The organism is Streptomyces sp. NPDC050674, from assembly GCF_040654575.1.
Lineage (GTDB): Bacteria > Actinomycetota > Actinomycetes > Streptomycetales > Streptomycetaceae > Streptomyces.
The window spans coordinates 1-57,671 of the sequence record NZ_JBFAIG010000007.1 but is presented as its reverse complement, the minus strand read 5'-3'; the positions used below and the strand labels follow the sequence as shown (position 1 = coordinate 57,671).

Annotated in this window: 39 protein-coding genes and 1 pseudogene (1 of these 40 running past the window's edge); 18 read left to right on the top strand and 22 right to left on the bottom strand. The window is 70.0% G+C overall.

Annotation, left to right across the window (positions count from 1 at the left end):
- The 3 genes in view from AB0I06_RS13780 to AB0I06_RS13770 are tightly spaced (each overlapping or abutting the next) and all read right to left on the bottom strand, a layout consistent with a single transcriptional unit that may run on beyond the window.
- Nucleotides 1-322, bottom strand: partial view of a carbohydrate ABC transporter permease gene (locus AB0I06_RS13780; RefSeq protein ID WP_363118967.1) — the start only. Its footprint begins 509 nt before the window's first position; the window shows 322 of its 831 coding nt (coding positions 1-322); it begins with the start codon at nucleotides 320-322; its stop codon lies beyond the left edge, outside the window.
- Complete coding sequence (locus tag AB0I06_RS13775; RefSeq protein WP_363118966.1) at nucleotides 319-1,266, bottom strand: sugar ABC transporter permease; 948 nt, start codon at nucleotides 1,264-1,266, stop codon at nucleotides 319-321. The genes AB0I06_RS13780 and AB0I06_RS13775 overlap by 4 nt, the downstream gene beginning before the upstream one ends.
- Nucleotides 1,266-2,579, bottom strand: coding sequence for an ABC transporter substrate-binding protein (locus AB0I06_RS13770; protein WP_363118965.1), 1,314 nt, complete (start codon nucleotides 2,577-2,579; stop codon nucleotides 1,266-1,268). The genes AB0I06_RS13775 and AB0I06_RS13770 overlap by 1 nt, the downstream gene beginning before the upstream one ends.
- A 163-nt stretch (nucleotides 2,580-2,742) precedes the next feature.
- Here AB0I06_RS13770 and AB0I06_RS13765 point away from each other — a divergent pair, with 163 nt between their 5' ends.
- The 6 genes from AB0I06_RS13765 to AB0I06_RS13740 all read left to right on the top strand — a co-directional run bounded on the left by AB0I06_RS13765 (nucleotide 2,743) and on the right by AB0I06_RS13740 (nucleotide 12,773).
- Nucleotides 2,743-5,112: a glycoside hydrolase family 2 protein gene (locus AB0I06_RS13765; RefSeq protein WP_363118964.1), complete on the top strand. Its 2,370-nt coding sequence runs from the start codon at nucleotides 2,743-2,745 to the stop codon at nucleotides 5,110-5,112.
- Nucleotides 5,109-6,143 (top strand): LacI family DNA-binding transcriptional regulator, encoded by a 1,035-nt coding sequence (locus tag AB0I06_RS13760; RefSeq protein ID WP_363118963.1) that lies wholly within the window; start codon nucleotides 5,109-5,111, stop codon nucleotides 6,141-6,143. The genes AB0I06_RS13765 and AB0I06_RS13760 overlap by 4 nt, the downstream gene beginning before the upstream one ends.
- Nucleotides 6,144-6,342: 199 nt before the next feature.
- On the top strand, nucleotides 6,343-7,560 hold the full coding sequence (locus tag AB0I06_RS13755) for an acetyl-CoA C-acyltransferase (RefSeq protein ID WP_363118962.1): 1,218 nt from the start codon (nucleotides 6,343-6,345) through the stop codon (nucleotides 7,558-7,560).
- Nucleotides 7,557-9,686: a 3-hydroxyacyl-CoA dehydrogenase NAD-binding domain-containing protein gene (locus AB0I06_RS13750; protein ID WP_363118961.1), complete on the top strand. Its 2,130-nt coding sequence runs from the start codon at nucleotides 7,557-7,559 to the stop codon at nucleotides 9,684-9,686. The genes AB0I06_RS13755 and AB0I06_RS13750 overlap by 4 nt, the downstream gene beginning before the upstream one ends.
- Before the next feature lie 160 nt (nucleotides 9,687-9,846).
- Nucleotides 9,847-11,289 (top strand): cellulose binding domain-containing protein, encoded by a 1,443-nt coding sequence (locus tag AB0I06_RS13745; RefSeq protein WP_363118960.1) that lies wholly within the window; start codon nucleotides 9,847-9,849, stop codon nucleotides 11,287-11,289.
- 59 nt (nucleotides 11,290-11,348) lie between these two features.
- Entirely contained in the window at nucleotides 11,349-12,773 is a 1,425-nt protein-coding gene (locus AB0I06_RS13740; RefSeq protein WP_363118959.1) for a polysaccharide deacetylase family protein, read from the top strand.
- Nucleotides 12,774-12,835: 62 nt separating this feature from the next.
- On the opposite strand, the gene AB0I06_RS13735 is transcribed toward AB0I06_RS13740, so the two are convergent.
- The 3 genes from AB0I06_RS13735 to AB0I06_RS13725 all read right to left on the bottom strand — a co-directional run bounded on the left by AB0I06_RS13735 (nucleotide 12,836) and on the right by AB0I06_RS13725 (nucleotide 17,130).
- Nucleotides 12,836-14,614, bottom strand: coding sequence for a glycosyltransferase (locus tag AB0I06_RS13735; protein ID WP_363118958.1), 1,779 nt, complete (start codon nucleotides 14,612-14,614; stop codon nucleotides 12,836-12,838).
- On the bottom strand, nucleotides 14,611-15,882 hold the full coding sequence (locus AB0I06_RS13730; protein WP_363118957.1) for a nucleotide sugar dehydrogenase: 1,272 nt from the start codon (nucleotides 15,880-15,882) through the stop codon (nucleotides 14,611-14,613). Before AB0I06_RS13730 ends, AB0I06_RS13735 begins: the two co-directional genes overlap by 4 nt.
- A 228-nt stretch (nucleotides 15,883-16,110) precedes the next feature.
- A complete protein-coding gene (locus AB0I06_RS13725; RefSeq protein ID WP_363118956.1) occupies nucleotides 16,111-17,130 on the bottom strand; it encodes a hypothetical protein in 1,020 nt (339 codons plus the stop codon).
- 83 nt (nucleotides 17,131-17,213) lie between these two features.
- On the opposite strand from AB0I06_RS13725, the gene AB0I06_RS13720 reads away from it, so the two are divergent.
- Complete coding sequence (locus AB0I06_RS13720) at nucleotides 17,214-17,585, top strand: NTP pyrophosphohydrolase (RefSeq protein WP_363118955.1); 372 nt, start codon at nucleotides 17,214-17,216, stop codon at nucleotides 17,583-17,585.
- Between the two features lie 189 nt (nucleotides 17,586-17,774).
- Here AB0I06_RS13720 and AB0I06_RS13715 read toward each other — a convergent pair whose 3' ends face one another.
- The 9 genes from AB0I06_RS13715 to ngcE form a co-directional block, all read right to left on the bottom strand.
- Complete coding sequence (locus AB0I06_RS13715) at nucleotides 17,775-19,289, bottom strand: amino acid permease (RefSeq protein ID WP_363118954.1); 1,515 nt, start codon at nucleotides 19,287-19,289, stop codon at nucleotides 17,775-17,777.
- A gap of 155 nt (nucleotides 19,290-19,444) precedes the next feature.
- The gene (gene dxs, locus AB0I06_RS13710; RefSeq protein WP_363118953.1) at nucleotides 19,445-21,367 is read right to left on the bottom strand and encodes a 1-deoxy-D-xylulose-5-phosphate synthase; all 1,923 of its coding nucleotides are present in this window, start codon (nucleotides 21,365-21,367) and stop codon (nucleotides 19,445-19,447) included.
- Nucleotides 21,368-21,549: 182 nt separating this feature from the next.
- Complete coding sequence (locus AB0I06_RS13705; protein WP_363118952.1) at nucleotides 21,550-22,842, bottom strand: sugar ABC transporter permease; 1,293 nt, start codon at nucleotides 22,840-22,842, stop codon at nucleotides 21,550-21,552.
- A complete protein-coding gene (locus AB0I06_RS13700) occupies nucleotides 22,839-23,630 on the bottom strand; it encodes an ATP-binding cassette domain-containing protein (RefSeq protein WP_363118951.1) in 792 nt (263 codons plus the stop codon). The genes AB0I06_RS13705 and AB0I06_RS13700 overlap by 4 nt, the downstream gene beginning before the upstream one ends.
- 188 nt (nucleotides 23,631-23,818) lie before the next feature.
- Nucleotides 23,819-24,919, bottom strand: a complete 1,101-nt coding sequence (locus AB0I06_RS13695) for a sugar ABC transporter substrate-binding protein (protein ID WP_363119203.1) — start codon at nucleotides 24,917-24,919, stop codon at nucleotides 23,819-23,821.
- A 133-nt stretch (nucleotides 24,920-25,052) separates the two neighbouring features.
- On the bottom strand, nucleotides 25,053-26,264 hold the full coding sequence (locus tag AB0I06_RS13690; protein ID WP_363118950.1) for an ROK family transcriptional regulator: 1,212 nt from the start codon (nucleotides 26,262-26,264) through the stop codon (nucleotides 25,053-25,055).
- Nucleotides 26,265-26,630: 366 nt separating this feature from the next.
- Nucleotides 26,631-27,557 (bottom strand): carbohydrate ABC transporter permease, encoded by a 927-nt coding sequence (locus AB0I06_RS13685; protein WP_363118949.1) that lies wholly within the window; start codon nucleotides 27,555-27,557, stop codon nucleotides 26,631-26,633.
- Complete coding sequence (locus tag AB0I06_RS13680; protein WP_363118948.1) at nucleotides 27,557-28,483, bottom strand: sugar ABC transporter permease; 927 nt, start codon at nucleotides 28,481-28,483, stop codon at nucleotides 27,557-27,559. The genes AB0I06_RS13685 and AB0I06_RS13680 overlap by 1 nt, the downstream gene beginning before the upstream one ends.
- Before the next feature lie 40 nt (nucleotides 28,484-28,523).
- A complete protein-coding gene (gene ngcE, locus AB0I06_RS13675; RefSeq protein ID WP_363118947.1) occupies nucleotides 28,524-29,978 on the bottom strand; it encodes an N-acetylglucosamine/diacetylchitobiose ABC transporter substrate-binding protein in 1,455 nt (484 codons plus the stop codon).
- Between the two features lie 368 nt (nucleotides 29,979-30,346).
- On the opposite strand from ngcE, the gene AB0I06_RS13670 reads away from it, so the two are divergent.
- Both AB0I06_RS13670 and AB0I06_RS13665 read left to right on the top strand, forming a co-directional pair.
- On the top strand, nucleotides 30,347-34,144 hold the full coding sequence (locus AB0I06_RS13670; RefSeq protein ID WP_363119202.1) for a GH92 family glycosyl hydrolase: 3,798 nt from the start codon (nucleotides 30,347-30,349) through the stop codon (nucleotides 34,142-34,144).
- Nucleotides 34,145-34,164: 20 nt separating this feature from the next.
- Nucleotides 34,165-36,144: an alpha-glucuronidase gene (locus AB0I06_RS13665; protein ID WP_363118946.1), complete on the top strand. Its 1,980-nt coding sequence runs from the start codon at nucleotides 34,165-34,167 to the stop codon at nucleotides 36,142-36,144.
- Between the two features lie 81 nt (nucleotides 36,145-36,225).
- Here the strand turns inward: AB0I06_RS13665 and AB0I06_RS13660 are convergent, their stop codons facing one another.
- The 4 genes from AB0I06_RS13660 to AB0I06_RS13645 are packed head-to-tail and all read right to left on the bottom strand — an operon-like array spanning nucleotide 36,226 to nucleotide 40,462.
- Nucleotides 36,226-36,906, bottom strand: a complete 681-nt coding sequence (locus AB0I06_RS13660; RefSeq protein WP_363118945.1) for a hypothetical protein — start codon at nucleotides 36,904-36,906, stop codon at nucleotides 36,226-36,228.
- Nucleotides 36,903-38,558, bottom strand: a complete 1,656-nt coding sequence (locus tag AB0I06_RS13655; RefSeq protein WP_363118944.1) for an extracellular solute-binding protein — start codon at nucleotides 38,556-38,558, stop codon at nucleotides 36,903-36,905. The genes AB0I06_RS13660 and AB0I06_RS13655 overlap by 4 nt, the downstream gene beginning before the upstream one ends.
- A gap of 45 nt (nucleotides 38,559-38,603) precedes the next feature.
- A complete protein-coding gene (locus tag AB0I06_RS13650; protein ID WP_363118943.1) occupies nucleotides 38,604-39,476 on the bottom strand; it encodes a carbohydrate ABC transporter permease in 873 nt (290 codons plus the stop codon).
- On the bottom strand, nucleotides 39,470-40,462 hold the full coding sequence (locus AB0I06_RS13645; protein ID WP_363118942.1) for an ABC transporter permease subunit: 993 nt from the start codon (nucleotides 40,460-40,462) through the stop codon (nucleotides 39,470-39,472). The genes AB0I06_RS13650 and AB0I06_RS13645 overlap by 7 nt, the downstream gene beginning before the upstream one ends.
- Nucleotides 40,463-40,937: 475 nt before the next feature.
- Between AB0I06_RS13645 and AB0I06_RS13640 the strand changes: the two genes are divergently transcribed.
- From AB0I06_RS13640 to AB0I06_RS13615, 6 genes and pseudogenes are all read left to right on the top strand, one after another.
- The gene (locus tag AB0I06_RS13640; protein ID WP_363118941.1) at nucleotides 40,938-41,996 is read left to right on the top strand and encodes a lytic polysaccharide monooxygenase; all 1,059 of its coding nucleotides are present in this window, start codon (nucleotides 40,938-40,940) and stop codon (nucleotides 41,994-41,996) included.
- Nucleotides 41,997-42,445: 449 nt separating this feature from the next.
- A pseudogene (locus AB0I06_RS13635) lies at nucleotides 42,446-45,007 on the top strand (SpoIIE family protein phosphatase); the annotation flags it as partial.
- 454 nt (nucleotides 45,008-45,461) lie between these two features.
- Nucleotides 45,462-46,544 (top strand): substrate-binding domain-containing protein, encoded by a 1,083-nt coding sequence (locus AB0I06_RS13630; RefSeq protein WP_363118940.1) that lies wholly within the window; start codon nucleotides 45,462-45,464, stop codon nucleotides 46,542-46,544.
- A gap of 14 nt (nucleotides 46,545-46,558) precedes the next feature.
- On the top strand, nucleotides 46,559-47,338 hold the full coding sequence (locus AB0I06_RS13625; RefSeq protein ID WP_363118939.1) for an ATP-binding cassette domain-containing protein: 780 nt from the start codon (nucleotides 46,559-46,561) through the stop codon (nucleotides 47,336-47,338).
- Nucleotides 47,335-48,630: a sugar ABC transporter permease gene (locus AB0I06_RS13620; RefSeq protein WP_363118938.1), complete on the top strand. Its 1,296-nt coding sequence runs from the start codon at nucleotides 47,335-47,337 to the stop codon at nucleotides 48,628-48,630. Before AB0I06_RS13625 ends, AB0I06_RS13620 begins: the two co-directional genes overlap by 4 nt.
- 95 nt (nucleotides 48,631-48,725) lie before the next feature.
- On the top strand, nucleotides 48,726-50,081 hold the full coding sequence (locus tag AB0I06_RS13615; protein WP_363118937.1) for a sugar ABC transporter substrate-binding protein: 1,356 nt from the start codon (nucleotides 48,726-48,728) through the stop codon (nucleotides 50,079-50,081).
- 93 nt (nucleotides 50,082-50,174) lie between these two features.
- Here the strand turns inward: AB0I06_RS13615 and AB0I06_RS13610 are convergent, their stop codons facing one another.
- The gene (locus AB0I06_RS13610; protein ID WP_363118936.1) at nucleotides 50,175-52,970 is read right to left on the bottom strand and encodes an aconitate hydratase; all 2,796 of its coding nucleotides are present in this window, start codon (nucleotides 52,968-52,970) and stop codon (nucleotides 50,175-50,177) included.
- Between the two features lie 274 nt (nucleotides 52,971-53,244).
- Between AB0I06_RS13610 and AB0I06_RS13605 the strand changes: the two genes are divergently transcribed.
- From AB0I06_RS13605 to AB0I06_RS13595, 3 genes are all read left to right on the top strand, one after another.
- Nucleotides 53,245-53,442 carry a DUF4236 domain-containing protein gene (locus AB0I06_RS13605; protein ID WP_363118935.1) on the top strand — a complete coding sequence of 66 codons (198 nt, stop codon included), beginning with the start codon at nucleotides 53,245-53,247 and terminating at the stop codon, nucleotides 53,440-53,442.
- A gap of 84 nt (nucleotides 53,443-53,526) precedes the next feature.
- Nucleotides 53,527-55,056 carry a UDP-N-acetylglucosamine 1-carboxyvinyltransferase gene (locus AB0I06_RS13600; protein WP_363118934.1) on the top strand — a complete coding sequence of 510 codons (1,530 nt, stop codon included), beginning with the start codon at nucleotides 53,527-53,529 and terminating at the stop codon, nucleotides 55,054-55,056.
- Nucleotides 55,057-55,106: 50 nt separating this feature from the next.
- Nucleotides 55,107-55,652: a DUF488 domain-containing protein gene (locus AB0I06_RS13595; RefSeq protein WP_363118933.1), complete on the top strand. Its 546-nt coding sequence runs from the start codon at nucleotides 55,107-55,109 to the stop codon at nucleotides 55,650-55,652.
- Nucleotides 55,653-55,656: 4 nt separating this feature from the next.
- Here AB0I06_RS13595 and AB0I06_RS13590 read toward each other — a convergent pair whose 3' ends face one another.
- Entirely contained in the window at nucleotides 55,657-56,289 is a 633-nt protein-coding gene (locus tag AB0I06_RS13590; protein WP_363118932.1) for a hypothetical protein, read from the bottom strand.
- Nucleotides 56,290-56,415: 126 nt separating this feature from the next.
- A complete protein-coding gene (locus AB0I06_RS13585) occupies nucleotides 56,416-57,489 on the bottom strand; it encodes a type I phosphomannose isomerase catalytic subunit (RefSeq protein ID WP_363118931.1) in 1,074 nt (357 codons plus the stop codon).
- Nucleotides 57,490-57,671: the final 182 nt, after the last annotated feature.

Here is a 57,671-nt window from a genome sequence, read left to right as displayed (position 1 = left end):
CCCACCTGCGGAAGCGGAACCGGAAGCGGTCGATGGCGTAGGCCGTCATCGAGCCGATGAGGACGGTGCCCGCGATGGCGACGACCAGGATGATCGCGGTGTTGGCGAACGCCGAGAGCATGTGGCCGTCCCGGAACGCCGTCACGTAGTTGTGGAAGTTGAACGGGTCGTCGGGCAGGGCGAGCGCTCCACTGCCGTCCGCCATCTCCCGCTCGGACTTGAGCGAGGTCAGGAAGACGGCGGCCAGCGGAAGGAGGACCACCGCGGTCGCGGCGATCAGCGACAGGTGGACCAGGACGCGGGTCACCGAGCGGCGTGTCATACGAGGTCCACCTTGTCGTCCGGGACGAGACGCCGCTGCACCCAGGTCACCGCCAGGACGATCAGCAGCAGCACGACGGCCGCCGCCGAGGCGAGGCCCGTCTTGTTGAACTGGAAGGCCAGCTTCACGGTCTGGATCACGAACGTCTCGGTACCGGTCGCGCCGCCGGTCATGATGTACGGGATCTCGAAGACCGCCAGGGAGCCCGAGATCGACAGGATCACGGTCAGGGACAGCACCGGCTTGATGCCCGGCGCGATGATGTGGCGGAACTGCTGCCAGCGGTTCGCGCCGTCCAGCTCGGCCGCCTCGTACAGCTCCCCCGGGATCGACTGGATCGCGCCGAGGAACAGCACGAAGTTCAGGCCCAGATAGCGCCAGACGGACACCGCCGCGAGGGAGGTGTTCGCCGAGGCCGGGGTGCCCAGCCAGGCCCGGTCCGTCTCCACCCCGAACAGGCCCAGCACCGAGTCGAGGGTGCCGCCGTCCTGGAAGAAGTACAGGAACACGAACCCGATCGCCACGCCGTTGATCAGGTACGGGAAGAACAGCACGCCCTTGAAGAAGTTCCGGAAGCGCACGTTGAAGCTGAGGATCGTGGCGAAGTAGAGCGCGGCCACGATCTGGATCACGGAGGCCGCCAGATAGTAGCCGCTGACCCAGAAGACCTCGAACAGCTCGGAGCGGGTGAAGAGTTCGGCGTAGTTCTCCGCTCCCGTGTAATGCAGCTCGGGGCTCACCCCGTCCCAGTCGGTGAAGCTGTACGCGACCATGTTGGCGATCGGCGCGTAGGTGAAGACGATCAGCAGGGTGAGCGGGGCGAGCAGGAAGAGCCAGGGGGTGGCCCCGCGCCACAGGCGTGCCGGGCGCGGGGCGGAGGCCGGTGCGGGGGCGGCCGCTCCCGCGGCGGCCTTGACGGCCGCCGTCTCGGTCGTGCCCGCCATCAGTACCCCAGCGACTTCTGGGTCTCGGTCCACTTCTCACCGAGGCCGTCCAGGTAGTCGTCCGGGTCGCCCTTCCTCGCGCCGCGGGCCATGTCGACGAGTTCCTTGCGGTAGTCGGGCTTGTTGATGCCCACCTCGGACTGGTTCTCGAGGGTCTTCAGCTCGGCGCCCTTGCTGTCGTCGAGGTCGAGGAGCTTGACGCCCGCCTCCTCGTACGGCTTCAGGACGTCGGGCAGCGGGGCGTCCTTGAGCGGGGACAGCGCCAGGTTGTCCTCGGCGTAGCCGGACTTGTCGGTGAACCAGTCGATCCAGGCGCGGGCGGCTTGCTTGTGGTCGGAGTGGACGTTGACGGCCTGGTTGTAGTCGGGCGAGGTCACCGCGCAGAACGTGCCGTCCTTCTGGGCGGGGAAGGGCATGAAGCCGATGTCGTCCGGGTCGGCGCCGGCCTGCTTCGCCGCGCCCTGCATCTGGATGACCGCCCAGGAGCCGAGCCACATGGTGGCGATCTCGCCCTTGGCCAGCTTGGACTTGGACGCCTCCCAGTTGGTGGTCGTCGGGTCCTTCTCGGTCAGCCCCTCGTGCACGATGTCGTACAACAGCGTGTCCGCCACCCGCAGTTCGCCGCCCTCGGCCCAGGGGTTGCCCTCGGCCCATCGGGTGGTGGCCTGCTCGTCGCAGCTCACCGAGCCCCTGACGCCCGTCCACTGGCTCAGCGGCCACCCGTCCTTGAAGTTGGTGTAGTAGGGGACCGCGTCGGTCTTCGACTTGATCGCCTTGAGACCGGCGAGGAACTCGGCCGGTGTCGTGGGCCAGTCGGTGACCCCGGCCTTGCTCCACACCTTCTTGTTGTAGATGAACCCCGGGAGCGCGCCGAGCGGGCTCTGGCCGTAGACCTTGCCGTCCACGGCCGTGTAGTCGGTGAAGCGGTACTTCTTGCCCCGCTCGTCCTGAGTGCCCAGCGAGGCGAAGAACTTCGGGTAGTCCTTCTTCTCGATCACCGCGGGGATCATGAGGACGTCCCCGTAGTTCTCCGTGTTCATACGGATCTTGACTTCGCCCTCGTAGTCGGTGATCCCGTCGAACTCGACCTTCACCTTCGGGTACGTCTTGTTGAACTCGGCGGCGTACTTCTTCAACGTCCCGTCCTGCACGAGGTCGGTCCGGTGGGTGAGGACGGTGATGGTCCCGTCGACCTTGGAGGCGTCGTCGGGCGCCTCGGCGTCGGCGCCCTTCGAGGAGCCCCCCGTGCCGGTGCAGCCGGAGGCGAGCAGGGCGGCGCCCACGGAAAGGGCAAGGAGGGTACGGCGGTTCATGTGCATCAGCTCCGTTCGCTGAGGGGAACTCGGGACGGACGAGCACGTGCGGTATGGCTGGTTCGGAACTCTGACAGCGCGCACTCAACCGGTAAAGTCCCAATCCCGCCAACGATGCGAAAACGACACTCGACTCTTCACTGAACCGGTTAAGGGAGTGCGCATGCTGGAGGCCACACCGCTCGGCGAGGGATGGATCCTGCGGCACGGCTCGCAGGCGCTGCCGGCCACCGTGCCGGGCTGCGTGCACACCGACCTGATGGCGGCCGGGGTGATCCCCGACCCGTTCCTCGGCCTGGGCGAGACCGAGGTGGCGTGGGTGGGACGCCGGGAGTGGACGTACGAGCGGGAGATCGGCGGCCCGTGGGGGCAGGAGCAGACCGACCTGGTCTTCGACGGGCTCGACACCGTCGCCGAGATCTCCCTGGACGGGCGGCTGCTGGGCGAGGTGCGCAACATGCACCGCTCGTACCGGTTCGACGTGACGGGCCTGTCCGGGCGGCTGTCCGTGCGGTTCGTCTCCGCCTACGCCGAGGCCGAGGCCGTGCGGGGCCGGGTGGGCGAGCGGCCCGCCGCCTACGCCGAGCCCTACCAGTACCTGCGCAAGATGGCCTGCTCCTTCGGCTGGGACTGGGGGCCGACCCTGGTGACGGCCGGGATCTGGCGGCCGGTGCGCCTGGAGCACTGGTCGACCGCCCGGCTCGCCCGGGTGCGTCCGCTGGTCACGGTCGAGGAGGGCACGGGCGTCGTCGAACTGGCCGTGGACGTCGAGCGGACCCGGGTCGAGGCACCGCTCGCCGTGGAGGCGACCGTCGCGGGGGTGCGGGCCCGGGCGGAGATCGAGGGAGCCGGCGGGACCGTACGGCTGCGGGTGCCGGACCCGGAGCTCTGGTGGCCCCGCGGCTACGGCGAACAGCCCCTTTACGACGTCGAGTTGAGACTGCTGCACGGCGACGACACCCTGGACGTGTGGCGGCGGCGGGTCGGCTTCCGGACGGTGGAGCTGGACCGGCGGGCGGATGCGCACGGCACCGGCTTCACCCTGGTCGTCAACGGCGAGCGGCTCTTCGCGCGGGGCGTCAACTGGATCCCCGACGACGTCTTCCCGTCCCGGATCACCCGCGCGCGCTACCGGGAGCGGCTGGAGCAGGCGGCCGGCGCGGGCGTGGACCTCGTACGGGTCTGGGGCGGCGGCATCTACGAGAGCGAGGACTTCTACGACGCCTGCGACGAGCTGGGGCTGCTGGTCTGGCAGGACTTCCCGTTCGCGTGCGCGGCCTACCCGGAGGAGCAGCCGCTGCGCGGCGAGGTGGAGGCCGAGGCGCGGGAGAACGTCGTACGGCTGATGCCGCACCCCTCGCTCGTGCTGTGGAACGGCAACAACGAGAACCTGTGGGGCTTCCGGGACTGGGAGTGGGAGCCGCGGCTGGCCGGGGAATCCTGGGGCGAGGGCTACTACCTGGGCGTCCTGCCGCGGGTGGTGGCCGAGTTGGACCCGACCCGGCCGTACGCGGCGGGCAGCCCCTGGTCCGGGTCCTGGCGGCATCACCCGAACGACCCGGCGCACGGCACCCACCACTCCTGGGAGGTGTGGAACCGGGAGGACTACGCGGACTACCGGCTGAGCGTGCCCCGGTTCGTCGCCGAGTTCGGCTGGCAGGCACCGCCCGCGTACGCCACGCTGCGCCGGGCCCTGCCCGGGGAGGAGCTCGCACCGGACTCCCCCGGGATGCTGCACCACCAGAAGGCGGACGACGGCAACGGCAAGCTGGAGCGGGGGCTGGAGCGGCACTTCGCCGTGCCGGACGGGGACTTCGACCGGTGGCACTACCTGACGCAGCTGAACCAGGCCCGGGCGGTCGCGGCCGGGATCGAGCACTGGCGCTCCCACTGGCCGGTGTGCGCGGGGACGATCGTCTGGCAGCTCAACGACTGCTGGCCGGTGACCTCGTGGGCGGCGATCGACGGGGACGGCCGGGAGAAACCGCTGTACCACGAGCTGAGGCGGCTGTACGCGGACCGGTTGCTGACGCTCGGGGAACAGGACGGCGCTCTGGTGCTGGCCGCCGTGAACCAGGGGGCGACGGAGTGGAGGGGGACGCTGTCCCTGCGGCGGATGACCGTCGAGGGCGAGGTGCTGGGGCACGCGGAGGTGGAACTGGCCGCCGGGGCGCGGGCCGTGGCCCGGCGGGACGTGCCGCGTGCGCTGACGCCCCTCGGGCCGAAGGAGTTCCTGGTCGCCGACGCCGACGGCTTGCGGGCGGTGCACTTCCCGGTGCCCGACCGTGACGTCCCCTACCCCACCCCGCGGTTCGAGGTGGCGCTCGCCCCGGGTGGCATCACCGTGACCGCCCGCACCCTGGTCCGGGACCTGCTGCTCCAGGCCGACCGGCTGGAGCCGGGGGCGCGGGCCGACCGGGGGCTGGTGACGCTGCTGCCGGGTGAAGAGGTGACGATCGGGGTGCGCGGCTGGAAGACTCCGGACGCGGAGACCGCCCGCTCGGCCCTGTACTGCGTGGAGACCGCCCGATGACGGCAACGCCGACCCCCCGCGTCACCATCAAGGACGTTGCCGCGCGCGCCGGTGTGTCCAAGGGGGCCGTGTCCCTCGCGTTCAACCACAAGCCCGGGCTGTCGGAGGCCACCAGGGACCGGATCTTCCGGGCGGCGCGCGAGCTGGGCTGGGAGCCGAGCCTCACCGCCCGGACACTGGCCGGCTCAAGGGTGGACGTGGTCGGTCTGGCCGTGTGCCGGCCGGCGCGGGTGCTGGGGCTGGAGCCCTGGTACATGGAGTTCGTCTCCGGTGTGGAGAGCGTGCTGGCGGAGCACTCCAGTTCGCTGCTGCTGCGGCTCGTGCGGAACATGGACGAGGAGGTGGGCGTCCAGGAGGCGTGGTGGCGGGGGCGGCAGGTCGGCGGGTCCATCCTGGTCGACTTCCGCGCGGAGGATCCCCGGGCGGCCCTCGCCGAGAGACTCGGCATGCCGGTGGTCGCCGTCGGGCATCCCTCGCTGACCGGGGGGCTGACCTCGGTGTGGACGGACGATGCCACGGCGGTGACGGAGGCGGTGCGTTATCTGGCCGCGCTCGGGCACCGGCGGATCGCCCGGGTGGGCGGGGCGGCCGAGCTCGGGCACACGGCGATCCGGACGGCCGCGTTCGACGAGGCGGCGGGGACGCTGGCCCTGGCCGGGGCGTGGCAGGTGGCGACGGACTTCTCGGGGGACGCGGGAGCGCGGGCGACACGGTCGCTGCTGGCCTCGTCCGCGGCCGACCGGCCGACGGCGATCGTGTACGACAACGACATCATGGCGGTGGCCGGGCTGGCGGTGGCGGCGGAGATGGGGCTGCGGGTACCGGAGGACGTGTCACTGCTGGCCTGGGACGACTCGCAGCTGTGCCGGCTGACCCATCCGACCCTTTCGGCGATGAGCCATGACGTGCACGGTTTTGGAGCGGAGGTGGCTCGGACGTTGTTCTCGGTGATCACGGGGGGCGGCGGCGATTCTCATCCCGTGCCTACGCCTGTACTGGCACCTCGAGGGTCCACTGCGCCGCCTCGGTGAGCGCCGTACGGGGGTGCGGGTGCATCGTGGCTGGTCGCGCAGTTCCACGCGCCCCTGTCGGGGGCACTCCGAGGTGTGACCTTCACCGCTCCGCCTGTCAGGACTGTGCAGCTACGTTACTCATAAGTAGCATGGTGACTGAGCGCGCGCTCAGCGCATCGCAGCAGCAATGCAGTCCTGACCCTGGAGGAGAGCCATCGTGCCTCGTACCGTCAGGGACGTCGTCTTCGTCGACGGCGTCCGCACCCCGTTCGGCAAGGCGGGCCCGAAGGGCATCTACCACGAGACCCGTGCCGACGACCTCGTCGTGAAGGCGATCCGGGAGCTGCTGCGCCGCAACCCCGGACTGGACCCCAAGAAGATCGACGAGGTCGCCATCGCCGCGACCACGCAGATCGGTGACCAGGGCCTGACCATCGGGCGCACCGCGGGCATCCTCGCCGGTCTGCCGCAGTCCGTCCCGGGCTACTCCATCGACCGCATGTGCGCCGGCGCCCTGACCGCCGTCACGTCGGTCGCCGGTTCCGTCGCCTTCGGCGCCTACGACATCGCCATCGCGGGCGGTGTCGAGCACATGGGCCGCCACCCCATGGGCGAGGGCGTCGACCCGAACCCGCGGTTCGTCTCCGAGAAGCTGGTCGACGAGTCGGCCCTGTTCATGGGCATGACCGCGGAGAACCTGCACGACCGTTACCCGCAGATCACCAAGCTGCGCGCCGACGAGTACGCCGTGCGCTCCCAGGAGAAGGCCGCCAAGGCGTACGCCAACGGCAAGATCCAGGCCGACCTGGTACCGGTCTCGGTCCGCCGCACCTCTCCGGAGGCCGGTGAGACGGGCTGGGGCCTGGTCACCGCCGACGAGCCGATGCGCCCGGGCACGACCCTGGAGAACCTCCAGGGCCTGAAGACCCCCTTCCGCGTCCACGGCCGGGTCACCGCGGGCAACGCGGCCGGTCTGAACGACGGCGCCACCGCCTCCCTCATCGCCTCCGAGGACTTCGCGCGCGAGCACGACCTCCCGGTGAAGATGCGCCTGGTCTCCTACTCCTTCGCGGGCGTGGAGCCGGAGGTCATGGGCTACGGCCCGATCCCGGCCACGGAGAAGGCGCTGGCCCAGGCCGGTCTGTCGATCTCCGACATCGGCCTGTTCGAGATCAACGAGGCCTTCGCCGTCCAGGTGCTGGCCTTCCTGGACCACTACGGCATCACCGACGACGACGAGCGCGTCAACCAGTACGGCGGCGCCATCGCGTTCGGCCACCCGCTGGCCTCCTCCGGCGTCCGTCTGATGACGCAGCTGGCCCGCCAGTTCGAGGAGCAGCCGCACGTCCGCTACGGCCTGACCACCATGTGTGTCGGCTTCGGCATGGGCGCGACGGTCATCTGGGAGAACCCGCACTTCGAGGGGGACAAGTGAGCACCACCGCCGAGCTGTTGAAGCAGGCTTCCGAACTGTTCCCGGACGAGGTCGTCACGAGTGCGCACGTACGCCACTTCGACCTCCCCCTGGGTGCCGGGCGCTTCGCCCTGATCACCCTGGACAACGGGCACGACCACACCAAGCCGACCACCTTCGGCCCGGCCTCGCTGGCGAACCTCAACGCCGCGATCGACCAGGTCGAGAAGGAGGCGGCGGACGGCGAGATCGTCGGCGCCGGCATCACCGGCAAGCCGTTCATCTTCGCGGTCGGCGCCGACCTCAAGGGCGTGGAGATCCTCAAGGAGCACGAGCACGCGCTCGCCATCGGCAAGGGCGGCCACGAGGTCTTCAAGCGGCTCTCCACGCTGGCCGTGCCGACCTTCGCGTACTACAACGGCGCCGCGATGGGCGGCGGTGTCGAGGTCGGTCTGCACTGCACCTACCGCACCGTCTCCGCGGCCGTGCCGGCGTTCTCGCTGCCCGAGGTCTTCCTCGGCCTGGTGCCCGGCTGGGGCGGCTGCACGCTGCTGCCGAACCTGATCGGCCCGGAGAAGGCCGTCTCGGTGATCATCGAGAACAGCCTCAACCAGAACAAGCAGCTCAAGGGCAAGCAGGTCTACGAGCTCGGGATCGCCGACGCGATCTTCGAGGGCGCGGACTTCCTGGAGCAGTCGCTGATCTGGACGGCGACCGTCCTCAAGGGCGAGCTGAAGATCGAGCGCCCGGTGATCGACCGCGGCGAGGCCTGGGACCAGGCCGTCGCCAAGGGCCGCTTCATCGCCGACTCCAAGGTGCACGGCGCCGCCCCGGCCGCCTACCGCGCGCTGGACATCATCGCCGCCGCCAAGAACGGCGACCTCCAGCAGGGCTACGACGCCGAGGACCAGGCCCTGGCCGACCTCATCATGGGCGGCGAACTGCGCGCCGGCATCTACGCCTTCAACCTGGTGCAGAAGCGCGGCAAGCGCCCCGCCGGCGCCCCGGACAAGTCGCTGGCCCGCCCGGTCACCAAGGTCGGTGTCGTCGGCGCCGGTCTGATGGCCAGCCAGCTCGCGCTGCTGTTCCTGCGCCGCCTGGAGGTGCCGGTCGTGCTGACCGACATCGACCAGGAGCGCGTCGACAAGGGTGTGGGCTACGTCCACGCCGAGATCGACAAGCTGCTCGGCAAGGGCCGGATCAACCAGGACAAGGCCAACCGCCTCAAGGCGCTGGTGACCGGCGTCCTGGACAAGGCCGAGGGCTTCGCGGACGCGGACTTCATCATCGAGGCCGTGTTCGAGGAGATGGGCGTCAAGCAGCAGGTGTTCGCGGAGGTCGAGGCGGTCGCCCCGGCGCACGCGATCCTCGCCACCAACACCTCCTCGCTGTCGGTGTCGGAGATGGCCTCGAAGCTCCGGCACCCCGAGCGGGTCGTCGGCTTCCACTTCTTCAACCCGGTCGCCGTGCTGCCGCTGCTGGAGATCGTCCGCGGCGAGAAGACCGACGACGCCTCCCTGGCCACGGCGTTCGGTGTCGCCAAGAAGCTGAAGAAGACCGCGGTCCTCACCAAGGACGCCCCGGCGTTCGTCGTGAACCGCATCCTGACCCGCTTCATGGGCGAGATCCAGAACATCATCGACGAGGGCACCCCCGTCGAGGTCGCCGAGAAGGGCGTCGAGCCGCTCGGTCTGCCGATGTCGCCGCTGGTCCTGCTGGAGCTGGTCGGCCCGGCGATCGGCCTGCACGTCTCCGAGACGCTCAACCGGGCGTTCCCGGACCGCTTCACGGTCTCCCCGAACCTCAAGGCGGTCGTCGAGGCGGGCAAGCGCGGCTTCTACGTCTACGACAGCGGCAAGCCCGAGCTCGACCCCGAGGTCGCCGCGCTGCTGAAGCAGGGCGACACCGTCCTGACGGAGGAGCAGGTCCGTGACCGCGTGCTCGACGCGGTGGCGCAGGAGATCGGCATCATGCTCGACGAGGGCGTCGTCGCCGAGGCGCAGGACATCGACCTCTGCCTCATCACGGGCGCCGGCTGGCCCTTCCACCTGGGCGGCATCACGCCGTACCTGGACCGCGAGGGTGTCTCCGAGCGCGTGAACGGCAAGCGGTTCCTCGCGCAGGGCGTCGCGAGCGTCCCCGCGTAACGCGTTACCCCTGAGGGGGGTGGGGCGTACGGTAACAATCCGTGCACCCGCCCCCCTTTCTGCATGCCGCCGCCGATAGGATCCTCACACAATCCGACCATTGTTTACCTGACTCTGACGGTCTCCACCGCAGACCGCCGGATCCTCGAAGGAGTCCTGCGTGGCGTCCCCTCGTCGCCGAACACCCCGACGCCGGGTCTGGCCCAGAATCAGGCTCCTGATCCTCGTGGCGGTCATCGCCGCGGGTGGCACCGCGCTGTATCCGGTGTGGAAGGCGGCGAACCCGGATCCGCCCGAGCTGAAGGTCCGCTACCGGACCGACACCCCGGCGACGGCGACGGCGGCCAAGCCGTCGCTGGAGGTCTTCAACGACACCGATGAGCCACTGCCGTTGAGCGAGGTGACGCTCCGGTACTGGTTCACCGCCGACGGCTCCGCGCCGTACGCCTTCAACTGTGTCAACGCCGTCTTCGGCTGCTCCAACGTCGCCGGGCGGATCGTCGCGATGGACAAGCCCACGGACACCGCCGACCACTACCTCGAGGTCCGGTTCACGGCCGCCGCGGGTGACCTGGAGCCCGGCGCCAACAGCAAGGGCATCGACCTCCAGCTCTTCCGCACCGATCTCAAGAAGCTGAAGCAGTCCGACGACCGCTCCTTCGACGCGGAGATGACCAGCTACAAGGCGGCGGAAAAGGTCACCGCCTACAAGCGAGGCGTCCTGGTCTGGGGCGAGGAGCCGGACGGCACCGAGGCGGGCGACGGCGAGAAGGCGGCGGTGAAGGCTCCGGCGACCGCCCCCGTCCCGGCCCCTCCGGCCGGTGTGCTGTTCGACGACTTCACCTACCTGGGCCCCAAGGACCCGGCCCTGTTCAAGCACGGCTGGCTGGTCCGCACCAGCAAGGGCGGACCGGGTGTCGAGAACACCTGGTCCGCGAGCGGCGTCAGCTTCCCCACCGCCGAGGGCTCCCACGCCGACGGCCAGGTGCTCAACCTGCGGGCGAGCACGGACGGCACCGAGGCCGGCACGAAGCAGGCGAGCCTCGGTACGGCCGCGAGCAAGTTCCGCGACGGCACGTACGCGGCCCGCATCCACTTCAGCGACAAGCCGGCCACCGGGGACGCCGGCGACCATGTCAACCAGACCTTCTACACCATCGGCGGCACGGGCTCGAAGTACAGCGAGCTGGACAACGAGTACATGCCGAACGGCGGCTGGGGCCGTCCCGGTCCCAAGCTCGACACCGTGACCTGGTTCGACCACAAGAAGAACGACCGGGTCTACGAGACCACCAACAAGAGCCTGGACACCTGGCACACCGTGCTGATCAGGGTGAAGGACGGCGTCGTCGCCTACTGGCTCGACGGCAGGAAGCTCTTCCTCAGCAACGGCAAGTACGCCCCGCGCGCGGACATGTCCGTGAACTTCAACCACTGGTTCATCGACCTGCCCTTCAAGGGCGACCGCGCCTGGGACATGAAGGTGGACTGGCTCTACTACAACGCGAACGACACCCTCTCGGCGAAGCAGGTGCAGTCCGCTGTCGACGGCTTCACCGACGAGGGCATGAACTACTTCGACACGGTTCGGGAGTCCCGGTGAGGAAAAGGCGGTCCGGCGCCCACAGGCATGCGGCGGAGGCGACGGAGGACAAGCCGGTGGTGAGCAGGCGCTCCGCGCTGCTGATGGGCGGCACGGGAGGCGTGGCCATGGCCGGCGGCGGCGCGTGGCTGGGCAAGGTGGTGGCGCAGCCCGCCGCCGCCCCGCTCGCCGCGGGAGGCATCGGAGGCCTCACCACGCCTCCCCTCTACGCCCCCTCCGGCCGCCGTCCCAAGTACCGCCGCGCCACGTGGTCCCAGCAGTTCCAGTCCGGCCACGGCTGGACGCCCGGGGGCGCGGGCACCGCGTCGGCCGAGGCGAACGACACCTCCGTCTTCGTCCGCGGCACCCAGTCGGTCCGGGTGACCACGGGCGGCACCGGCAAGCAGTCCTACGTCCGCAAGACGGGTCTGCCGGCGATGAGCCTGACGGGCAAGATGATCCGGCTGGTCTTCCGCGTCGAGGACGTGACGCACCTGGCCAAGCTCGTCTTCTACCTGGGCAGCGGCTCCCTCGCGAACCACTTCGCGTGGACGCACCACGTCCACTCCAAGACCTCGGCCAACTACGTCCAGTCCGGGGAGTGGGTGACCGTCCACCTCCAGTGGGCGGACGTCAACGCGGCGGCCGGCACGTACTCCATCGGCGCCGACGGCAAGCCGTCCACGAAGACCGGCTTCACCGACATGTCGTTCGCCGTGTACGACGACGCGGGCGGTCCGGTGACCTACCGCCTCCAGGCCGTGGAGCTGATACCGGACACCGTCTCGGTCTTCCCCAAGGGCGTCGTCTCCCTCACCTTCGACGACTCCCACAAGTCGATCCACGACCTGGCCCGGCCGGTCATGGACCGCTTCGGCTTCCCCGGCACGGTGTACAACATCGCCGACGCCATCGGCACGGGCAGCTTCCTGACGCTGAACCAGATGCGGTCGATGCAGGACTTCTCCGGCTGGGAGATGGGCGGCCACTCGTACGCGAACGCCGTCCACACCGCCAGCTATCCCAAGCTGACCGCCGAGCAGGCCGACGAGGACTTCCGCAAGCTGCGCGAGTGGCTGGTGTCCAACGGCTTCACCAGCGAGCACTTCGCCTATCCGCACGGCGCGTTCCAGAAGACGTCCGACGGCGTCCCGGTCGACCAGATCGCGAGCCGGCACTTCACCACCGCCCGGTCGATCATCTCCGAGACCATCGAGTCCTTCGCCCCGGCGATGCCGTACCGCCTCAAGGCGCTGACGGGTATCAACGACGGCACGGGCATCGGCGGTACGGCCCTGTCGAAGCTGACGGGCGCGGGCGGCCGGCTCGACCGGTGCGTCAACAGCGGCGACTGGCTGATCCTGTGCCTGCACAAGGTCGTCGACGGCACTCCCGCGACGAGCACCGAGATCGGCAAGGCGGGCCTGGAGACGCTGATGAAGGCGATCGACGACCGGGACATCCCGGTACTGACGGTCGAGGAGGCCATGGCCTCCTACACCTGAGGCCCGGACGCACAAGACAGGGGCGGCCCCCCGGCCGCCCCTGTCTTCGTTCTCCTGCGGCGCTACCAGCCGCCCTGCCCGTATCCCTGGCCCTGCCCCTGGCCTTGACCCTGGTGCCACGACGGGTCCTGGGGCGGATAGCCGCCCTGCTGCGGGGCGTGGCCGCCCTGACCCGGGTACTGCTGCTGGTACGGGTCGTGGTGCCCGGGGTGCCCGCCCTGCCACTGCGGCTGCCCTGCCGGTGCTGGTGCCGGTGCCCCCCAGCTCACGCGCTGCTGCGGAACGGCCGCGTGCTGCTCCTCGTCGTACCCCGGGATCGGCTGCGGCTGGGAGGGGATGCCGCCCGTCGGACGGGGGCTGGTGCGCAGCGCCACGCCCTCCAGACGCATCAACTGGAGCGTCTCGGTGACCTTCTTGTCGGAGTAGGGGTCCTCCTCCTCGAAGATCTCCGTCACGTCGTGCTCGTGGTCGCCCGCCACGGACACCTCGACACCGCCCTGGCGGGTGCCCCAGCTGCCCTTGTGGAGGGTGAACAGGGCGTAGAAGCGCAGCGGGGTGAGCAGCGTCAGCTGGATGACGCCGTAGATCGGCGCGAGCAGGAACATGCCGAAGCGCTTGACGAAGCCCATGCCGCGGCGCGGGAAGTCGAGGTAGCGCACATTGCGCAGGTAGCCCATCAGCACCATGAAGACCAGGTAGTCGCCGATGTGATGGACGAACTGGGCGGGCTTCATGATGGGCAGGATGACCATCGAGTAGAACATCGCCGAGCCGAAGACCAGCCACAGCGCGAGTTCCATGCAGGTCAGCCAGAAGGCCGGCCGGTACTTCTTCTGGTGCCGGAACGCCCACAGCGACTCGCGGAAGAAGGACTTGTTCCAGCGGACCTGCTGGCGCAGGAAGTGCGGCAGCTTCTCGGGGACGGCCGTGTAGCCGACGGCGGTCTCCTGGAAGACGACCTGGCCCTCCATCAGGCAGTAGTTGGTCATGCGGCGGTCGTCACCGAAGACGGCCGGCTTGCCCAGGAACTGCTGGTTGAGGAAGTCGGGCAGGTACTTGCGCACCAGGGTGCCGCGGTACGCGGAGAGCGCTCCGCAGCAGCACAGCACCGACTTCAGCCGCGAGTAGGCGGCCCGCTCGAAAAGGAACGAGTTGCCGTAGCGCAGGTCCTGGAGGCGGGTGAAGATGTTGCTGTCGTGGTTGAGCGCCAGCACCATGCCGGTGGAGGCCATGATCTTCTCGTCGGCCAGCGGCAGCAGCAGCTCGCGCACGGTGTCCCGGGAGAGCACGGTGTCGGAGTCGACGCACAGGAAGATGTCGGAGTACGGCGCGGCCTCGAAGCCCAGCGCCAGCGCCTCGCGCTTGCCCTTGTTCTCGGGCTGGACGCTGACGGTGTACTTGACGCCCTTGGCCTCGAACTCGCGGCGCATCTTCTTCGCGGCCCTGATGCCGGAGTCGTTGGCGCTGGCGTCGTCGATGATGTGGATCTCGTTGGGCAGGCGGCTCTGCGCGAGGAGGCTGCGCATGCCCTGCTCGAACATCACCGGGTCCTCGTTGTAGATCGGGATGACCGCGGTGACCCAGGCGTTCTCCAGGTACTCCAGCTCCTCCCGCCCGGCCTTGGCCGGACGGTAGAAGAGGGCGCCGAACATCTTCAGGGCCAGCAGGCCCATGGCGCCCATCGAGTACAGGTGCAGGGAGCCGGCGTCGAGCCGGGTGGCGATCAGCGCGGCCAGGCCCAGGAAGACGAAGTACGAGACCTTCAGGTGCCGCCGCTTGCGGTGGGCCCGACGGCCACCGGAGTCGACGGCTCCCGGTATGTACGCATCGTCGGCCGTCACAGCTTGACCACCCGCGGGTGGTCGGCCGACTTGCCCCGGGTGTCGAAGAGCGCCCGGGCGCGGTCGGCGAGTTCGTCCAGGTCGATCTCGCGGTGCGGCTGGAGCAGGACGGTGAGGTCGGCGGCCTCGGCGGCGGCGAGGTAGTCCCCGGCCCGCTCGACGGGCGCACCGCCGACGCGCCAGTCCTCGACCCGCGGGTCGAAGTAGACGAGCTCGGCACCGCGCGCGAGGAGGTTCTCGGCGACCGCCAGCGCCGGGCTCTCCCGCTGGTCGGAGATGTCCGGCTTGTACGTCACGCCGAGCAGCAGGACCCGGGAGCCGCGCACGGCCTTGCCCTGGTCGTTGAGCAGCTCGGCGGCCCGGTTCACCACGTGCACGGGCATCCGCTGGTTGATCTCCTGCGCCAGCTCCACGAACCGGAACGGAATGCCCAGCGAACGCACCTTGTACGACAGGTAGTTGGGATCGATCGGGATGCAGTGCCCGCCGACGCCAGGCCCGGGGAAGAAAGGCGCGAACCCGAACGGCTTGGTGGAGGCGCACCGGATGGCGTCCCAGAGGTCGACGCCGATCTCCCGGCAGAACATCGACATCTCGTTGACGAGCGCGATGTTGACGTGCCGATAGGTGTTCTCCAGGAGCTTGGCCATCTCGGCCTCCCGGGTGCCCTTGGCCTCGACGACCCGGTGCACGAACCGCTCGTAGAGGGCCCGGGCGGCCTTGGTGCAGTCCGCCGTGATGCCGCCGACGACCTTGGGGGTGTTCTCCAGGCCGAAGGAGGCGTTGCCCGGGTCGATGCGCTCGGGCGAGAAGGCCAGGTGGAAGTCGATGCCGACGCGCAGGCCACCGGCCTCCAGACGCGGCCGGACGACCTCGTCGGTCGTACCCGGGTACGTCGTGGACTCCAGCACCACGAGCGTGCCGGCGGTGAGGTGGGCGGCGATGTCGTCGACGGCGGCGTGCACCGCGCCGAGGTCCGGAGCACCGTGATCGGTGAGCGGCGTGGGAACGCACACCACGACGGCGGCGGCGCCGGCGATGACGTCGGCCCGGTCCACGGCCTCGAAGCCCTGCTCCCGCATGGCGCGCACGTCGGCGTCGGTGATGTCGTCGACGTGCGAACGGCCGGCGTTCAGTCCGTCGACCACCCGTCGGCTGCGGTCGAGTCCGACCACCTTCAGGCCCGCGGCAGCGGCGGACCTGGCCAACGGCAGCCCCACGTAACCGAGTCCGACCACGACAAGATCCACCGTGGAGGATCTGCTCACATCATTCCCCAACCCCGTTGCCACGGCGTCGGCCAGACGCAGTAGCAACCGGCCCCCCGAGCGAAATCGAACAAGTCCCCGGGAGGCTAACAAGACCTTCACTTTATGACCATGTTCACCCAAGGTGCGCCTTGTCACGCACACATCTGTACAACCCTTGACACATCTCAGGTGTCTGGAGCGACAAGAGCCACAGAGCGAAGGATCTTCTTCCGCTTCGCGGAGGGGTCAGATCTCCCTCCAGGCCTCCAGCGCGAGCCCCGGCTCGTCCTTGCGGCGGGTGAGCAGCACCCGCCCGCTCGAGGGCGATTGGGAGGCGGCGACGACCTCGTCGTGCTCGTCGAGCGCCACCGACACCAGGGCGTCGTCGGGCAGCGTGGGACCGGACTCGGTCCACCAGGCACCCGCCGGCTCCTGCTCGGTGGGATACGCGGCGAAGGCGACCCGGCCGCTCGCCGACCGCTGCGCGAGCACGGTGCAGTCGTGCCCCTCGATCTCGCACCGCACGGCGGAGACCGGCCCGGGGCCGGCCGACGGGAGGAGGGTGACCGGCTTCTCACCGGGGCGCCAGGCGCACACGTCCCCCGAGGTGTCGGTGAAGAAGAGGGTGGTGTGCTCGGCGGAGGTCGCGAGCGCGCGCAGGGTGCCCGGACGGACGGGGGCGTCCACGCTCTCGGTCAGCACCGGCTTCTTCCCGTCCGCCTCCTGACGCCAGTGCAGCAGGGCGCCCGGCGCGCAGGCGTACAGCTCCACGAACCCCGACTCCCCCGTCACGGCGGCCAAGTCCCCGTCGACCTCCTGCCCTTCGAGGTTCAGCCAGCCTCCCCAGCCGCCCTTGACCTTCTGGTTGCGCAGGCTCACCCCGCCGCCCTTGTTGCGCACGAAGACGTAACCGCGCCCCGCGCCGTCGACGGCGACGGCCGGCGGGCCCGTCCGGTCGCCCTTCTGGTCCGGGTGCCCGATCGGGACCCAGTCCAGGGCCGCGAGTCCGGGCCGGAAGTGCGTGGAGTGCACGAGTCCCGACTCCCCCGGCACGGTGGGCCGCCAGGCGGCCAGGTGCGCGTATCCGTCGGTGCCCTGGCCGACCGCCGCGCCGGGGTGCAGCTTCTGGCTGCCGCCGACGGTGCGTGGCGCGTGCTCCCAGGGGCCGGCGGGGCCGCGTTCCGCACGGCACAGGACGGCGTCGCCGGGGGACAGATAGACGGTGAGGCGGCCGTCGCGGCCGCGGATGAGCCAGTCGCCGTTCACGTGTTCACTTTATGCGGCCGCCGGCGCCCGGTTGCGCCCGCCCACCCGTGCCTCGCGTCCTTCCCCCGTGCGACGCTGGCCACATGCACTCCCATGAGCCTGTCCTCGTCGTCGTCGACGCCGCGAATGTCGTCGGGTCGGTGCCGGACGGGTGGTGGCGGGACCGCAGAGGCGCGGCGGAACGGCTGCGGGACCGGCTGGCGTCGGAGGGGGTCCCCGCGGTGCCCGGCCCGGTGGAGATCGTCCTGGTGGTGGAGGGGGCGGCGCGGGGGGTGGAGTCCGTGCCCGGCGTACGGGTGTCGTCCGCCCCGGGCAGCGGGGACGACCACATCGTCGAGGTCGTGGCCTCGGCCGGTGAGCGTCCCGTCCTGGTGATCACGGCGGACCGGGAGCTGCGGGGGCGGGTCGGGGAGCTGGGGGCGGAGGTGGCGGGACCGCGGTCCGTCCGTCCGTAGGCGCGGTGCGCCGGTGCGGGGGCCGGGTGGGTCCGCAGCCCGGCGGAACGCCGCGGCTGGTCCGCGGCCCTGGCCCCACCGCCCGGCGATATGGCGAAGTCCCGCACCCCCACCGAGCGGCCGGGGCCGCCGCAACGGCCCGGCGACCCGGCGACCCGGCGACCCGGCGACCCGGCGACCCGGCGGAGCCTACGGTGTGCCGCCGCCCACGCTCGGCTCCTCCAGCCCCGCGTCGCGGCGGGCGAGGCGGCTGTGGCTGCGGCCGTACAGGAAGTAGACGAGGAAGCCGGCGGCCATCCAGATGGCGAAGCGGACCCACGTCTCGGCGGGCAGGTTGATCATCAGCCACAGCGAGGCGCACACCGACAGGATCGGGATGACCGGCACCCACGGCGTACGGAAGGACCGGGGCAGGTCGGGACGGGTCCGGCGAAGGATGATCACGCCGATCGCGACGACCACGAAGGCGAACAGCGTGCCGATGTTCACCAGCGCGGCGAGCTCGGTCAACGGCGTGAACCCGGCGAGGATCGCGATGATCACGCCGAGCAGGATCGTCGGCCGGTGCGGCGTCTTGAACCGCGGGTGGACGTGCGAGAAGAACCGCGGCAGCAGGCCGTCACGGCTCATCGCGAAGAACACACGCGTCTGTCCCAGCAGCAGGATCATGCACACCGTCGTCAGGCCGACCGCGGCGCCGAAGCTGATGAAGCCCGCGTACCAGGGGTGCCCGGTGGCCTTGAAGGCATCGGCGAGCGGGGCGTCGACGGACAGCTTCGTGTAGTGCTGCATGCCGGTGACGACGATCGACACGAGCACGTACAGCGTGGTGCAGATGATGAGGGAGCCGATGATGCCGCGCGGCATGTCCCGCTGCGGGTTCTTCGTCTCCTCCGCGGCCGTGGCGACGACGTCGAATCCGATGAAGGCGAAGAACACGACCGAGGCCGCGGTGAAGATGCCCATCACGCCGAAGTTGGAGGGCGCCCAGCCGAACATCAACTGGATCAGCGGGGAGTCGAGACTGGACCCGGCCTCCACCGCCTTCTCCTTGGGGATGAACGGGTCGTAGTTCTCGCCCTTGATGAGGAAGGCACCGGCGATGATCACGACGAGGACGACCGTCACCTTGATGGCGACGACGAGCGAGGTGATCCGCGCCGACAGCTTCATGCCGACCACGAGGATGGCCGTGAGGACGAGCACCAGCGCGGCGGCGAGGATGTCGAAGCCGAAGGTGTCGGCACCTTCCCGGCTGCCCAGCCCCGCGGGCATCGTCCAGCCCGCGTTGTCCATGAGCGACTGGATATAGCCGGACCAGCCGACGGCCACCACCGCCGTCCCCAGCGCGAACTCCAGGACCAGGTCCCAGCCGATGATCCAGGCGGGGAACTCCCCGAGCGAGGCGTACGAGAACGTGTAGGCGGACCCGGCGACCGGAACCGTCGAGGCGAACTCGGCGTAACAGAGCGCGGCCAGCGCACAGGCGACGCCGGCCGCCACGAACGCCAGGGCCACCGCGGGCCCCGCGTTGTTCTTGGCGACTGTGCCGGTGAGAACGAAGATGCCGGTACCGATGATCACACCGACGCCGAAAACGGTCAGATCAAGCGCGGACAAGGACTTCTTGAGCGCGTGCTCTGGCTCCTCGGTGTCGAGGATGGACTGCTCGACCTTCTTCGTCCGGAAGAGGGTACTTCTCACGGGGTACCTCCCACGCTTGTCGTCCTCGACATGATCGAGAGGTGGCACCATCCGTATGCCCCGGCACGGGCGAATTCACGCCAATGGGCCGGTTCCACCACCCTCACGGTGGGGAAACCGGCCCATCTCGAACCCGTTCGGCCGTATCGGCCGCGTCAGTCGCGCGCGGCGTCCACGGCGTCCGCCGCATCGCGCTCGAAGCGCCCGTCCAGCTTGGCGACCAGCCCGGTCACCTGACGGGCGATGTCCGGCGCGGTGAGCCCGATCTCGGCGAGGACCTCGGCACGGGAGGCGTGGTCGAGGAAGCGCGGCGGGATGCCGAAGTCGCGCAGCGGCACGTCGACGCCCGCGTCGCGCAGCGCCTGGGCGATCGCCGAGCCGACGCCGCCGACGCGGCTGTTGTCCTCGACGGTGACGACCACGCGGTGCTGTTCGGCGAGCGGGGCCATGGCCTCGTCGACCGGCTTGACCCAGCGCGGGTCGACGACGGTCGTGGAGATGCCCTGCTTGTCGAGCAGGCCGGCGATCTCCAGGCACATCGGTGCGAGGGCGCCGACGGACACCAGCAGGACGTCCGGCCGGTCGGTGCCGGGCTCGCGCAGGACGTCCATGCCCCCGACGCGGCGCACGGCCGGTACTGCGGGGCCGACCGCGCCCTTGGAGAAGCGGACCACGGTCGGCGCGTCCTCCACGGCGACGGCCTCGCGCAGCTGGGCGCGCACCTGGTCGGCGTCGCGCGGCGCGGCCAGCCGCAGCCCCGGGACGACCTGGAGGATCGACATGTCCCACATGCCGTTGTGGGAGGCCCCGTCGGTGCCGGTGACGCCGGCCCGGTCCAGGACGAACGTGACACCGCACTTGTGCAGCGCCACGTCCATCAGCACCTGGTCGAAGGCGCGGTTGAGGAACGTGGCGTACACCGCGAACACCGGGTGGACGCCACCCGTGGCCAGGCCGGCCGCGGAGACGGCGCCGTGCTGTTCGGCGATGCCGACGTCGTAGACGCGCTTGGGGAAGCGCTTGGCGAACTTGTCCAGGCCGACCGGCTGGAGCATGGCGGCCGTGATGGCGACGATGTCCTCGCGCTCCTCGCCGAGCTTGACCATCTCCTCGCCGAAGACGGACGTCCAGTCGGCGCCGGAGGTGGCGATCGGCAGGCCCGTGTCGGGGTGGATCTTGCCGACGGCGTGGAAGCGGTCCGCCTCGTCCTGGAGGGCGGGCTGGTAGCCGCGGCCCTTCTCGGTCAGGCAGTGCACGATGACCGGCCCGCCGAACCGCTTGGCCTTGGCGAGCGCCGACTCCAGGGCCTCCAGGTCGTGCCCGTCGATCGGCCCGACGTACTTCAGGCCCAGGTCCTCGAACATGCCCTGCGGGGCGATGAAGTCCTTCAGGCCCTTCTTGGCGCCGTGCAGCGTGTCGTAGAGCGCCTGCCCGACGACCGGGGTGCGCTCCAGGACCTCCTTGGTACGGGCGAGGAAGCGCTCGTAGCCGTCGGTGGTGCGCAGGGTCGCCAGGTGGTTGGCGAGGCCGCCGATGGTCGGCGCGTAGGAGCGCTCGTTGTCGTTGACGACGATGACGAGCGGGCGGTCCTTGGCGTCGGCGATGTTGTTCAGCGCCTCCCAGGCCATGCCGCCGGTCAGCGCGCCGTCACCGATCACGGCCACGACGTGGTCGTCGCGCTCCATGATCTGGTTGGCCTTGGCGATGCCGTCGGCCCAGCCGAGGACCGTCGAGGCGTGCGAGTTCTCGATGACGTCGTGCTCGGACTCGGCCTGTGAGGGGTAGCCGGACAGGCCGCCCTTCATCTTCAGCTTCGAGAAGTCCTGACGGCCGGTGAGGAGCTTGTGGACGTAGGACTGGTGGCCGGTGTCCCAGAGCACCTTGTCCTTGGGCGAGTCGAAGACCCGGTGCAGGGCGATGGTGAGCTCCACCACGCCGAGGTTGGGGCCGAGGTGACCGCCGGTCTTGGAGACCGCTTCGACAAGGAAGCTCCGGATCTCCTCCGCCAGCTGGTTCAGCTCCTCCAGGTTGAGCCGGTCCAGATCGCGCGGTCCCCTGATACGGGTCAGCAGCGGCACCCGTGCCTCCTTGCAGTAGAGCTGTTGCCGGGCTTGTCGAGTCTAATGTTCCGCCTTTGCGGGCGGTGCCGTGGCTGTGCGTCGTACGTCACGCGTTCGGCTCTACCCATGGTGCGCCACGCCTACGACACACCTGTGCCCGGCACCTTCAAGGTGCCGGGCACAGGAAGGTTCCGCGGGTGCTACGCGCGCCCGGCGGTCTTCTGCGTCTTGCGCGTCACGGCGTCGATGACGACCGTGGCCAGCAGCACACCACCGGTGATCATGTACTGCACCGGGGAGGCGATGCCCTCCAGGGCGAGGCCGTACTGGATCGACACGATCACCAGGACACCGAGGAGCGCGTTCCAGGTGCGTCCGCGGCCGCCGAACAGCGACGTGCCGCCGATGACCGCCGCGGCGATCGCGTTCATCAGCAGGTCACCGCCACCGGCGCCCTGGTTGGCCGCCGCGATCTTGGAGGCGATGAACAGGCCGCCCACCGCGGCGAAGGTGCCGGAGATCGCGAACACCGAGATCCGGACCATCTCCACGTTGATACCGGCACGGCGGGACGCCTCGACGCTGCCGCCGAGCGCGAACACCTTGCGGCCGTACGCCGTGCGCCGCAGCAGGAAGTCCGTGACCAGCAGCACCACGATGAAGATCACCACGGCGAGCGGCAGACCCTTGTACTGGTTGAAGACGATCGCGACGGTGAAGGCGAGGACGGCCAGCAGCACGGTCCGCACGATCGTCTCGCTCAGCGGCCGCGACGGCACGCCCGCGGCCTCGCGGCGCCGGTTGCCGAGGAAGGAGCTGAGGAAGAACCCGGCGGTCACCACCGCGGCCAGCGCGTACGCGGCGGCCACATCGGAGAAGTAGTAGCTGGTCAGCTGGGCCACGACCCCGTCCGGGTCGAGGTTGATGGTGCCGTTGTCACCCAGGATCTGGAGCATGAGGCCGTTCCAGAACAGCAGACCGGCCAGGGTGACGGCGAACGCGGGGACGCCGATCTTGGCGAAGAAGAAGCCGTGCAGCACACCGGCGACCGTGCCGGTGAGGATGGCCAGCACGAAGGCGAGCCACTCGTTCATGCCGTTCGTGACGTTCAGCACCGCGAACGACGCACCCGCCACACCGGAGACCGAGCCGACCGACAGGTCGATCTCGCCGAGCAGCAGCACGAACACGATGCCGACGGCGATCATGCCGGTGCCGACCATGGCGACGGACATGTCCGACAGGTTGCCGGCGGTGAGGAAGTTGGAGTTCAGGCTCGCGAAGATGATCCAGATGATCGCCAGGCCGATGACGACCGGGATGGACCCGAGGTCACCGGACTTCATCTTCCGCTTGAACTCGGTGACGTAGCCCTTGAGGCCCTGCTCGCGCACCAGCAGCCGGGGGTCGACCACCGTGACGGCGGCCTTGGCCGCCTCGGGGTTCTCCACGACGTGTTCTTCCGGAGCCGCGGAGGTCTTGTCGATGCTCACTTGGAAACCTCCCCGTTCGTGCGCGCCGCACGGCGGGTCACGGCGTTGTCGGTGGCGCCGGTGATGGCGGAGATGATCTCTTCCTGCGAGGTCGACTTGACCTCGAAGACGCCGTTGTTGCGCCCGAGGCGCAGAACGGCGACCTTGTCCGCGACGGCCTTCACATCGGCCATGTTGTGGCTGATGAGGATCACGGCGTGGCCGCGCTCGCGCAGCCGCTCGACCAGGTCGAGGACCTGCGCGGTCTGCTCGACGCCGAGGGCGGCGGTGGGCTCGTCGAGGATGACCAGCTTGGGCTCGCCGAGCATGGAGCGGGCGATGGCCACGGTCTGGCGCTGACCGCCGGAGAGCGAGGCGATCGGGATGCGCACGCTCGGGATGCGGATCGACAGCGTGTCGAGCAGTTCGCGGGAGCGGCGCTCCATCTCCACCTCGTCCAGGACGCCGCGCTTGCGGAGCTCCCGGCCCAGGTAGAGGTTGCCGACGACGTCGATGTTGTCGCAGAGCGCGAGGTCCTGGTAGACGGTCGCGATGCCCAGGTTCTGGGCGTCGTGCGGCTTGGTGATCTGGACGGACCTGCCGTCCCATTCGATGACGCCCTCATCGATGGGGTGCACGCCGGCGATCGTCTTGACCAGCGTGGACTTTCCGGCGCCGTTGTCGCCCACCAGGGCGACCACTTCACCGGCGTGGACCTCAAGCTCTACGTCGGTGAGCGCCTGAACGGCACCGAACCGCTTGGAGACCCCGCGCAACGCCAGCACGGGCGTAGCGGACACGTGAACCATCTCCTTCGCCGCCTGACCCGGCGGGAGGTTGTGCAGAAGTGTGGGAGGAGTGATCCGTCCGGCGCCCCGCGGAGCTTGCGGGGCTGATGTGGCGGAGCGCCGGAGGAACTCGGGGGCGCCTGTCCCCGCACGGGAGTCACGGGAGTCCGGTCCGGACTCCCGTGCCCCTCGGGGAACTCGGCGGCTGCTTACTTGAGGCCGATCTTGTCGCAGGCGGCCTTGTACTTGCCCGCGCAGATCTCGTTCACGGTGTAGATGCCGTCCTTGATGACGGTGTCGTTGATGTTGTCCTTCGTCAGCGAGACGACCGGGACGAGGACGGAGGGGACGGCCTTGGTGGTCGGGCTGTCGACCTTGTCCTTGGCGATCGAGTCGAGCGACTTGCCCTGGGCGAGGGCGACGGCCATCTCGGCGGCGACGTCCGCCTCCTGCGGGTAGGGCTTGTAGACGCTCATGTACTGCTCACCGGTGACGATGCGCTGCACACCCGCGAGTTCGGCGTCCTGGCCGGTGACCGGGATGTTGTCGATGCCGGCGGCCTTGAGGGCGGTGATGATGCCGCCCGCCATGCCGTCGTTGGCGGAGTAGACGCCGACGATCTTGTCCTTGCCGAGGGCGGAGATGGCGCCCTCCATGTTGGCGTTGGCGTTCTCCGGCTTCCACTCCTTGGTGTCGTACTCGCGGCCGATCTTGACCTTGCCGTCGAGCACGGAGTGCGCGCCCTGCTTGAACTGGGCGGCGTTCGGGTCGGTGGAGGACCCGTTCATCATGACGATCTGGCCGTCCTTGGCCTTGCCGCCGAGGGCCTTCAGCAGGGCCTCGCCCTGGGTCTTGCCGACGGTGACGTTGTCGAACGAGGTGTAGGCGTCGATCGGGCCCTCGGCCAGGCGGTCGTAGGCGACGACGGGGATGCCCGCGTCCTTGGCCTTCTTCACCGAGCCGGCGATCGCCTTGGAGTCCACCGCGTCCACGATCAGCACGTCGACCTTGTTGGTCACCATCGTGTCGACCTGCTGGTTCTGCGTGCTGGCGTCCTGCTTGGCGTTGGCGTAGACGACCTCGCCCTTGCCGTTGGTGAGCTCCTTGACCTTCTTGTCGATGAGCGGCCGGTCGAACTTCTCGTAACGGGCGGTCGCGTTCTCCGGAAGGAGCAGGCCGACCTTGATGTCGTCGCCCTTCTTGGCGGACCCGGTGGTGTCGGCCTTGTCGCCCGACTCCTTGGCGCTGCCACAGGCAGCAAGCGAAACGGCCATCGCACCAGCGGCAATAGCAACAGCGGCGCGACGCATACGCGTGTTCACTTCAGAAACCTCCCTGACGAGGCCGCGACATTGCGGCCGAGGTGGCTGGAAGTCAACTCGGCCACACGTGCGACGTCAAGAAGTAAATCCTTAACGAGATGGCAACGGTGCCATCCGTTCTCTAAGTGAAGGCAGGGGTGGCTGCCTGAAGCGCGCCGGGAGCGGTGCCGTCCAGAAGGGTCGAATCGCCCATCTCGCTCAGGGCGAGGGCGAGCGCTCCGAGCACCTCGGCACGGCCGCCGAGGGCGCCGGGGAGAACGGACAACTGACGTGCCGCACTGGGGATCGCATAGCGGCCGACGGACTCCCGGATCGGCCCGAGCACCAGCTCACCGGCCTCGGCGAGATCACCGCCGAGGACCACACGGCTCGGGTTCAGCAGGTTGCAGAGATTGGCCACTCCACTGCCGATGTGGCGGCCGACGTCGGCGATCACCCGACGACAGCCCGGGTCTCCGTCCCGGGCGAGTCGTACGACGCCTTCCATGGTCAGATCGGTGCCGTGACTGGACTGGAGAAGCGGGAGCACGTAGCGCGCGGCCGCGAAGGTCTCCAGGCAGCCGCGGTTGCCGCAACGGCAGACCGGGCCGGATTCATCGAGTGTAATATGTCCGATTTCTCCTGCGGTGCCGCCGGGGCCGCGGTAGATCTTGCCTTCGATCACCAGACCGGCGCCGACACCGCTCGCGACCTTGATGTATGCCAGGTCGCGGACGCCTCGGCCGCTGCCCCAGACCATTTCGCCGAGGGCACCGAGGTTGGCGTCGTTGTCCACGTGCACGGGGACGCCGAGGCGGCCTCGGAGCTCCGCCGCGGGCTTGGTGCCGGTCCATCCCGGCAGGATGGCGGTCGAGCCCAGGGTGCCCGACTCGACGTCGATGGGGCCGGGGACGCCGAGGCCGACACCGGCGATCTTGGAGCGGTCGACGCCGGTGGCCTCGATCAGGCGGGTGACCAGCTGTTCCGCGCGGTCGAAGCCCTGGGTGGACGAGGCGTCCACGTCCAGCGGCTCGGATTCCTCGGCCAGGACCTGGTGGGCGAGGTTGCCGATGGCGACACGGAGGTGCGTGTGACCGAAGTCGACGCCGATGACGATGCCGGCGTCGCCGCTGAGCGACACACTGCGGGCACGGCGGCCGCCGGCGGAGGTCGGAGTGACCTCCACGGTGCCGCCGTCCTTCAACTCCCGGACGATGTTGGAGACCGTCGCGGCGGACAGACCCGTCGTCCGGGCGATCTCGGCCTGGGTGAGGGAGCCCGCCAGGCGCACGGCTCGTACGACCCGCTCCAGGTTGGCTCGGTGCAGCGACGACTGCGACCCCGGAGTCTCCACGACGACCTCCTGCGCGCGGGGCCGCAGCGATGAGACCCCGTCTATGTCCAACTAGTGAACTCTAAGCTGAGCCGTTCGGGTTGCCTCCCGTCAAGAGGTTGAACTGATTCCGGGGTGTGTGCGGGTCGTCGCGGAGCGCTATGTGGGGGTACGCGCTTTCTGCCTGCGGCGGCCTGGGCGGCTGTTCGGGGGTGCGCGTCTTCGCCTTCTCGCCGTACGCGGGTGCGCCCCAGCTGCGGGCATGCGTGCCGCTGGGGGCGGCACGGGTGGGCGCAGGCTGCACCCCGTCGCGCCGGGCTGCGGACCCACCCGCCCTCAGCGACAACGCCGAGCGTCTGGTAACGCCGGTGTGTGAACCCCCGGCTCCTACTTCAGCGCCCCCGCCGTCAGCCCCTGCACCACCTGCCGCTGGAAGATGACGTACGCCGCCAGGACCGGCAGCATCGCCATCACCAGGCCCGCGAACAGGCCCGACCAGTCGCCCTTGTAGCCCTGGCTGACCGCCAGTTGGACCAGGCCCTGGGTGAGGACCCGCTTGTCGGGGTCGGTGTTGAGGACCGTGGGGAGCATGTACTGGTTCCACTGCCCGAGGAAGTTGAAGATGCCCACGCTGATCAGGCCCGGCTTGGCCATGGGCAGCATGATCTGGAAGAACGTGCGGCTGTGGGACGCCCCGTCCACGAAGGCCGCCTCGGCGATCGAGGTGGGGAGCGTGCGGAAGAACGCCGTGAGGAAGAACACCGTGAACGGCAGCGAGTAGGCGATGTAGACCAGGATCAGGCCGTGGATGGTGTTCAGCAGGCCCATGTTGTTCACGACGTAGAACAGCGGCACCAGGGCCAGCATGATCGGGAAGCTCATGCCGCCGATGAACAGGTAGTAGATGAACCGGTTGCCCGGGAAGTCGAAGCGGGCCAGGACGTAGGCCGCCATCGAGCCCAGGGCCAGCGTGCCGATGAGCGAACCGCCCACCACGAGGACCGTGTTGAGGAAGTAGTCGCTCATGTTCGCCTGGGTCCACGCCCTCGACCAGTTGTCGAAGTGCAGCGAGTCGGGGAGGGACCAGGGCGAGCTGAAGATGGAGCGGTCGTCCTTGAAGGACGTCATGACCGCCCACAGCAGCGGCATGACCACCATGACCGCCCAGATGACCAGCACACCGTGGGAGAAGACGTTGAGGACCGTGCCCTCTTTCCTCCTCTCCTCGGGCGCCGCGGCCGGCGGCAGGTCCTCCTTGGCCAGGGGCGCACCGGACTCGGCCGGGAGCGGAGCGGGGGTCTCGGTGGTCTTCATCAGTACTCCAGCCGCTCGCGACGGCCCAACCGCATCACCACGGCGGCGAAGGCCAGCGTGACGACGAGCAGGGCGACACCGATGGTGGTGGCGTAGGCGGCCTGCCCGTCCCGGAACGCCTTCTGGTACACGTACAGGACCATGACGGTGGTCGAGTAGTCGGGTCCGCCCGGCCCGGTCGTCATGATCTGCACGACCGCGAACGACTCGGCGCCCAGGGCGAGGATGCCCATGTAGACCCAGCCGGACTGCACCGTGTCCCAGAGCAGGGGCAGGGTGATCCGGAAGAACGTGGTGAAGCGGTTCGCGCCGTCCAGCAGGGCCGCCTCGTACATGTCCGACGGGATGGAGGCCATGCCGGCGGAGAAGAGGACCACGAAGAAGCCGACCGTGGACCAGACGAGGACCGCCATCACGGCCCACAGGGCCAGGTCCGGGTCGCCCAGCCAGAGCGGCTGGAGGCTGTCGAGGCCGATCCCGCGCAGGAGCGAGTTGATCGCGCCGCTGTCCGGGTTGTACGCGAACGCGAACAGCAGCGCGACGATGGCGATCGAGAGGACCTGCGGGAAGAAGTAGACGATCTTGTAGAACGAGGAGCCGCGGACACCGGTGACCACCGGCCCGTTCTTTCTCTTTCGGCCGCCGACATTGATCATGAAGGCGAAGAACAGCGCCAGTCCGATCGTCACCACCGGCAGCAGGAGGGCGAACAGCAGGCTGTGCTGCAACGACTTCCAGAAGATGTCGTCGTCGAGCATCCGGCTGTAGTTGTCGAAACCGACCATCTTGAATTCGGGGCTCAGGCCGGTCCAGTCCGTGAACGAGTAATAGATGGACTGGATGAACGGCCAGACCACGAAGAGCGCGTACAGTCCCAGGGGCAACGCGAGGAAGCCCACGATGAACCGGTACTTGCCGTGCTGCATCGCCACTCCGGTGCCGTTGCGGAAATCGATTTCTGTGCTGTTACTGGTGCTTGTAGTGCTTGATGGAGTCGTCCTTGACCGCCTCGTCGGCGAAGCCCTGGATTTTCTTGATGGCCTCGGCGGGAGTGAGGCGGCCGGCCATCATCTCGCCCAGACCGGACACACCGATCTTCTCCTTCTGCAACTGCACATACCAGTCCTGGAGACGGGGATTCACCACGTTCTCGCCGGCCTTCTCCAGCGCCGCGACGCCCGACTTGAGACCGGGGGTGAGGGCGATGCCGTCGGTGCCGCCGTTGTACGCGGTCAGCGACTTCACCTTGCTGGTGAAGTTTTTCGAAGAGGCCTCGCTGAGCATGATGCGCAGCTGTTCCATGCCGCCGGGGGCGTTCTTGGCCTTGGCCGGGACGATGAACGGCTCGCCGCCGGACGCCCAGATGGTGCCGAAGGGCATCTTGTCGGAGGAGTCAAGGCCGGTCGGCGCGGAGACGGCCAGGTCGAAGTCCTTCGGGATGACGTTCGCCGACTCGTTCTCCACCCAGGAGCCGTTCGGGATGAACAGCGCCTTGCCCTCTGCCCAGGCGGTCTGGGACTGGATGTGGTCCAGGCCCGGGGTGCCCTTGAGGACGTAGCCCTTCTTGTAGAGCTCGTAGTACGCCTCGAAGCAGGCCTTGACGGCCGGGTGCTTCCAGGCGTTCGGCTCCAGGTTGTCGATGGCGTCGAGGACCTCGCGGCCGCCGACCTTGCCGATCATCGGGTAGAGGGAGAAGGGGAGGTAGTAGGGGTATTTGCCCGCGTACGTCCAGCCCGCCATGCCCTTCTTCTTGGCCTTGGCGCAGACCGCGAGCATCTGGTCCCAGGTCTCCGGGTACTGCTCGTCGAGCGAGTCCAGGGCCTTCTGCGAGTACCAGACGCCGTACACCGTGTAGGCGTAGTACAGGATCCAGACCTTCTCGCCGTCGAACTGGCCCATCTCCACGATGCCGGGGCGCAGTGTGTCGCGGACCTTCTTGCCCGGGTCGTCGTAGGAGGGCGCGTCCAGCAGCGGGGTGAGGTCGGTGAGCTGGTTCTTGCCGACGAGGACGCCCATGTCCATCTGCTCGGCGCCGGAGTTGTCGATGAGGTCCGGCGGGGTGCCCTGGTTGAAGCGGGGCTGGAGCGTGGACTGGATCTTCTGGGTGGCGGAGAACTTCACCTGGGCCTTGGGGAAGTTCTTCTCGTAGATCTTCACGGCGTCCTCGGCGTACTCCTTGCCGAAACCGCCGTCGAACAGGACGAATTCCATGCCGGCCGTGTCATTGACGGCGAGCGGGTTCTTCGCGGTCTTCTTGCCGGCCTTGGCCTTGTCCCCGCTGCCGTCGCCGCCGCTGCTCGCGCAGGCGGAGAGGAAACTCATGGTCGGGACGGAGATCAGCCCGAGCGCGGCGGACCTTTTGATCAGATCACGGCGGCCGACACCTTCGGTGCCGTGGTTCTCGGCGGAAGTGGATCCCATGCTCAAGTCCTCGCCTTCTCCAGGACTCAGGCGGTGAACCGGATCCTCGCCGGCACCGCGATCGGGTCACGCTGGGTCGTGCAGGAAAGTGCGGGTGGTCACGTGCGGATGGTGTGAAGCGCCCGACAGGTATAGTCCACTTCCCGTCAGCGGATCAAGATCGAACACAAGGTTGGCCGCGGGTCTTATCCGAGTTGAGACCTCGCGGAAGTATGAGCGACCTGCGGACGCTCCGCCGGAAATATCCCGGTCACCATGCCCGAATGCCACAGGCAACACCCTTGACACTCCCCACCACTTGGGCAACTACTGGTCCTTGCGCATCGAAGGTGACAACGTTGTCCACTGCGCAGGGAGGGTACCCGTTGATACAGCGGAAAGCTCGGCACAGATGGGGTTCGGCGGTCGTGTCGGCGACCGCCTTCGCTTTGGCCCTGGGTTCGCAGGGCGTTGCGGTCGCACTACCTCAGGCACCGGAGAAACCCGATCGGGAGTTCGTGTCATCCTTTGAGGTGGACGACCCGCTTCCGGACTGGTCGAACACCGTCGACACCGCCCCCGGCGGCGGCAAGCGGGCCTCGGGGGTCGACGGCGGGTACAGCAGCGGCATACCGGGCAATGTGACGGATCAGGTCACGGACGTCCGGGCCGGTGCCGAGAACACAGGCGGCGGGGAGGTGAAGGAGAACCTCGTCGACGGCGAGCCGAGCACCAAGTGGCTCGCCTTCGAGCCCACCGGCTGGGTGGAGTTCGACCTGGACAAACCGGTCAAGCTGGCGCGCTACGCGCTGACGTCGGCCAATGACGCCGATGAGCGCGACCCCAGGGACTGGACCCTGAAGGGCTCGGCCGACGGCAAGGAGTGGACGACGCTCGACACCCGTGCCGGTGAGTCCTTCACGGAGCGGTTCCAGACGAAGACGTACGACCTGGCCGAACCCGCCGAGTACCGGCACTTCCGGCTGGAGGTCACCCGGAACAACGGCGGCGGCATCCTCCAGCTCGCCGATGTCCAGTTCTCCACGGGCAGCAGCGAGGGGCCCGTCCCGCAGGACATGCTCTCGCTGGTCGACCGCGGCCCGAGCGGCTCCCCCACCGCCAAGGCGGGCGCCGGATTCACCGGGAAGCGCGCCCTGCGCTACGCCGGCCGCCACACCGCCGACGGCCGGGCGTACTCGTACAACAAGGTCTTCGACGTGAACGTGGCCGTCGGCCGGAACACGCGGCTGTCCTACCGGATCTTCCCGTCCATGGCGGACGGCGACCTCGACTACGCCGCCACGAACGTCTCCGTCGACCTGGCCTTCACCGACGGCACCCACCTGAGCGACCTGCGCGCCACCGACCAGCACGGCTTCCCGCTGACCCCGCAGGGCCAGGGCGCCGCGAAGATCCTCTACGTCAACCAGTGGAACAACGTGGCCTCCCGGATCGGCTCGGTCGCGGCCGGGAAGACCGTGGACCGGATCCTGGTGGCCTACGACTCCCCCGAGGGCCCGGCGAAGTTCCGCGGCTGGCTGGACGACATCGGCATCGCCTCCGTGGCGCCCGAGCGGCCGAAGGCGCATCTGTCGGACTACGCGGTCACCACCCGCGGCACCAACTCCAGCGGCGGCTTCTCCCGGGGCAACAACTTCCCGGCGACGGCGGTCCCGCACGGCTTCAACTTCTGGACGCCGGTGACCAACGCCGGTTCGCTCAGCTGGCTGTACGACTACGCCCGGGCCAACAACGCGGACAACCTGCCGACGATCCAGGCGTTCAGCGCCAGCCACGAGCCCAGCCCCTGGATGGGTGACCGGCAGACCTTCCAGGTGATGCCGTCGGTGGCAGGCGGGACCCCGGAGTACGGGCGCGAGGCACGCGAGCTGGCGTTCCGGCACGAGAACGAGACCGCGCGGCCGTACTACTACGGGGTGCGGTTCGAGAACGGGCTGAAGGCCGAGATGGCGCCGACCGACCACGCGGCGGCACTGCGCTTCACCTACCCGGGCGATGACGCGAGCGTCGTGTTCGACAACGTGACCGACCAGGCGGGCCTGACCCTCGACAAGGAGAACGGGATCGTCAGCGGCTACTCGGACGTCAAGTCCGGGCTCTCCACGGGCGCCACCCGGCTGTTCGTCTACGGCGAGTTCGACAAACCGGTGACCGAGGGGGACGCCGGCGGCGTCAAGGGCTATCTGCGCTTCAAGGCCGACGACCGGACCGTCACCCTGCGCCTGGCGACCTCCCTCATCAGCCTGGACCAGGCCAAGGACAACCTGCGCCAGGAGATCCCGGAGGGCCGGTCCTTCGAGGCGGTCAAGCACAGCGCCCAGCGGCGGTGGGACCGGCTGCTCGGCAAGGTGGAGGTCGAGGGCGCGACCCCCGACCAGCTGACCACGCTGTACTCCAGCCTGTACCGGCTGTACCTGTACCCGAACTCCGGGTTCGAGAAGGTCGACGGCGAGTACCAATACGCCTCGCCCTTCTCCCCCATGCCCAGCCCGGACACCCCGACGCACACCGGCGCGAAGATCGTCGACGGCAAGGTGTACGTCAACAACGGTTTCTGGGACACCTACCGGACGACCTGGCCCGCCTACTCGTTCCTGACGCCGTCTCGGGCGGGCGAGCTGGTCGACGGGTTCGTGCAGCAGTACAAGGACGGCGGCTGGACCTCGCGCTGGTCCTCCCCCGGCTACGCGGACCTGATGACGGGCACCTCCTCCGACGTGGCGTTCGCGGACGCGTACGTCAAGGGCGTCGACTTCGACGCGAAGGCGGCTTACGAGGCGGCGGTGAAGAACGCCACGGTCGTGCCGCCGAACCCGGGCGTCGGCCGCAAGGGCATGGCCACCTCCCCGTTCCTCGGTTACACGAGCACCGAGACCCACGAGGGCCTGTCCTGGGCGCTGGAGGGCTACCTCAACGACTACGGCATCTCCCGCATGGGCCACAAGCTGTACGAGGAGACCGGCGAGCGGCGCTACCAGGAGGAGTCGGAGTACTTCCTGGACCGCGCCCAGGAGTACGTGAACCTCTTCGACGCGAAGGCCGGTTTCTTCCAGGGCCGGGACGCGAAGGGCGACTGGCGGGTCGAGTCCTCGACGTACGACCCGCGGGTGTGGGGCCACGACTACACCGAGACCAACGGCTGGGGCTACGCCTTCACCACCCCGCACGACGGCCGGGGCCTGGCCAACCTGTACGGCGGGCGCAAGGGTCTCGCCGACAAGCTGGACGAGTACCTCGCCACCCCCGAGACGGCCTCCCCCGAGTTCGTCGGCTCCTACGGCGGTGTCATCCACGAGATGACCGAGGCGCGGGACGTGCGGATGGGCATGTACGGCCACTCCAACCAGGTCGCCCACCACGCCCTGTACATGTACGACGCGGCCGGGCAGCCCTGGAAGACGCAGAAGAACGTCCGCGAGGTGCTGTCCCGGCTCTACACCGGCAGCGAGATCGGGCAGGGCTACCACGGCGACGAGGACAACGGCGAGCAGTCGGCCTGGTTCCTGTTCTCCGCACTCGGCTTCTACCCGCTGGTGATGGGCAGCGGCGAGTACGCGATCGGCTCGCCCCTGTTCGAGAAGGCGACCGTGCACCTGGAGAACGGGCGCGAGCTGGTGGTGAAGGCGCCGCGCAACAGCGCGGAGAACGTCTACGTGCAGGGGCTGAAGGTCAACGGCCGCACCTGGACGAAGACTTCCCTGCCGCACGCGCTGATCGCCAAGGGCGGTGTGCTGGAGTTCGACATGGGACCGAGGCCGTCGACGTGGGGCACGGGCAAGGACGCCGCGCCCGTGTCGATCACCCAGGGCGACGAGGTGCCCGCGCCCCGGGCGGACCTGCTGAAGGGTGACGGCGCCCTGTTCGACGACACGTCGGCGACCGCCGCCGCGGTGACGGCCGTGGATCTGCCGGTCGCGAAGGGCGCCGAGGCCGTCCAGTACACGCTGACCTCGTCGGCGGACCGGGCGAAGGCACCGGCCGGATGGACACTCCAGGGTTCTTCGGACGGTACGGCCTGGCGGACGCTGGACCGGCGCTCCGGGCAGGCCTTCGCCTGGGACAGGCAGACCCGCGCGTTCACGGTGAGGTCGCCGGGTACGTACGAGAAGTACCGCCTGGTCGTCGACGGCGAGGCCACGCTGGCGGAGATCGAACTGCTCTCCTGAGCAGCCGAGTTGGGGGTCCGATGCCGCTTCCCGTGCCTGACTTGCCCGAGGGTGTCGACCCGGCCTGGCTGCCGTCCGCCGCCTTCCGGGCGCTCGGCAGCCGCCGGACCCTGATCCGGGGATCGGACCCGCTGGTGGAGACGGTGCACGGGGAGGTGGCCCGGGCCTGCCGGCTGTTCGGGGGCCGGGTCGTACGGGACGCCGAGCCGGACGGCGCGTACGACCTGGTCCTCGGCCTCGGCGGTGAGGCCCTCGGCGGCGAGGGCTTCGCCTCCGCGCGCGAGGGCGGCACGACGACCGTCACCGCGTCCGGGGGCCCCGGGCTGCTCTACGGCCTGTTCGACGTCGTCCGTCGCGGGGAGGGGGCCTTCACCGGCGAGTGGGCGCGGGAGATCCACCGCCCCGCCCTCGCCCTGCGCATGCTCGACCACTGGGACAATGTGGCGGTCCACCCGGTCATGGGACAGGTGGAGCGTGGCTACGCCGGCGGTTCGCTGTTCTGGAAGGACGGCAGGGCGCGGCGCGAACTCGGCCGCGTCCGGGCGTACGGCAGGCTGCTCGCGGCATGCGGGATCAACGCGATCTCCGTGAACAACGTCAATGTGCACGCGGCCGAGACCCGCCTGCTCACCGACCGGATCGGTGAGGTCGCCGAGATCGCCGGGGCGTTGCGCCCCTACGGCGTCCGCACCCACCTGTCGGTCTCCTTCGCCGCGCCGATCACCCTGGGCGGGCTGCCCACCGCCGACCCACTGGACGCGGCGGTGCGCGACTGGTGGGCCGAGGCCACCCGGCGGGTGTACGCGGCGATACCCGACTTCGGCGGGTACGTGGTGAAGGCCGACTCGGAGGGGCAGCCGGGCCCGTTCGCGTACGGCCGCAGTCATGCCGATGGCGCGAACCTGCTGGCCGCGGCGCTGGAACCGTTCGGCGGCACGGTGCACTGGCGGGCCTTCGTCTACGACCACCGCCAGGACTGGCGGGACCGGACGACCGACCGGGCCCGGGCCGCGTACGACCATTTCGTGCCGCTGGACGGCGCGTTCGCGGGGAACGCCGTGCTCCAGGTGAAGCACGGGCCGATGGACTTCCAGGTACGTGAGCCGGTCTCACCGCTGATCGGGGCGATGCCCCGCACCCGACTCGCCGTGGAACTCCAGGCCACCCAGGAGTACACCGGGCAGCAGCGGCACGTGTGCTGGCTCGGGCCGATGTGGAGCGAGGTGCTGCGCTTCCGGCCCGGACCTGCCTCGTCGGTGGGCGAGTTGGTCCGTGAGCTCGTGGCGGTGCCGAACGTCGGTGACGACCCGTTCTGGACGGGACACCCGCTGGCGCAGGCCAACCTGTACACCTTCGGGCGGCTGGCCTGGCGGCCGGACGCCGAGCCCGGCGCGGTGCTCGACGAGTGGATCGGCCTCACCTTCCCGGACGCCCCGGGCAAGCTGACCGACGCGTTGCACGCCGTGCTGGACGGTTCGTGGCGGACCTACGAGAAGTACACCGCTCCCCTGGGTGTCGGCTTCATGGTGCAGCCGGGGCACCACTACGGGCCGAGCGTGGACGGGTACGAGTACAGCCCGTGGGGGACGTACCACTTCGCCGACCGGGACGGCATCGGGGTCGACCGCACTGTCGCGAGCGGTACCGGGTACGCCGGGCAGTACGGCATGCCGTGGTCCGGTCTGTACGAGTCGCCGGACACCTGTCCCGACGACCTGCTGCTGTTCTTCCACCATGTGCCGTACGGGCATGTGCTCACGAGCGGCAAGACGGTGATCCAGCACATCTACGACACGCATTTCGAGGGCGTCGAGGAGGCCGAGGAGGCCCGCCGGGTGTGGGCGGGCCTCGCCGGCCTGGTCGAGCCGGGGCGCCACGCCCGGGTGGCGGAGCTCTATGAGGAGCAGCTCCGCTGTGCCCGTGAGTGGCGCGACCAGGTCAACAGCTACTTCTTCCGCAAGTCCGGGGTGCCGGACGGGCGGGGGCGGCGCATCCACTGACGGACGCACCCACCGCAGGATCGCCACGCCCAGGGGACCGAGGACGACGGGTTCGCCCCGGTCCGCCCGCCATCTCGCGCGTCATGCGGTGAAGTCCTCGCGCGTCTGCTCGATCACGGACCGGCTGCCGTGCAGCAGGGACAGCAGCAGCGGGGCGGCCAGCAGGGCGGGCAGGGCCTCGGTCAGCAGGGCCGTCGACGCGGCCGTCAGGAGCAGCAGGGAGGCGGCGGCGAGGGTGGCGCGGCCGTGCCGGAGCAGGAAGTGGGCGGCGAGGCGGGCGGTGTCCCGGGCGCGGAAGGCGAACAGCGAGGTGAGGACGAGGGCGTGCGCGCCCCACAGGAGGGATCCGGCGCCGATCGCCGCGAGCAGCAACGCCCACCAGCCGGGCAGGCCCGTGGCGGCGAAGTGCGTGAGGGTGAAGGCGATGACGGTGAGCCATGCCAGCAGGGGCGCCCACAGTTTCAGCGCGGGTACGGCGTTGAGGCGCCAGGCGCGCAGGTAGGCGCGGGCCGGGTGCAGTTCGGTGAGGTCGCGGCCGCGGTGGTGGAGGGCGTGCAGCGCGGCGGACAGGGCCGGGCCGAGGGGCAGCAGGCACCCGGCCGCGAGGGGGAGGTTCGCGGGGTCGGGGCCGAGCAGGAGCAGTCCGGCCAGGCCCGGTGAGGCGGCGAGGAGCAGCAGTGCCTCGACGGTGAGGACGGTGTGGACGAGGGCGGAGGCACGCGAGAGGGTTCCGGTGCCGAATCCGGCCGTGCGCGCGTTCACCCGTTCTCCTTGCGGTACCGCTCGTGCGCCTTGTTGTGCAGGTCGACGAGCTGCTGCATGTTCTTCGACTTCAGTTCGGCGAGGTAGGCGTCCCACTGGGACAGCGGACGCTTGCCGAGGACGAACCGGAGGGTGTTCTGGATGACGTGGTCCTTGAGCGGGGTGTCCCAGAGGGTCGCCTGCTCCTGTTCGAAGGACTGGAGGGGGTGGGCCGGGTCGACGGGCAGTTGCCGGCGCCGGGCCATGGCGGCCTGGAACCTCTGCTCGTCCGGGCTGAACGAGGAGGAGACCAGGTCCCAGCTGCCGCCGTAGGTGAAGACGCCGTTGAAGAAGCCGTAGTCCTTCTGGAGGTCCTTCGGCGCGTCCGGGTCGGCGCCCATGAGGGAGATGCCGGGTTTCAGCTCGAACCGGCCGCCGGAGCGGGTGTAGGTGACGCCCTCGACGCCCCACTTGCAGAACGTCTGGCCCTCGTCGGAGTACCAGAGCCAGTCGAGGAACTGCATCATCGCGACGAAGTGGTCGCTCTTGAGGGCTTTGCTGGAGACCATGACGCCGTTCTCCAGCCGGGTGCCGCCGAACACGACGGGACCGGCCGGCCCGATCGGCACGGGCACCATCTCGATCTTCGCGCCCTTGACCTGCTTCTCCAGGTTGTAGCGGTAGTTCTGCACCAGCTCCTGGGCGTTGGCGCTGATCACGTAGGACTTCTCGGCCAGCAGCCTCTGCACGGCCTGCTCGTCCTGCTGGGTGAAGCTCTCCGGGTCCAGCAGCTTCTCGGCGACGATCTTCCTCAGGTACTCGATCATGTGGCGGTAGCCGTCCGTCGCGCCGTTGAAGACGAACGCTCCCGCCTCGGCGTCGAAGGCGATGTTGTCGTACGTCCAGCCCGCCTTGACCCCGTACGCCTGGCCGAGGTAGCTGAACAACGCCCCGCAGGGGAAGGGGGTGTTGGTGCTCCAGCGGTCGGTCCAGGGGTACGTGCCGGGGTACTCCTCCTTGAGCGCCTTGAGGACGCTGTACACCTCGTCCCAGGTGGTGGGCAGGCTGAGCCCGTGCTTGTCGAGGATGTCCGTGCGGAAGGACAGCGAGTAGTTCGACTTGGGCTTCTCGTGCAGGCCGGGCAGCAGGTAGTACCTGCCGTCGGACTGGCGGATGGAGTCGAGTTCGGGTTCCAGCTTCCACTTGCGCACCTTGTCGCGGAAGTTGGGCATGAGCTTGACGTAGTCGCTGACCGGAAGGATGGCGCCCGAGGAGACGAAGGCGACCTCGGAGGGGTGGTACGTCTTGGGGATCAGGAAGGGCGCGTCGCCCGCGCCGATGAGCACGCTGCGCTTCTTCTCGTAGTCGGCCAGCGGCACGTCGACCGGCTTGAGGGTCACACCGGTGCGCCTGGTCAGTTCCTTCCAGAACAGCCAGTCGTCCTTCATCGGGTACACCGGGTTGTTGTTGTGCAGGACGGAGAAGGACAGTGGCCGGGCGGCCTTGAACTGCTGGCCGGGCCGGTAGTTCTTCATGGCGCCGTCCTGCTTCTTGGACAGGTCCTTGGAGTCGCCGCCGTCCTCCCCGCCACCGCAGCCGGTGACCGTGGCGAGGCCGATGAACCCGGCGGCGGCGAGGATCCGGCGCCGCGACAGCTGTCCTTCGTCGTTCACGAGAACTCCCTTGTTCCGTAGTCCAGTCGAGGAGAGGTGCGGCGTTCAGCCCTTGACCGCGCCGAGCATCACGCCCGAGACGAAGAAGCGCTGGACGAAGGGGTACACGAGGAGGATCGGCAGGGCGGTGAGGACGATGGTGACCGCCTGGATGCTCGCGCCGACCTGGCTGAGCTCCGCGGTGCCCGCACCGGCGTTGCCGCCTCCGGTGGCGCCCGCGATGAGGTTGCGCAGATAGACGGTGACCGGCATCAGGTCGGAGTGGTCCATGTACAGGAACGCGCTGAACCACGAGTTCCAGAAGGACACGGAGTAGAAGAGCACCATCGTCGCCACGACCGCCTTGGACAGCGGCAGCACGATCCTGAACAGGATGCCGTAGGTGCTCAGACCGTCGATCTGCGCGGCTTCCTCCAGCTCCGTCGGCAGGTTTTCGAAGAAGGCCTTCATCACCAGCAGGTTGAAGACACTGATCGCGTTCGGCAGGGCGATCGCCCACACGCTGTTCTTCAGACCGAGGCTGGTGACCAGGATGTAGTTCGGGATCAGGCCGCCGGTGAAGAACATGGTGAACACGGCGATGCCGACGAGCACGCCGCGGCCCCTCAGGTGCCGTTTGGACAGGACGTAGGCGTAGCAGGTCGTCAGGACCATGGCGACGGCCGTGGCCACGACCGTGTAGAGCACGGTGTTGCCGTAGGTGCGCCAGAACATCGAGTCCTGGAACACGATCCTGTAGGTGGTCAGGTTGAACCCCTTGGGCCACAGGCCGACCTCACCGGCCCGGATCTGGCGCTCCCCGCTGAAGGACCGCGCGACGATGTTGGCGAAGGGGTACAGGGTCACCAGCACGACGAGCGTGAGGACCACCCCGTTGAACCCCTGGAAGACCCGGTAGGAACGGCTCGGCCTCACCACAGGCTCGTCCCCACCGTGCGACGCGAGAGCGTGTTGGCCGAGGTGATCAGGACCAAACCGATGATCGCCTCGAACAGGCCGATGGCGGCGGCGTAGCTGAAGCTGCTGGACTCGACACCGGCCCGGTAGACGTAGGTGGAGATCACGTCGGCGGTCGGATAGGTCAGCGGGTTGTACAGGAGCAGCACCTTCTCGAAGCCGACCGCCATGAAGGTGCCGATGTTGAGGATCAGCAGGGTGACCATGGTGGGGCGGATGCCGGGCAGGGTGACGTGCCAGATCTGCTGCCAGCGGTTGGCGCCGTCGATGCGGGCGGCCTCGTAGAGATCCTCGTCGATCGTGGTGAGCGCGGCGAGGTAGAGGATCGTGCCCCAGCCGGCGGTCTGCCAGATCTCCGAGCCGACGTAGATGGTGCGGAACCACTCGGGTTCCTGGATGAAGCGGACCGGCTCGTGGCCGAGCCGTTGCAGGACGTGGTTGACCGGGCCGTCGCCGGCCAGCATCTGCATCGTGATGCCCGCGACGATCACGATGGACAGGAAGTGCGGGAGGTACGAGACCGACTGCACGAACCGCTTGAGGGAACGCCGGCGCACCTCGTTCAGCAGCAGCGCGAGCACGATCGGCACCGGGAAACAGAAGACGAGGGTGAGCCCGCCCAGCCACAGGGTGTTGCGGAACACCTGCCAGAAGGTGGGGTCGCTCAGGAACATCCGCACATAGCGCAGACCCACCCACTCCTCGCCGAAGAGTGAACCGCCCGGTTCGAAGCGCCGGAAGGCGATCACGTTCCCGATCATCGGCAGATAGCGGAAGACCAGGAAGAACAGCAGCGGCAGGATCGCCAGGGAGTACAGCTGCCAGTCACGGCGCAGCGCCCGGCCCGGACCGGTCCGGGCGGACGCCCGCCTGGCGCGTCGCGGGGCCGCTCGGGCGGGCGGCTGGTCCTGGGTGCCCGGCGGGGCCGGTGTGGTGGACGTGCTCATTGCTCGGGCCTCCCGTGGGCAGGGACGCGGAACCGAAACTTTCGAGCTCTTACCGGTAACTTCGCGGCAACTTAAGGGCAGCAGAAAGCGCTGTCAATGGGTGCTGCGAGAGTCGGACGGGGCGCGTGCGCCGCGTTGGATCCGGCGCGGAGGCGGGCAAACGGGGGTGCCGGGCCCCGTTTTCCGTCGCAAGTTTCCGTCATGGCTCCGACTCCTGCGATGGGCGGTCCCGTCGGGGTTTCGGCCTCTCCGCCCTCCGCGTCGACGGACACGGGGTGCGCGGGGCGTGGACAACCGGACCGCTCGGCGCTACCTTCCGCTCAGGCGGGGTGGGAGCGCTCCCATCACGGTGGACCGGAACCCGCCCTTCGAGTCGCTCCCATCCCGCTCATCCGTGCACCCACATCCGCAGGTCGGACCCCCACGAACGGATGATGATGTCATGATCATGACAACACGGCCGGGAGGAACCCCGATGCCCCGATCGGGCTTCCCCACCCGGGCCAGAGCCCTCTTACTGGTGCTGCTCTCCCTCCTCGTCACCGTCCCGGCCATCGGACTGGTCATGTCGACCGGCGGTGAGGCGGAGGCGCACGGCACCCCCATGAAGCCCGGCAGCCGTACCTTCCTGTGCTGGCAGGACGGACTGACCGACACCGGTGAGATCAAGCCGGTGAACCCCGCGTGCCGGGGCGCGCAGCAGGTCAGCGGCACCACGCCGTTCTACAACTGGTTCTCGGTGCTGCGCTCGGACGGCGCGGGCCGCACCCGGGGCTTCGTACCGGACGGCGAGCTGTGCAGCGGCGGCAACGCCAACTTCACCGGGTTCAACACCCCCGGCAAGGACTGGCCGCTCACCCATCTCACCTCCGGCGCGACGGTCGACTTCTCGTACAACGCCTGGGCGGCGCACCCGGGTTGGTTCCACGTCTACATCACCAAGGACGGCTTCGACCCCACCAGGACTCTCACCTGGAACGACATCGAGGAGCGGCCGTTCCTGAGCGTCGACCACCCGCCGCTGAACGGCTCCCCGGGCACGGTCGAGGCCAACTACTCCTGGGCCGGGAAGCTCCCCGACAACAAGTCGGGGCGCCACATCATCTACATGGTCTGGCAGCGCTCCGACAGCAAGGAGACCTTCTACTCCTGCTCCGACGTCGTCTTCGACGGGGGCAAGGGCGAGGTGACCGGCATCAAACAGCCGGGGACCCCGTCCGAGCCGGTGCCGGGCACCTGCACGGCCACCCGCAAGACGACCGGCACCTGGAACGGCGGCTACCAGTCCGAGGTGACCGTCACCAACACCGGCACGGTCCCGATGCTCGGCTGGATGGTCGACTGGACCCTCCCGGCGGGCCAGAAGGTCGACAGCCTGTGGAGCGGCAGCGCGACCTACAACGGCCAGGCGGTGATGGTCCACAACGCCAACTGGAACGGCTCCCTGGCCCCGGGCAAGAGCGCGACGTTCGGCTACGTCGTCTCGGGCTCGGGGGGTGACAGCGCGAGCGCGCTGCCCTGCCGGGTGGGCTGAACGAACGGAGGCGTCGGGCGGGCCCGGTGACCGGAGGATCGGTGACCGGGCCCGTCGGCGCGACAGCTGCGTCCCGGCCGGGAGGCCGAAGGTCGTGGGCGGATCGCGTCTCACGACAGGTGCGTCCCGGCCGGGGTGGCCGATGGTCGTGGGCGGATGGCGTCTCCGGATCTTGACCTCGGTGGGGGCCGACCGTGGCCTCCTCCCCTGTCGGCCGGCTCCCCGTGGGTCGGCCGGGGTGGTCGGGCGCGTCGGGGCGCTTGCCCCGTGGGGGCCGGGGAGCCCGGACCGCCGTCGCCCCATATGTCGCTGTTATCCAGGTGTGCGATTCTGTTGGAGGGTGCCGTGCCGCTCATGTGCGGCGTGGATCCGCCCGCGTCGTCGTCACGTGAGGTCCGGGGACTCCCACCTGCCGGTGACCGCGGCATGGACGGGAGGTGGATGCGGACATGCCCCAGCACGGCGATGCCCGGGCCGCGGCTCCCGGCTTGCGGGCGCCGGGGAACGGGGGCACGGGTCCGTCTCGCCTCGCGCAGGAGCCCGCCGCGCGGACGCGCGTGCTGGCGTTCGCAGGAGTGTCGCTGGCGGCGGTGTACGTACGCGGCGAGCACGCGGCGGAACTCCGGCTGGTGGAGTCGGCCACCGCCGGATCCGGGCCGCACCGTCGACTGCCGGGACGCGTGCCGGTCGCGGTGGAGCCGACGAGACCTTCGGGCACCCCTGCGGGGGGCGTCAGGCCCGACGCCCCCGCCGGTCCGGGACCGGGCACCCCTGCGGACTCACCGGCCGCCGGGGGCGTTGTCCCGGCCGTCGCCGAGGCCTGTCTGCGGGGACGGCCGGTGTGGCTCGCCGACGTGGTGCTCGCCGGGCGGGACGAGGACGCGCCCGCCTCCGTCCCGGTCGGAGCGCTGCCGCTGGGGGCCGCGGGTGGGTGGCTGGGCTGTCTCCTCGTGGTGGGAGAGGCCGGCGAGGGCTTCGGGGCCGAGCAGCGGGAGTTCCTCGAGCGGTACGCCGAGGCCGTCGCCGAGCGGCTGCGGGGCGAGGCCGACCGGTCGGCGCCTTCACCCCTGCTGGATTCCGCCCTGCGTGCCATGGGCGTCGGCTCCTTCGCCCTGTCCCCCGGCACCGGACTGGTCGAGACCGACTCCGCCCTGCTCGAACTCGTCGGCATCCCCGAGCGCGGCTTCGACGGCAAGACCGACACGCTGCTCTCGTGCAGCGTCCCGGAGGACGTCCCGGCCCTGATGTCGGTCATCGAGCCATCCGCGCAGACCCCCGGCCGCCGTGAGCTGGAGTTCCGTATCCGCCGCCCCACCGGCGAACTGTGCTGGCTGCGGCTGAGCTGCCGGGTGCTGAAGCGGTCCGACGGCGCCCCCGAGCGGGTGCTGGGCGTGGTGACCGCGGCGCCCGTGCTGCGCCGCGGGGCCAGCGACGTGGGCCGGATCCAGTGGCTGACGGCCGCGCTCGACGACGCGACGACCGTCCGGGACGTCGGCCGGGTGGTGGTCGCCGCGCTGCGCGAGCCCCTCGATGCCGACCGGGTGGCGCTCGCGGAACTGCTGGAGGACCGGCTGGCCGTCACCGTGCTCGATCCGCCGGGTGCCGGTGCCTGGCCGGAACTGTGGCGGCGCGAGTGGCGTTCGGAGTTTCCCGACGCACCCGTCACCGCCCTGCCCACGCTCCAGGCGGCGCTGCGCGACGGGCGGCTGAGCCTGTGGCCCGCGGGTTCGGTGCTGGAGCCCGGGCTGGCCGGGATCGGCCCCGGCGGGCTCGCGGTGCTGCCGCTGCCGGCCAAGCGACGGGTGGCCGGGGTGTGCCTGGTCGGCTGGGACAGCCCGCACGAGTTCGCCCCCGAGGAGCGGGCCCTGCTGACCGCGACCGCCGGGCTGGTCGGGCAGGCCCTGAAACGCGCGCACGCCTACGACGCCGAGCAGGAGCTCGCCACGATGCTCCAGCGCAGCCTGCTGCCGCGCCGGCTCCCCCGGCTGCCCGGGGGCACGGCCGTGGCCCGCTATCTGCCCGCCCGGCGAGGACTCCAGGTGGGCGGCGACTGGTACGACGTGATCGCGCTGTCGGAGAACAAGGTGGCCCTGGTCATCGGGGATGTACAGGGCCACAGCGCGGGGGCCGCGACGATCATGGGCCAGATGCGTACGGCGGTCCGGGCCTACGCCGTGGAGGGGCATCCGCCGGACGTGGTCGTCGCGCACGCCAACCGGCTGCTCGTCGGCATGGAGACCGACCTCTTCGCCACCTGCTGCTACGTCGAACTGGACATGGAGGAAGGCAACGCGCTGTTCGTGCGGGCCGGGCACCTGGCCCCGCTCGTACGGCACCCCGACGGCGGCACCGCGGAGATCGCGGTCGAGGGCGGGCTCCCGCTCGGCGTGCTCGCGGATGCGGAGTTCCCGCTGACGGCGCTCGCGCTGGCCCCGGGCTCGGTGCTCGCGCTGGTCACGGACGGTCTGGTCGAATCGGCGGATCTGCAACTGGACGAGGGGATGCGGCTCGTGCGCCAGGCGCTCGCCGCGGCCGATCCGTCCGACCCGGGGCGCATGGCCGACGCCCTCCTCGGCGAGGCCGGGCAGCGCGAGGACGACGTGGCGTTGCTGCTGCTGCGCTACGACGGGATGCGGGTACGGCCCGTGCGGGTCGGCTGGGTGGTGTGGCGGCTGCCGGACGCGGTGATGCACGCCCGCCGGTTCAGTGCGCGCACGCTGCGCTCGTGGGGCATCGCGGCCGAGGCCGACACCGTCCTGCTGGTGGTGTCGGAGCTGGTCACCAACGCGCTGGTGCACACCCAGGGCGCGGTCCGGGTGGAACTGACGCTGGCGGCGGACCGGCTGCGGGTGACCGTGAGCGACTCCTCGCCCCGGGCGCCGGCCAAGCCGGTGGTCGTGGACTGGGAGTCGACGGGCGGCCGAGGGCTCTTCCTCGTCGAGGCCGTGTCGGCGGCCTGGGGCTCGGTGCCGGTGGGCGGCGGCAAGCAGGTGTGGAGCGAGATCGTCGTCACCCGCCGGGAACGGGACCCGGACACCGGCGAGGCACCGGACCCGGAACCGGAGACCGAACCGGAGGAGGAGCGCAGGCCGGGCCGCGTCTGGGGCCGGGGCCGTGACCGCACCTGGGGCCTGGTCCGCAACCGCGACCGCCGCAGGGGCCGCGGTCAGGGCCCGGACCACGACGACGGCGAGGACGCGGACGCCGACGGCGACGGCCCTGCGGATCCCGGCCCCGGCCGGGCCCCCGACCGCCACGACGACCGGCCTCCTGACCACCACCGCGACCCGGCCCCCGAGCACCACACCGACCGGGCTCCCGAGCACGACGCCGACCAGGCTCCTCGCCACGACGACGACCGGCCCACGGGCGTGACCGCCGGGCACGTCCGGCGCAGAGCGGGCCGGGGCCCACACCGGACGGCTCCGTCCCCGGGCCGGGACGGCCCGGACGGGGAGGTTCCTGATGCGTGGCCTCGGCCGGCGCGGCGTCGGGTGGCTGGTGGCGGTCGTGCTGGCCGTGTCCTCGGCCGCGTGCGCCGACGGCGGCGGGGGCGCCGGGGACGGACCGACCATCGGGCTGCTGCTGCCGAGCCGGGCCGTGCCCCGCTGGGAGAAGTCCGACCGGCCCCTGATCGAGAAGCGGGTCAGGGAGCTGTGCCCGGACTGCACGGTCGTGTACGCCAACGCCGAGAACGACGCGGCGAGTCAGCGAGCCCAGATGGACTCGATGATCACCCGGGGCGTCTCGGCACTGATCCTGGACGTCGTCGACCCCGGGGCGTTGCGCTCCTCGGTGCGTGAGGCCCGGCGCGAGGGCATCCCGGTGATCGCCTACGACCGGCTGGCCGAGGGGCCGATCTCGGGCTTCGTCAGTTTCGACGGCGGCGAGGTCGGCAGGCTCCAGGGCCGGGCCCTCCTGCGGGGCATGGAAGCCAGGACCGGCGGCGACGGTGTCGTCATGATGAACGGCGACCCGTCCAGCCCCAACGCCGCCTGGTACGAGGGCGGGGCCCGGTCCGTCCTGCGGGGCGAGGCGCGGATCCTGAAGTCGTACAGCACCCTCGGGTGGCGTACGGAGAACGCACACGATCACATGACCGCCGCGATCAGCGCCCTCGGTCCGAGCCGGATCGACGGCGTCCTCGCGGCCAACGACTCGATCGCCGCCGGTGTCGTCTCGGCGCTCAAGAGCGCCCGCGTCTCACCGCTGCCCCCGGTCACCGGGCAGGACGCCGACCTCGACGCGGTGCGGCGCATCGTCAAGGGCGAGCAGTACATGACCGTCTACAAACCGTTCCGGCTGGAGACCGAGGCGGCGTCCGCGATGGCCGTCGCCCTGGCGCGGGGCAACGACATCGACGCCCTCGTCACGACGGAGGTGGACAGCCCCACGACCAAGGACGTCCCGGCGATCCTGCTCACCCCGAGGGCGGTGACGCGCGAGACGATCGGCCGGACGCTCGTGCGGGACGGTGTCTACACGCTCGACCAGATCTGCGTCCCGAAGCTCCGCTCGGCCTGCGACAAGGCCGGGCTCACCCGCTGAGCGAGGTGGTCCACGTGGCCCATCCACCCGTACTGGCGTTGCGCGGCATCACCAAGCGGTTCGGTGGCGTACAGGCCCTCGTGGACGTCGACCTGAAGGTCCGGGCCGGTGAGGTCGTGGCCCTGGCCGGCGACAACGGGGCCGGTAAGTCCACCCTGATCAAGGTGATCTCCGGGGTCAGCCCCGCGGACCGGGGCGTCATCGAGTGGGAGGGCCGCCCCGTGCAGATCAAACGCCCGCACGACGCCCACGCGCTGGGCATCGCGACCGTGTACCAGGACCTCGCCATGTGCGACAACCTGGACGTCGTGGGCAACCTGTTCCTCGGTCGCGAGATCGACCGGGTGGGCATCCTCGACGAGGTCGAGATGGAGCGCCGCGCCCGTGACCTGATGCGCGCCCTGTCGATCCGCATCCCGGACGTGCGGATGCCGGTCGCCGCGCTGTCGGCCGGACAACGGCAGGCGGTCGCGATCTCCCGCTCGCTGATGGGCGCCCCCAAGGTGCTGCTGCTCGACGAGCCCACCGCGGCCCTGGGCGTGGAGCAGACCAGTCATCTGCTCGACCTGATCGAGGAGGTGCGCGACCGCGGTATGGCGATCATCCTCATCAGTCACAACATGGGCGACATCAAGGCCGTGGCGGACCGGGTCGCCGTCCTGCGGCTGGGCCGCAACAACGGGCTGTTCGACGTGAGCACGGTGACGCAGGAGCAGATCATCTCCTCCGTGACGGGGGCGGCGGACAACGCCGTGGCCCACCGCGCCAGGGGCGACGAGGAGGCGTGGCCGTGAGCCGGGGCGAAACGCACCGCGACGGCGGACCGGCCGGGCCGGGCAGCTCCGGTCCGCCCGCCACCGGCGGCGAGCGGCGCGCCCGGGGGTGGCAGGGCGGCCTGCGCGAGCACGCCCGGGTGGTCTTCGGCGGTGCGCGGGCCGGCGAGCGGGGCCCGCTGCTGGTCATCGCCGGGCTGGTCGTGATCTGGGTCGTCTTCCAGGCCCTGGACGACAAGTTCCTTTCGCCGCGCAACCTGTCCAACCTCAGCGTGGACATCGTGGGGACCGGCCTGGTCGCCGTCGGGATCGTGTTCGTGCTGCTGATCCGGGAGATCGATCTGTCGGTCGGTTCGGTCAGCGGCCTCGCGGGGGCCGCCTTCGCCGTGCTGAACGTCAACCACGGGGTGCCGGAGTGGCTCGCGGTGATCGTGGCCGTGGCCGCGGGGACGGCCGTGGGCGCCTTCCACGGGTTCTTCTTCGCCTGGCTCGGCGTGCCGGCGTTCGTGGTGACGCTGGCCGGGCTGCTGATCTGGAACGGCCTGACGCTCTACCTGCTGGGGGCGAGCGGCACGATCAACATCGACGAGGAGGGCCTGGTCGCCTCCCTGACCAGCCGGCACTTCGGCAACGCCCTGGCGGCGTACGCGGTGGCCGCACTCGGCACGGCCGGGTACCTCCTGGCCGCCCGCCGCCGGCGGAGCCGCCACCGGGCGGCCGGGATGCCCTACCGGCCGGCGGGTGAGATCTGGATGCGCACCGGGCTGCTCGCGGTGGTCGCCTTCGCCGCGGCCCACACCCTCAACCGGTTCCAGGGGCTGCCGCTGGCGCTGCTGGTCTTCCTGGTGGTGCTGGTCGTCTCGGACTACGTGCTGCGCCGCACCCGCCACGGGCGGCGGGTGTACGCGCTGGGCGGCGGGGTCGAGGCGGCGCGGCGGGCCGGCATCGGCGTGGAGCGGGTACGGGTCGCGATGTTCATGGTGTCGGGGACGCTGGCCGCGGTCGGCGGGCTGTTCGTGGCGTCGGGGCTGACCTCGGCGAGCCCGACGACGGCGCGTGCCGCCGGTTCCGGGATGCTGCTGATCAACGCGATCGCCGCGGCCGTCATCGGCGGGACGAGTCTGTTCGGCGGGCGGGGTTCGCCCTGGTCGGTGCTGCTCGGTGTGGTGGTCATCCAGTCGATCGCCTCGGGGATGGGGCTGCTGGGGGTCCAGGACGCCGTGCAGTTCATGATCACGGGTGGTGTGCTGCTGGCCGCCGTCGCTGCGGACGCGCTGTCCCGGCGGGCGGAGGCCAGACGGGGCCGGCCGTGAGGCGTGCCGCGCATCGCGCGCCTTGAATACGCCGCTTATTCCGTTTGTCATGAAATGCCTAACCCGCGGCAAAGGTGGGTAGGGACCGAGGTGTCATGATGCGCAGCCGCCTGCTCAGGGCGGCCGTGGCCGCCGCGGTCGCCTCCGGCCTGGCCCTCGCCGGGTGCGGTGACGCGGACCTGTCCGGCAGCGAGGGGCAGGTCCGGCTGAGCGTGCTCGCGACCGACGTGCCGCAGGTGCAGACCCTCAAGAAGCTCACCCGGAAGCACTTCACGGCACAGACCGGCATCACCGTCGACTACACGGTGCTGCCGGAGAACGAGGCGCGGGAGCGGATGAACCGCGAGTTCGCGACCCAGTCCGGGAACTACGACGTGGCCAGCGTCAGCGCGTACGAGGTGCCGATCTACGCGGACAACGACTGGCTCGTCCCGCTGGACCCCTATGTGAAGGCGGACGAGGACTTCGACCAGGACGACGTCTTCCCGAACCTGGCCTCCTCGCTGACCGGGGAGGACGGCGCGCTGTACGCCGAGCCCTTCTACGGCGAGGGCTCGTTCCTGATGTACCGCAAGGACCTGTTCCGCAAGGACGGGCTGACCATGCCGGCGAACCCGACTTGGCGGCAGGTCGCGGATCTCGCCGCCCGGGTCGACGGCTCCGAGGGCGCGAGCGGCATCTGCCTGCGCGGCCTGCCCGGCTGGGGCCAGAACCTCGCCCCGATCAACACCGTCGTCAACACCTTCGGCGGCGCCTGGTACGACATGGACTGGAACGCCCGCCTGACGTCCCCGGAGTTCAAGGAGGCCGTGGGCTTCTACGTCGGCCTGCTGCGCTCGCACGGCCAGCCCGGCGCCGAGCGGATGGGCGTGCTGGAGATCCTGGACCGTTTCGTCGAGGGCAAGTGCGCCATGATGTACGACGCGACCTCGCTGGCCTCGTCGATCGAGGCCGACAGTTCCTCCGTCAAGGGCAAGGTGGGCTACGTCCCCGCCCCGCACGAGCGGACCGAGAAGGCCGGCTGGCTGTGGACCTGGGCCTGGGGCATCCAGCAGGCCTCCGAGAACAAGGACGCCGCCTGGGAGTTCATCTCCTGGGCCTCCTCCAAGGAGTTCCAGGAGCTCGTCGGCCAGGAGGTCGGCTGGACCTCGGCTCCCGCCGGGAACCGCAGGTCGCTGTACGAGAAGCCCGAGTACCAGCAGGCGGCTGGCGCCTGGTACCGGCAGGAGTACACGGCCGCGACGGACTCCGCCGACCCGAAGGACCCCGGCGTGGCCCCGCGCCCGTACGACGGCATCGGTTTCCTGGGGATTCCCGAGTTCGCGGTGCTGGGCACGGCGGTCTCCGAGCAGATCGCCGCGGCCATCGCCGGGCGGCAGTCGGTGGACGCGGCTCTCGACAAGTCGCAGGACCTCGCCCAGGCCGCGGCGGCGAAGTACCGCGGCGAGTGACCCGGCCGCCGCCGACCGGAGCCGCCCGCGAACGGCGCGGGCCGCGCCCCCGTCACCCGGGAACGCGGCCCTCGAACTGCCGTGGCGGTCCGCTTACTTGCGGATCAGGCTGCGCAGCACGTACTGCATGATGCCGCCGTTGCGGTAGTAGTCCGCCTCGCCGGGGGTGTCGATGCGGACGACCGCGTCGAACTCCACGCCGGTGTCGGTGGTGACCTTCACCGTGCGCGGGGTGGTGCCGTTGTTGAGCTCCTCGACGCCGGTGAAGTCGAAGGTCTCCTCACCGGTGAGGCCGAGGGACTCGGCGGACCGGCCCTCCGGGAACTGCAGCGGCAGGACGCCCATGCCGATGAGGTTCGAGCGGTGGATGCGCTCGTACGACTCGGCGATGACGGCCTTGACGCCGAGGAGCGCGGTGCCCTTGGCGGCCCAGTCGCGGGACGAGCCGGAGCCGTACTCCTTGCCGGCCAGGACGACCAGCGGGATGCCGGCGGCCTGGTAGTTCTGCGAGGCGTCGTAGATGAAGGAGACGGGGCCGCCGTCCTGCGTGAAGTCGCGGGTGTAGCCGCCCTCGGTGCCCGGCGCGATCTGGTTGCGCAGGCGGATGTTGGCGAACGTGCCGCGGATCATGACCTCGTGGTTGCCGCGGCGCGAGCCGTAGCTGTTGAAGTCGCGGCGCTCGACGCCGTGCTCCGTGAGGTACTTGCCGGCCGGGGTGTCGGCCTTGATGGCGCCGGCCGGGGAGATGTGGTCGGTGGTGACCGAGTCGCCGAGCTTGGCGAGCACCCGGGCGCCGGAGATGTTCTCGACCGGGGACGGCTCGTGGGCCATGCCCTCGAAGTACGGGGGCTTGCGCACGTAGGTCGACTCGGCGTCCCACTCGAAGGTGTTGCCGGTCGGGATCGGCAGCGCCTGCCACTGGGCGTCGCCCGCGAACACGTCCGCGTAGGACTTGGCGAACATGTCCTCGCCGATGGCGTTGGCGACGACGTCGTTCACCTCGGCCTCGGAGGGCCAGATGTCCTTGAGGAAGACCGGGTTGCCGTCCTGGTCGGTGCCCAGGGCGTCCCGGGTGATGTCGACCTTCATGGAGCCGGCCAGCGCGTAGGCCACGACCAGCGGCGGGGACGCCAGGTAGTTCATCTTGACGTCGGGGTTGATGCGGCCCTCGAAGTTCCGGTTGCCGGAGAGGACCGAGGTGACCGCGAGGTCGTGGTCGTTGACGGCCTTGGAGACCTCCTCCGGCAGCGGGCCGGAGTTGCCGATGCAGGTGGTGCAGCCGTAGCCGACGAGGTTGAAGCCGACCTTGTCGAGGTAGGGGGTCAGGCCCGCCTTCTCGAAGTAGTCGGTGACGACCTTGGAGCCCGGGGCGAGGGTGGTCTTGACCCACGGCTTGCGGGTCAGGCCCTTCTCCACCGCCTTCTTGGCCACCAGGGCGGCGGCGACCATGACGTACGGGTTGGAGGTGTTGGTGCAGGAGGTGATGGCCGCGACCGTCACCGCGCCGTGGTCGATCTCGTAGGTCGAGCCGTCGGGGGCGGTGACGGTGACCGGGTTCGACGGAACGGCGGCACCGGTGCCCTCGGCGTGCTGCGGCGCGCCGGCGCCGTTCTCCTGGCTGCCGTAGGCCGGGGCGTCGGAGGCCGGGAAGGACTCGGCGCTGGCCTCGTCGACCGGGGAGTTCGAGGCGGCGGGCCGGGCGGCGGGCGCCTCGACGTAGTTGAGGACGTCCTTGGCGAACTGCTGGGCGGCCTCGGCGAGGACGATGCGGTCCTGCGGGCGCTTCGGGCCGGCGATGGAGGGCACGACCGTCGACAGGTCGAGCTCGAGCTTCTCGGAGAAGTCGGGCTCGGCGGCCGGGTCGAGCCAGAGGCCCTGCTCCTTGGCGTACGCCTCGACCAGGGCGAGCTGCTGCTCGCTGCGGCCGGTGAGCCGCATGTAGTTGATGGTCTCGTCGTCGATCGGGAAGATCGCGGCGGTGGAGCCGAACTCCGGCGACATGTTGCCGATGGTGGCGCGGTTGGCCAGCGAGGTGGCGGCGACGCCCTCGCCGTAGAACTCGACGAACTTGCCGACGACGCCGTGCTTGCGCAGCATCTCGGTGATCGTGAGCACCAGGTCGGTGGCGGTGGTGCCGGGCTGGAGCTCACCGGTCAGCTTGAAGCCGACGACGCGCGGGATGAGCATGGAGACCGGCTGGCCGAGCATGGCGGCCTCGGCCTCGATGCCGCCGACGCCCCAGCCGAGGACGCCCAGGCCGTTGACCATGGTGGTGTGCGAGTCGGTGCCGACCAGGGTGTCCGGGTAGGCCTTGCCGTCGCGGACCATGACGACGCGGGCCAGGTGCTCGATGTTCACCTGGTGGACGATGCCGGTGCCGGGCGGGACGACCTTGAACTCGTCGAAGGCGGTCTGGCCCCAGCGCAGGAACTGGTAGCGCTCCTTGTTGCGGCCGTACTCCAGGTCGACGTTCTGCTTGAAGGCGTCGTTCGTGCCGAACTTGTCGGCGATGACGGAGTGGTCGATGACCAGCTCGGCCGGCGCCAGCGGGTTGATCTTCGCCGGGTCGCCGCCCAGCTCCTTCACGGCCTCGCGCATGGTGGCGAGGTCCACGACACAGGGAACGCCGGTGAAGTCCTGCATGATCACGCGGGCCGGCGTGAACTGGATCTCCTGGCTGGGCTGGGCCTGCGAGTCCCATCCGCCGAGGGCACGGATGTGGTCGGCGGTGATGTTCGCGCCGTCCTCGGTACGGAGCAGGTTCTCCAGCAGGACCTTGAGGCTGTAGGGGAGGCGGGCCGAGCCCTCCACCTTGTCCAGCCGGAAGATCTCGTACGACTCGTCGCCCACCTGCAGCGTGCTACGGGCGTCGAAGCTGTTCGCCGACACGACAGTCTCCTTCATTGATGTGCGCGTACCACCACGATCCTGCCGCCACGGCATCTTGGCCGATCCGCTAAGGTAAGGCTAAGTTAGGTAACCCTTACTGGGTGGCGGCTGCGGTGCTCTCTCGGCAGATATCTCGATGTCGAGATAACTCTAGTACACGAGCGCCGGATGGTCATGCCCCGGCGCCCCCTGTCCGGCCATGCGCGGCCTTTTCCCGGGTATCCGCACGAGGAGTCCACGCACCACACCCACGCACGACGGAGAGGGGACAGGCATGCCGCTCACGTTCCGCAAGAGTTTCCGGATCCTTCCGGGAGTGCGGCTGAACATCAACAAGCGCTCCTGGTCCATCACCACCGGCGGGAAGAACGGCCCGCGCCACACCCACAGCAGCACAGGGCGCCGGACGACGTCGATGGACCTGCCCGGGCCCTTCGGATGGCGGCGCACCACGCGCGAGCGCCGACACTGAGGCCGGCGGGCGGGCTTGACGTCCCGTCACCCGTTCGGACCCCCCGTTCGGGTGTCATCTCATATCTGAGATAACCTCAACCGCATGGCAGACGACTACCTCGTACGCATCGGCAAGCTCATCCGTGACGCCCGGCAGCACCGTGGCTGGACTCAGTCGCAGCTGGCCGAGGCGCTCGGCACCAGCCAGAGCGCCGTCAACCGGATCGAGCGCGGCAACCAGAACATCAGCCTTGAGATGATCGCGCGCATCGGGGAGGCCCTCGACAGCGAGATCGTGTCGCTCGGTTACGCCGGTCCGATGCATCTGCGGGTGGTCGGCGGGCGGCGGCTGTCCGGCGCCATCGACGTCAAGACGAGCAAGAACGCGTGCGTGGCGCTGCTGTGCGCCTCTCTGCTCAACGAGGGGCGCACGGTGCTGCGCCGCGTCGCCCGCATCGAGGAGGTGTACCGCCTCCTCGAGGTGCTGGGCTCCATCGGAGTGCGCACCCGCTGGATCAACGACGGCGTCGACCTGGAGATCGTGCCCTCGGCCGAGCTGGACCTGGCGTCGATCGACGCCACCGCCGCCCGCCGCACCCGCTCCATCATCATGTTCCTCGGCCCGCTGCTGCACCGCGTCGACTCGTTCAAGCTGCCGTACGCCGGCGGCTGCGACCTCGGCACCCGCACGGTCGAGCCGCACATGATCGCGCTGCGCCGCTTCGGCCTGGACATCGCCGCCACCGAGGGCCAGTACCACGCCCGGGTGGACCGCGCGGTCAGCCCGGACCGCCCGATCGTGCTGACCGAACGCGGCGACACGGTCACCGAGAACGCCCTGCTCGCGGCCGCCCGGCACGACGGCATCACCGTCATCCGCAACGCCTCGTCCAACTACATGGTCCAGGACCTGTGCTTCTTCCTGGAGGCCCTCGGCGTCAAGGTCGACGGCATCGGCACCACCACGCTCACCGTGCACGGCGTGCCCACCATCGACGTGGACGTGGACTACTCCCCTTCCGAGGACCCGGTCGAGGCGATGAGCCTGGTCGCGGCCGCCGTCGTCACCGAGTCGGAGCTGACGGTGCGCCGGGTGCCGATCGAGTTCCTGGAGATCGAGCTCGCGGTCCTGGAGGAGATGGGCCTCGACCACGACCGCACGCCCGAGTACTTCGCCGACAACGGCCGCACCCGGCTGGTGGACCTGACCGTCCGGCCCTCCAAGCTGGAGGCGCCGATCGACAAGATCCACCCCATGCCGTTCCCGGGCCTGAACATCGACAACGTCCCGTTCTTCGCGGCCATCGCGGCGGTCGCCCAGGGCCAGACCCTCATCCACGACTGGGTCTACGACAACCGCGCCATCTACCTGACCGACCTGAACCGCCTCGGCGGCCGGCTCCAGCTCCTGGACCCCCACCGCGTCCTGGTGGAGGGCCCGACCCGCTGGCGCGCCGCCGAGATGATGTGCCCGCCGGCCCTGCGCCCCGCGGTGGTCGTCCTGCTGGCGATGATGGCGGCCGAGGGCACGTCGGTGCTGCGCAACGTATATGTCATCAACCGGGGTTACGAGGACCTGGCGGAACGGCTGAACTCGGTGGGGGCGCAGATCGAGACGTTCCGGGACATCTGACCCTTCAGCGCGTGAGGTGTGCACCCCCCGAAAAGGGATAGTCCGACACCGTGGACGCGTCTTTGGTGACCTTCGGGCACAGCACCGCCGGGCGGGAGCGGATCGCCGAGCTGTTGCGGGCGGCCGGTGTCACGGCCGTCGTGGACGTGCGGACCGCTCCCGGCAGCCGTCGTGACCCCGATCTGCTGCGGGAGCGGCTCGCCGGGTGGCTGCCGGACGCCGGCCTCTCCTACCGGTGGGAACCCGACCTCGGGGGCTTCCGTCCCCTGCCCGCCGACAGTCCGGACGTCGTGTGGCGCAACGAGTCCTTCCGCGGGTACGCGGCGCACACCCGCTCCCCCGAGTTCGTCACCGCGATGGACCGGTTGCTGGACGAGGCATCGGACGTGCGCACCGCCGTGATGTGCAGCGAGGCGGTCTGGTGGCGCTGCCACCGCCGGCTGATCGCCGACTTCGCGGTCCTCGCCCGCGGTGTGCCCGCCCTGCACCTCATGCACGACGGCCGTCTGAGCGCCCATACGCCGACACCGGGAGCCCGTCTGCGCGACGACGGGCTCCTCGTGTACGACGCCCCCACCGAGCCGGGGCCGGGATGAGCGGTCAGTACAGCTTGTTCACCGCCGTGACGGTCGTGGCCTTGAAGTCGGCCACCTGGGCGTGCTGGAAGGTGCCCATCTGACCCCACCGGACGATCGTGACGGTCGCGCCGTCGCGGCCGACCGAGAAGAGGTTGATGTCGGAGGAGCCCCAGGCGGAGGCGGTGTGGATGCCGTAGACGTCGGCGCCCTCCTCGACGTTCAGCTTGCCGTAGTACTTCTGCGTCGCGGTGATGTCGGGGTCCTGCTGCATCAGCTTCTTCGCGCAGCCGGCCAGGTCCTTGCGCAGCAGCGCCGCGAAGTCCTTCGCCCACTGCTCGCTGCGCCCCTCGACCGTGAGCTGCTGGGCGTTGGTGTCGAACTCCGTCCAGTACTCCCGGTGCGTGGTGATGGACGGCAGCGCGTCGCCCACGCACATCGGCAGCGGGTCGGGCTGGCCGGCCGTGACCGCTCCGGCGTACCAGGGCGAGGACGCGTGCGGCGGCAGCTCGGACGGCTCCAGGAACCGGGGTGTGCCGGAGTCCGGCGTGGTGGCGGCGACGGCCGGGACGGCGGCCACGGCGACACCGGCGACGGCCGCCAGCGCGGCCAGGGTGGTACGGATGCCTCGGGCACGGTTCTGCATGGTCTCCCCCATTGTTTCCCCGGTCTCCCCCGGGTCGTGTGCGCGGGCTTGTGCCCTTGCCCCCTGTACGACCCGCCACCGGCCGCATTCGTTGCCCTGCGGACCTGCTACGGATCCGTCCCGAATGTCACCGCTCTGCTACCGCGGATCGAGCCCCTCACCGAGGGCGGCGACGGCGGCCGGGCCGTGGCCGGCGGCGAGGAGAGGTTGACGGATGTCGTGCTCCAGGTCGGGCACGTAGCCGATCAGGACGTCGGCGGGGCCCTGGACACGGACCTCGCCGAGGACGGCGGGGAGGACGAGGGTGCGGGCGCGGTCCAGGAGGCCGGTCCAGGAGCCGGCGGTGACGGTGACCGGGGCGCCCGCGTTGGTGAGGATCCGCACGGTGGTGAAGCGGTACGACAGGGGCGTCGCCGTACCGGCGGACCAGCGTTCGAGGGCGAAGTGCGGGCCGGCGCAGAGCACGGTGCGCACGACGCCGTCCGCGGCGGGGACGCTCAGGCCGGGGTGGAACTCGGGCCGGGGGCCGGGGCGCCACTCGTCGAGGAGGCGGTCGAGGTTGGCGTGCCACTCGTGGTCGGGGACGGGCGAGCCGTCCTCCATGCGGTGGCGCATGGCGTGCTGCTGGATGTCGGACGTCTGCTCGATCTCGTGGACGAGGGTGTCCGGACCGAAGCTGTGCAGGGTGCCGCCGGGGACGTAGACGGTCTGCCCCGCGCGGACCGGCAGGCGGCGCAGGACCGCGTCGAAGTCCTGGGCCAGCAGCGCCCGGCGCAGGGTGTCGCGGTCCACGCCGGGGCGTACGCCGACCAGGGCGGTCGCTCCCGGGGCGGCGTCCAGGACGTGCCAGGCCTCCGTCTTGCCGTTGGGTTCGCCCTCCAGGCGCCGGGCGGTGGCGTCGTCGGCGTGCAGATGCACCGGGAGGGCTCCGCGGCCGTCGATGAACTTGGTGAGCAGCGGGAAACGGGGGCCGGGCGGGAGCCGGGGGCCGAGCAGTTCCTCCGGGTGCTCGGCCGTGATCTGCCGCAGGGTGCGCCCGGCGAGGGGGCCGTCCAGGACGGTCGAGGCATCGCCCTCGACGTCGCTGACCTCCCAGGTCTCGGCGACCGGCCCGTCGGGCAGGCCGGTGCGGCCCAGCCGCTCGGCGATGGCCCGGCCACCGAAGACGTGCTGCTTGACGGGGCTGGTGAGCCGCAGCGGATGCCAGTCCACGTCCCTCCTCGAACGGGTCGGTGCCGGTGTCCGGCCGGGGTACCCCCGGGGCGTCGGGCGCATGCGTGCGGCAAGGGGCGGATGACCGAGGGGCCGCGGGCCGCGGATGCCGTCGCCTCGCGCCCGGCGCGCGCCGGGCCGGGCCCGGCGAGATCGGAAGGGCGTGGTGTGGGGAAAGAGTG

What these genes read in the sequence shown, in the direction of transcription:
- AB0I06_RS13760 (WP_363118963.1), top strand. Translation starts at nt 5,109, where the DNA reads ATGACGGCAACGCCGACCCCCCGCGTCACCATCAAGGACGTTGCCGCG.
- AB0I06_RS13645 (WP_363118942.1), bottom strand. Translation starts at nt 40,462, where the DNA reads ATGAGCACGTCCACCACACCGGCCCCGCCGGGCACCCAGGACCAGCCG.
- AB0I06_RS13630 (WP_363118940.1), top strand. Translation starts at nt 45,462, where the DNA reads ATGCGTGGCCTCGGCCGGCGCGGCGTCGGGTGGCTGGTGGCGGTCGTG.
- AB0I06_RS13600 (WP_363118934.1), top strand. Translation starts at nt 53,527, where the DNA reads ATGGCAGACGACTACCTCGTACGCATCGGCAAGCTCATCCGTGACGCC.
- AB0I06_RS13590 (WP_363118932.1), bottom strand. Translation starts at nt 56,289, where the DNA reads ATGGGGGAGACCATGCAGAACCGTGCCCGAGGCATCCGTACCACCCTG.
- AB0I06_RS13665 (WP_363118946.1), top strand. Translation starts at nt 34,165, where the DNA reads ATGCCGCTTCCCGTGCCTGACTTGCCCGAGGGTGTCGACCCGGCCTGG.
- AB0I06_RS13770 (WP_363118965.1), bottom strand. Translation starts at nt 2,579, where the DNA reads ATGAACCGCCGTACCCTCCTTGCCCTTTCCGTGGGCGCCGCCCTGCTC.
- AB0I06_RS13765 (WP_363118964.1), top strand. Translation starts at nt 2,743, where the DNA reads ATGCTGGAGGCCACACCGCTCGGCGAGGGATGGATCCTGCGGCACGGC.
- AB0I06_RS13695 (WP_363119203.1), bottom strand. Translation starts at nt 24,919, where the DNA reads ATGCGTCGCGCCGCTGTTGCTATTGCCGCTGGTGCGATGGCCGTTTCG.
- AB0I06_RS13615 (WP_363118937.1), top strand. Translation starts at nt 48,726, where the DNA reads ATGATGCGCAGCCGCCTGCTCAGGGCGGCCGTGGCCGCCGCGGTCGCC.
- AB0I06_RS13700 (WP_363118951.1), bottom strand. Translation starts at nt 23,630, where the DNA reads ATGGTTCACGTGTCCGCTACGCCCGTGCTGGCGTTGCGCGGGGTCTCC.
- AB0I06_RS13640 (WP_363118941.1), top strand. Translation starts at nt 40,938, where the DNA reads ATGCCCCGATCGGGCTTCCCCACCCGGGCCAGAGCCCTCTTACTGGTG.
- ngcE (WP_363118947.1), bottom strand. Translation starts at nt 29,978, where the DNA reads ATGGGATCCACTTCCGCCGAGAACCACGGCACCGAAGGTGTCGGCCGC.
- AB0I06_RS13680 (WP_363118948.1), bottom strand. Translation starts at nt 28,483, where the DNA reads ATGCAGCACGGCAAGTACCGGTTCATCGTGGGCTTCCTCGCGTTGCCC.
- AB0I06_RS13605 (WP_363118935.1), top strand. Translation starts at nt 53,245, where the DNA reads ATGCCGCTCACGTTCCGCAAGAGTTTCCGGATCCTTCCGGGAGTGCGG.
- AB0I06_RS13685 (WP_363118949.1), bottom strand. Translation starts at nt 27,557, where the DNA reads ATGAAGACCACCGAGACCCCCGCTCCGCTCCCGGCCGAGTCCGGTGCG.
- AB0I06_RS13720 (WP_363118955.1), top strand. Translation starts at nt 17,214, where the DNA reads ATGCACTCCCATGAGCCTGTCCTCGTCGTCGTCGACGCCGCGAATGTC.
- AB0I06_RS13775 (WP_363118966.1), bottom strand. Translation starts at nt 1,266, where the DNA reads ATGGCGGGCACGACCGAGACGGCGGCCGTCAAGGCCGCCGCGGGAGCG.